This window comes from Mucilaginibacter sp. JRF (genome assembly GCF_015223065.1).
Taxonomy (GTDB): Bacteria; Bacteroidota; Bacteroidia; order Sphingobacteriales; family Sphingobacteriaceae; genus Mucilaginibacter.
In genome coordinates this window covers 57672-101616 of sequence record NZ_JADFBY010000013.1, presented here as the reverse complement: position 1 = coordinate 101616, position 43945 = coordinate 57672, and the positions used below count along the sequence as shown (strand labels likewise).

43 protein-coding genes and 1 tRNA gene (1 of these 44 running past the window's edge) are annotated in these 43945 nt (G+C 44.8%); 21 read left to right on the top strand and 23 right to left on the bottom strand.

The genetic code is table 11. The annotated features are described in order from the left end of the window. Positions 1 to 284: 284 nt before the first annotated feature. The 7 genes from IM792_RS20610 to IM792_RS20580 all read right to left on the bottom strand — a co-directional run bounded on the left by IM792_RS20610 (position 285) and on the right by IM792_RS20580 (position 6600). A complete protein-coding gene (locus tag IM792_RS20610) occupies positions 285 to 779 on the bottom strand; it encodes a hypothetical protein (RefSeq protein ID WP_194103810.1) in 495 nt (164 codons plus the stop codon). Positions 780 to 796: 17 nt separating this feature from the next. Further along, on the bottom strand, positions 797 to 1717 hold the full coding sequence (locus IM792_RS20605) for a transporter (protein ID WP_194103809.1): 921 nt from the start codon (positions 1715 to 1717) through the stop codon (positions 797 to 799). 11 nt (positions 1718 to 1728) lie between these two features. Beyond that, on the bottom strand, positions 1729 to 2781 hold the full coding sequence (locus IM792_RS20600) for a cytochrome c peroxidase (protein ID WP_194103808.1): 1053 nt from the start codon (positions 2779 to 2781) through the stop codon (positions 1729 to 1731). Positions 2782 to 2788: 7 nt separating this feature from the next. Continuing rightward, positions 2789 to 3619, bottom strand: a complete 831-nt coding sequence (locus tag IM792_RS20595) for an MbnP family protein (RefSeq protein WP_194103807.1) — start codon at positions 3617 to 3619, stop codon at positions 2789 to 2791. A 160-nt stretch (positions 3620 to 3779) separates the two neighbouring features. Then, positions 3780 to 4154 carry a hypothetical protein gene (locus IM792_RS20590; protein ID WP_194103806.1) on the bottom strand — a complete coding sequence of 125 codons (375 nt, stop codon included), beginning with the start codon at positions 4152 to 4154 and terminating at the stop codon, positions 3780 to 3782. Between the two features lie 92 nt (positions 4155 to 4246). Next, positions 4247 to 5056, bottom strand: coding sequence for a hypothetical protein (locus tag IM792_RS20585; RefSeq protein ID WP_194103805.1), 810 nt, complete (start codon positions 5054 to 5056; stop codon positions 4247 to 4249). Further along, positions 5008 to 6600: a hypothetical protein gene (locus IM792_RS20580; protein ID WP_194103804.1), complete on the bottom strand. Its 1593-nt coding sequence runs from the start codon at positions 6598 to 6600 to the stop codon at positions 5008 to 5010. Before IM792_RS20580 ends, IM792_RS20585 begins: the two co-directional genes overlap by 49 nt. A 236-nt stretch (positions 6601 to 6836) precedes the next feature. Between IM792_RS20580 and IM792_RS20575 the strand changes: the two genes are divergently transcribed. The 7 genes from IM792_RS20575 (at position 6837) to IM792_RS20545 (ending at position 15506) form a co-directional block, all read left to right on the top strand. Beyond that, positions 6837 to 7829 (top strand): histidine kinase, encoded by a 993-nt coding sequence (locus IM792_RS20575; RefSeq protein ID WP_194103803.1) that lies wholly within the window; start codon positions 6837 to 6839, stop codon positions 7827 to 7829. Continuing rightward, positions 7810 to 8568 carry a LytTR family DNA-binding domain-containing protein gene (locus IM792_RS20570; RefSeq protein ID WP_194103802.1) on the top strand — a complete coding sequence of 253 codons (759 nt, stop codon included), beginning with the start codon at positions 7810 to 7812 and terminating at the stop codon, positions 8566 to 8568. The genes IM792_RS20575 and IM792_RS20570 overlap by 20 nt, the downstream gene beginning before the upstream one ends. A 150-nt stretch (positions 8569 to 8718) precedes the next feature. Then, positions 8719 to 10053, top strand: coding sequence for a TolC family protein (locus tag IM792_RS20565; protein ID WP_194103801.1), 1335 nt, complete (start codon positions 8719 to 8721; stop codon positions 10051 to 10053). A gap of 9 nt (positions 10054 to 10062) precedes the next feature. Next, positions 10063 to 11121 (top strand): efflux RND transporter periplasmic adaptor subunit, encoded by a 1059-nt coding sequence (locus tag IM792_RS20560; protein WP_194103800.1) that lies wholly within the window; start codon positions 10063 to 10065, stop codon positions 11119 to 11121. 16 nt (positions 11122 to 11137) lie between these two features. Beyond that, a complete protein-coding gene (locus IM792_RS20555) occupies positions 11138 to 11293 on the top strand; it encodes a hypothetical protein (RefSeq protein ID WP_194103799.1) in 156 nt (51 codons plus the stop codon). Then, positions 11275 to 14391, top strand: a complete 3117-nt coding sequence (locus IM792_RS20550) for an efflux RND transporter permease subunit (RefSeq protein ID WP_194103798.1) — start codon at positions 11275 to 11277, stop codon at positions 14389 to 14391. The genes IM792_RS20555 and IM792_RS20550 overlap by 19 nt, the downstream gene beginning before the upstream one ends. A 140-nt stretch (positions 14392 to 14531) precedes the next feature. After that, positions 14532 to 15506: a hypothetical protein gene (locus tag IM792_RS20545; RefSeq protein ID WP_194103797.1), complete on the top strand. Its 975-nt coding sequence runs from the start codon at positions 14532 to 14534 to the stop codon at positions 15504 to 15506. A gap of 2 nt (positions 15507 to 15508) precedes the next feature. Here the strand turns inward: IM792_RS20545 and IM792_RS20540 are convergent, their stop codons facing one another. From IM792_RS20540 to IM792_RS20520, 5 genes are all read right to left on the bottom strand, one after another. Continuing rightward, positions 15509 to 16888: an MFS transporter gene (locus tag IM792_RS20540; RefSeq protein WP_194103796.1), complete on the bottom strand. Its 1380-nt coding sequence runs from the start codon at positions 16886 to 16888 to the stop codon at positions 15509 to 15511. A 92-nt stretch (positions 16889 to 16980) separates the two neighbouring features. Further along, positions 16981 to 17763, bottom strand: coding sequence for a gluconate 5-dehydrogenase (locus IM792_RS20535; protein WP_194103795.1), 783 nt, complete (start codon positions 17761 to 17763; stop codon positions 16981 to 16983). A gap of 11 nt (positions 17764 to 17774) precedes the next feature. Beyond that, positions 17775 to 18611, bottom strand: a complete 837-nt coding sequence (kduI, locus tag IM792_RS20530) for a 5-dehydro-4-deoxy-D-glucuronate isomerase (protein ID WP_194103794.1) — start codon at positions 18609 to 18611, stop codon at positions 17775 to 17777. 37 nt (positions 18612 to 18648) lie between these two features. Next, positions 18649 to 19830, bottom strand: coding sequence for a DUF4861 domain-containing protein (locus IM792_RS20525; protein WP_194103793.1), 1182 nt, complete (start codon positions 19828 to 19830; stop codon positions 18649 to 18651). 5 nt (positions 19831 to 19835) lie between these two features. Beyond that, the gene (locus IM792_RS20520) at positions 19836 to 21014 is read right to left on the bottom strand and encodes a glycoside hydrolase family 88 protein (protein ID WP_194103792.1); all 1179 of its coding nucleotides are present in this window, start codon (positions 21012 to 21014) and stop codon (positions 19836 to 19838) included. Positions 21015 to 21368: 354 nt separating this feature from the next. On the opposite strand from IM792_RS20520, the gene IM792_RS20515 reads away from it, so the two are divergent. After that, positions 21369 to 22067: an adenylate/guanylate cyclase domain-containing protein gene (locus IM792_RS20515; protein WP_194103791.1), complete on the top strand. Its 699-nt coding sequence runs from the start codon at positions 21369 to 21371 to the stop codon at positions 22065 to 22067. Between the two features lie 95 nt (positions 22068 to 22162). On the opposite strand, the gene IM792_RS20510 is transcribed toward IM792_RS20515, so the two are convergent. From IM792_RS20510 to IM792_RS20490, 5 genes are all read right to left on the bottom strand, one after another. Then, a complete protein-coding gene (locus IM792_RS20510) occupies positions 22163 to 23254 on the bottom strand; it encodes a serine hydrolase domain-containing protein (protein ID WP_194103790.1) in 1092 nt (363 codons plus the stop codon). 5 nt (positions 23255 to 23259) lie between these two features. Then, complete coding sequence (locus IM792_RS20505) at positions 23260 to 23634, bottom strand: hypothetical protein (protein ID WP_194103789.1); 375 nt, start codon at positions 23632 to 23634, stop codon at positions 23260 to 23262. Between the two features lie 28 nt (positions 23635 to 23662). Next, positions 23663 to 23869: a hypothetical protein gene (locus tag IM792_RS20500; protein ID WP_194103788.1), complete on the bottom strand. Its 207-nt coding sequence runs from the start codon at positions 23867 to 23869 to the stop codon at positions 23663 to 23665. 134 nt (positions 23870 to 24003) lie between these two features. Further along, positions 24004 to 24780, bottom strand: a complete 777-nt coding sequence (locus IM792_RS20495) for a LytTR family DNA-binding domain-containing protein (protein WP_194103787.1) — start codon at positions 24778 to 24780, stop codon at positions 24004 to 24006. After that, positions 24777 to 25802: a histidine kinase gene (locus tag IM792_RS20490; RefSeq protein ID WP_194103786.1), complete on the bottom strand. Its 1026-nt coding sequence runs from the start codon at positions 25800 to 25802 to the stop codon at positions 24777 to 24779. The genes IM792_RS20495 and IM792_RS20490 overlap by 4 nt, the downstream gene beginning before the upstream one ends. A 177-nt stretch (positions 25803 to 25979) precedes the next feature. Here IM792_RS20490 and IM792_RS20485 point away from each other — a divergent pair, with 177 nt between their 5' ends. From IM792_RS20485 to IM792_RS20470, 4 genes are read left to right on the top strand one after another with little or no spacing between them, the layout of a single operon-like run. Further along, positions 25980 to 26735, top strand: a complete 756-nt coding sequence (locus tag IM792_RS20485; protein ID WP_194103785.1) for a GDSL-type esterase/lipase family protein — start codon at positions 25980 to 25982, stop codon at positions 26733 to 26735. Between the two features lie 8 nt (positions 26736 to 26743). Next, complete coding sequence (locus tag IM792_RS20480; RefSeq protein WP_194103784.1) at positions 26744 to 27229, top strand: hypothetical protein; 486 nt, start codon at positions 26744 to 26746, stop codon at positions 27227 to 27229. Beyond that, on the top strand, positions 27230 to 27376 hold the full coding sequence (locus IM792_RS20475) for a hypothetical protein (RefSeq protein ID WP_194103783.1): 147 nt from the start codon (positions 27230 to 27232) through the stop codon (positions 27374 to 27376). Between the two features lie 55 nt (positions 27377 to 27431). After that, on the top strand, positions 27432 to 27923 hold the full coding sequence (locus IM792_RS20470) for a sel1 repeat family protein (protein ID WP_194103782.1): 492 nt from the start codon (positions 27432 to 27434) through the stop codon (positions 27921 to 27923). 58 nt (positions 27924 to 27981) lie between these two features. Here the strand turns inward: IM792_RS20470 and IM792_RS20465 are convergent, their stop codons facing one another. After that, positions 27982 to 28230: a hypothetical protein gene (locus IM792_RS20465; RefSeq protein ID WP_194103781.1), complete on the bottom strand. Its 249-nt coding sequence runs from the start codon at positions 28228 to 28230 to the stop codon at positions 27982 to 27984. Between the two features lie 238 nt (positions 28231 to 28468). On the opposite strand from IM792_RS20465, the gene IM792_RS20460 reads away from it, so the two are divergent. Beyond that, complete coding sequence (locus IM792_RS20460) at positions 28469 to 29440, top strand: hypothetical protein (protein WP_194103780.1); 972 nt, start codon at positions 28469 to 28471, stop codon at positions 29438 to 29440. 85 nt (positions 29441 to 29525) lie between these two features. Here the strand turns inward: IM792_RS20460 and IM792_RS20455 are convergent. The 3 genes from IM792_RS20455 to IM792_RS20445 form a co-directional block, all read right to left on the bottom strand. Next, positions 29526 to 29598, bottom strand: a tRNA-Lys gene (locus IM792_RS20455). A gap of 78 nt (positions 29599 to 29676) precedes the next feature. After that, positions 29677 to 31068 (bottom strand): pitrilysin family protein, encoded by a 1392-nt coding sequence (locus IM792_RS20450; protein ID WP_194103779.1) that lies wholly within the window; start codon positions 31066 to 31068, stop codon positions 29677 to 29679. A gap of 4 nt (positions 31069 to 31072) precedes the next feature. Beyond that, positions 31073 to 32383: a pitrilysin family protein gene (locus IM792_RS20445; RefSeq protein WP_194103778.1), complete on the bottom strand. Its 1311-nt coding sequence runs from the start codon at positions 32381 to 32383 to the stop codon at positions 31073 to 31075. 214 nt (positions 32384 to 32597) lie between these two features. Between IM792_RS20445 and IM792_RS20440 the strand changes: the two genes are divergently transcribed. From IM792_RS20440 to IM792_RS20420, 5 genes are all read left to right on the top strand, one after another. Then, on the top strand, positions 32598 to 33197 hold the full coding sequence (locus tag IM792_RS20440) for a TetR/AcrR family transcriptional regulator (RefSeq protein ID WP_194103777.1): 600 nt from the start codon (positions 32598 to 32600) through the stop codon (positions 33195 to 33197). A 121-nt stretch (positions 33198 to 33318) separates the two neighbouring features. Beyond that, positions 33319 to 34500, top strand: a complete 1182-nt coding sequence (locus tag IM792_RS20435) for an efflux RND transporter periplasmic adaptor subunit (RefSeq protein WP_194103776.1) — start codon at positions 33319 to 33321, stop codon at positions 34498 to 34500. Between the two features lie 82 nt (positions 34501 to 34582). Continuing rightward, positions 34583 to 37762 (top strand): efflux RND transporter permease subunit, encoded by a 3180-nt coding sequence (locus IM792_RS20430; RefSeq protein WP_194103775.1) that lies wholly within the window; start codon positions 34583 to 34585, stop codon positions 37760 to 37762. Positions 37763 to 37778: 16 nt separating this feature from the next. Beyond that, on the top strand, positions 37779 to 39194 hold the full coding sequence (locus IM792_RS20425; RefSeq protein WP_194103774.1) for an efflux transporter outer membrane subunit: 1416 nt from the start codon (positions 37779 to 37781) through the stop codon (positions 39192 to 39194). A gap of 193 nt (positions 39195 to 39387) precedes the next feature. Then, a complete protein-coding gene (locus IM792_RS20420; protein WP_194103773.1) occupies positions 39388 to 39963 on the top strand; it encodes an NAD(P)H-dependent oxidoreductase in 576 nt (191 codons plus the stop codon). A 62-nt stretch (positions 39964 to 40025) separates the two neighbouring features. On the opposite strand, the gene IM792_RS20415 is transcribed toward IM792_RS20420, so the two are convergent. Next, the gene (locus IM792_RS20415; RefSeq protein ID WP_194103772.1) at positions 40026 to 40241 is read right to left on the bottom strand and encodes a helix-turn-helix transcriptional regulator; all 216 of its coding nucleotides are present in this window, start codon (positions 40239 to 40241) and stop codon (positions 40026 to 40028) included. A 144-nt stretch (positions 40242 to 40385) separates the two neighbouring features. Between IM792_RS20415 and IM792_RS20410 the strand changes: the two genes are divergently transcribed. Further along, complete coding sequence (locus tag IM792_RS20410) at positions 40386 to 41600, top strand: MFS transporter (RefSeq protein WP_194103771.1); 1215 nt, start codon at positions 40386 to 40388, stop codon at positions 41598 to 41600. Between the two features lie 79 nt (positions 41601 to 41679). Next, positions 41680 to 42456 carry an SDR family oxidoreductase gene (locus tag IM792_RS20405; RefSeq protein ID WP_194103770.1) on the top strand — a complete coding sequence of 259 codons (777 nt, stop codon included), beginning with the start codon at positions 41680 to 41682 and terminating at the stop codon, positions 42454 to 42456. A gap of 125 nt (positions 42457 to 42581) precedes the next feature. On the opposite strand, the gene IM792_RS20400 is transcribed toward IM792_RS20405, so the two are convergent. Beyond that, positions 42582 to 42935 (bottom strand): hypothetical protein, encoded by a 354-nt coding sequence (locus tag IM792_RS20400; protein ID WP_194103769.1) that lies wholly within the window; start codon positions 42933 to 42935, stop codon positions 42582 to 42584. Between the two features lie 853 nt (positions 42936 to 43788). On the opposite strand from IM792_RS20400, the gene IM792_RS20395 reads away from it, so the two are divergent. Continuing rightward, positions 43789 to 43945: the beginning of a DUF3822 family protein gene (locus tag IM792_RS20395; protein ID WP_194103768.1), read on the top strand. It continues 647 nt past the right edge of the window; 157 of the gene's 804 nt are visible here — the first part of the coding sequence; the start codon lies at positions 43789 to 43791; its stop codon lies off the right edge, out of view.

Here is a 43945-nt window from a genome sequence, read left to right as displayed (position 1 = left end):
TCAAGAAAGCATAACTCCTAACCCTACCTTACGAACAGGATGCCGGAACATACAGCAATGAGAGTAGTAACGTTGTGTGGCGGCAGCTCTTGAATGGATCTCTAACCACTAAACACCAATCTCTAATTACTGACTACTAATCACTGATTACTGATCTATCATTCCCTTCCTTGGGAGGGTAGGGAGGGGTTAACAAACTGTTTATGTAATCCATCACATCAGCATAAAAAAAAGAGCAGCTATTTATAATAGCTGCTCTTTTCAAAATATCAACATCACTTAATTTACATCTCCATATGATGATGTTCGCCTAATGCTGTATCTACCTTGATATTATACTTTTTTAGATAACCGTTTGATTGCTCAAGAAGTGAAGTGTATAAACTGTCCAGGCTTTTTACCTTTTGCTTTTCGCCTTCAAAATAGGCTACGGCTTCGGCGTTGCTTTTACCGTCTTGCTCGGGTTGGAATTTTTGCATCCACTCGCTCATGTTATTACCGGCCATATACATTTCAACACGTAAGTTATTTACATCGGCGTGTAGCTTAGCTGTATCTGTTTCAGGCTTATCCGTTTTTATTTTGGTAAGTATCGCCGGGCTGATCAATGTATCAAGCTTCAACCTATGATCCATTATCTTCTCATCATCGGCCATTAACTTATCATGCAGCGTTATCACTTCCTCACGCACCTGTTTATAGCTAACCTCTTGCTTGCACGCTTGTGCAAGGGTACCGCCTAAAACAGTTATCGCCAATATGTATTTCAAGTTCTTCATAAGTTCAATTTTAGTATTTAAAATGCTACCGAAAAATGTACCATTAAACGGTTGCCTGCATTAACCCGGTTATTAGCCAAATGCTGTGTTGCAACAGCCTGGTAATTAGCGCCGGCAGAATAGCGGCCATAATTAGCCTCAAGGCCTCCAACTAATGATAATACATGCCCGCCGGATACATCAACTGTATACTTTTTATCTTCTGTATCCTGCTGCGAGGTTTCATATAAAGCACCGGCATTAGGTGCAACCGTCAGCTTGTTAAAGAAACGGAATTTATAGTATAACAATGCGTTGGCCGTTAGCTTATTACCATAACGATAATCGTATTTATTGGTTGTGTTTATTTTATAATTAGCGTTAACGTTCAAGCCCAGATCCATCAAGCGTACATCATAGGCGGCATTCAAGGTAAAATCGGTACTTGCGGTACCCAACTGAAAATTATTGGGCGATTCACTGCTCAACGCACGCTCGCTTGGCTCATATTTGCCTGTAGGGGCCTTAACGCCAGCGCCAACCCATAGTGAGTGCACTATCAATTGCTCGCCAACCATGCCGCGTTTGCTCCATAAATTATAGTAACCCATAACGGCAACATCGCCTAAGCCATCCTTATAGCCATTGCCGGTTTGGGCAAGGCGCTCATTAAAATTGTAAGGTACAAAGGCCAGTACACGAAACTTTTTGCCAATATTCCAGCCACCCCAAACTTCCATGGTTTGATAGGTTTCGTCGGATGTGATGGGGGTGCGTTCGCCAAAAGGGCCTAAATGCGTCATTAATGTTTTGTGCTGATAGCGCAAGCCAATAAAGCGTTTATTGTATTCGGGTAAAATACCGAGGTAATAACTGCCAACACCACAGCCACATATATCGCAAGCCAACGCCGGGAAACTCAGTACACCTAATAGTAATATGATAATGTATTTCTTCATCTAATATGTTTTTATTGTTCTGCCAGATCCTTACGTGATATAAAATCCTCATCATCCAGCGTTTTCAGGAACGCGGTAAGTTTAGCGCGCTCATCAGTCGAGATGGTTATGCCTCTCGTGCCATCCTGCTTCTGCAATAGCGGATCGAGGTTAGGAGTTGCCTGTACCTCGCCTATGTAATGATCAAACACACCGTTAAGCGTTAAAAACCGGCCATCGTGCATGTAAGGAGCCGTGTAGGTAAGATTACGTAAACTGGGCACCTTAAATTTATAGCGATCAGTTGCCTGTAAGGTTGCCGTGTACAAACCCTGATCATCAATAGGACTTGGGCCGAGGCCATTATTACGGAATGATCCATCAGTAAATAAAGGCTCGCTATGGCAACCGGCACATTTAACCTTAAATAATTCGTAACCGGCTTGCTCATCGGCGGTAAAACTTACGCCATCCTCGTTGCGCATCACCTTATCGTATTTGGAGTTAGCACTGATGCACATGATCATGAATTGCGACAGCGCTTTCATAAACCTTGCGGTAGTAATTTCCTCGCTACCAAAAGCCGCTTTGAACATGGTAGGGTATTTACTTACCTGTCTTAACTTGGCCATCACATTTTCCACGCTCTCGTCCATTTCCTCGTGCGTTGTTATGGGCACAATAGGTTGCAGATCGAGATCGTAAACACCGCCGCCCCACATAAACGCCTTATTCCAGGCCAGGTTCATGATAGGGGGTGAGTTGCGCGTGCCCAAACGATCGTCAATGCCATGACTTACATCGTGCCCGTGCTGTGTAAAGGCTGATGATTGTATATGGCATGATCCGCAGGAGATGGTATTGTTGCGTGATAACCTTGGCTCATAAAAAAGACTACGCCCCAGCAGAAAACCTGCTTCGGTAACCGGGTTGTTGTCCAACTTGTATTCGGGTTCGGGAAAATTCCCGGGCTTTTTAAAGCCCAGGAATTCACTAACCGTATCTTTTACTTCATTCTCCTTTTTACAGGCGTAAAGCATCATCCCGAAACAGAGCAGCACTAACCAGAATGCTCTTTTTCTCATAGCCGTATTAGTTTTCGGTATGATCGTGACGGAACATGCCCGACAGGTTACCGGCCACACTGGTGCTAAACTCGCTGAACATTACATTTGGATGCTCAGCTATCTTGAAGCTGTTGGTACCGTTAAACACCTTTAGCAGATCAACAAATAAATGGATATTGCTTTCGCGATCGCTGCGTACACGGGCAATGCCTGCCGTGGTCAGATCAACCGTAACGGTTTTAATGTTGTTAATAGTTGGAGCCGAGTAACCACCGAAACCACCGATGTGATATTTGAATTGCTTTTTGCGGGTCGGATCGCCATTGGTATCGTCGGATACTACATCTGAGTTGCCTTCCATTTTAAAGAAGATATAACCGGCATTCCATCCCCAGTACATGCCATCTTCCATACTACCTGATGGATCAAGTACGCCGGTACGTTTGCTGATATCCATGGTGCTGCGCAGGCTGTCAACACCTACGGTAAAGGTAAGTTTGGTATAATCACCCTCGGGTACTTTAACCGTAGCAAAGCGGGTAGTTTTATCGGCACCATTGATCAGGAAATAGCTGCTGTCCTGGTTCACGGTGTAAGTGGTGCCATCGGCCTTGCTCACCTTAATGTTGCTGATGAAGTACTGAACTTTTGATAGTGAGAAATTCTCGCCCGCGGCATTAGTGTACAGGCTCGCCGTGTTGTTTAATACCAGCGTGCGTTCACCTACTATGTTATCAAATTCTACCGATAGTGAGGCCAGGTTATCCTCGTTATAATCAGGTTCAATATTATCGTTGTTTTTACTGCACGATGCAAACAGGGCCGCAACGGCCATTGCAAATAAAAGTTTTTTCATTGTGTAAAATAGCCTGGCTAAGGCACACAGGCCTTGCCATTATGTTAAAATGTTGATCGATCTGTTAAATTGAAATTGTAGCTATAGCTATTGGTCGATTACCAGCACATAGCTTCGCCAATACCCATTTCGGGAATTGTGGCGCAAGAAATAAGAAAGATCAGGCTATTTTAGGCGGCTGAAATATAGGGGTTGCCCGGTCAATAATGCCGGGTGCCGGTAAGCGCGGGAATGATTTGCGCTGAGCAGGCCTTTTGATAGTTAAGGCAAGAGTAGGTGCGGCAGGTAATGCTTCCTGGTATTGGTTGCGTTTATCATCGCGTTCCTGTTTCTTCTCCTTTTCTTCGGCTTGCTTAATTTTTTTCATGAGGTAACAGCGGCCATTACAATTCATCCAGGGGCGGGCTTTGTTCTCGCACAGGGTTGATGCTATGTAATTTTGATTTACCTCAAAACCGGCATAGATAAAGAACCTGGAAAAGTTTGAACTTACCAGGGCAACAAGTAATACTATGGCCAAACACCGGTTTAACATTTGCCGCAAAGCTACAGATAAAGCCATATTTAACAAATATGTGCGGCATGTTTTTTATTTAACGGTTTGTAATGTTGTTTGTAACCAGTTATTTAAGGGTTTGTGTCAGATTTATATAAGTACACAACCCGGCCAATATTGCCGTTTGCTGATATGCCTTCAACCACAATACGGTATTTACCGGGCTTATACAAATTGCTGAGGGCGATTCCGGCTTTGCCGGTTTCGTTAGGTACAATATCAGCATTCCAGTAAACCACGTCCCTGTTATCGGCTATGGTTTCATTTGTTTTAAATTTGGGGATATAGAACTCACGGTATGCCGTATAGCCTTTTACACGGGCTATAGTAACACCCGGTACGGCATCATTACCCCAGTTGTAACTCGTACTCTTTTTTTTGGTGTTTATTACGATAAGGCCCTTATCAGGATAATTTACTTGCCTCATTACTATTTCAACAGATTCTATGTCATTGGGATGAACTAACTGCAAGTAGTCGTTATGAACTTGCATGCCATCTAAAATTGTGACGAACTGTTTGATAGTTCTGAATCTTTTGGCGTACTTTTCATCAATATATGGTTGATTATTTCTGTCAAATAAAATAAAAGTTGTGTTAGATTCAAGCGCCATACGCAACGAGTCATATCTTTTCAACACATCGGTGCCTAATGTTTTTTCGGCTGAACCGGGCCCGGCAGGGTTAGATGAATATACCTTTTTTTTAGATGTAATATTTACCTCACTCAGTTGATTACCCTTAAGGTTGAGCTTTTTGTACCCGATGTGCGATGCTGTATATTGCCCCACCTGCGACAGCAGGACGGTATCGGGCTGTAACAATAAAGGTTTTATCTCGGGTATGGCCGGCGTATCCAACAGTATCTTAACACTATACACATTTTAACATCCTTTGCCTGTACCGAAAATTTCAGATCGCCGTAATTATCCAATCCATCTAACATAAAACGCCCATTGGCATTGGTTAAAGTATCTCTAAAAAAAGGCAGACCATCAACCACTGAAAAGGCCGATACCTTGCTGTTTTGTATCGGGTTATTCTTTTTATCAACTAATCTGCCCGATAGTTGTAAGCCCTGTTCGGGTAAATGGTCAGGCAATTTAGTGGAGTCGGCAACAGCATAGTATAAAAATCGTCGCCAGCCCTGTGTCAGCAATAAATTATCCAGATCGATATTTCGTTGCAAGCTATCCTGATGGTTGGTGGCGGTAAAATAGTAATTGGGTTTTTGTATGCCACCTTTTAAATCTGACGTAAGTAGTAACTGGGCGTTTATGCTCAACTCGTCATCATCGTTAACCGGTACCTGATCGGCATTGCTAACCGCTACCGAAAAGCTGCCATTTACAGTATTCCCGTTTTTATCAAGCATTGATATCTCGATGCTATCTTTATTTGCCGTAATGCTTTTTACGGCTATTTTTAAAGGAGCGGCATCATGGTTAAATACCAACCTTTCGGCAACAGGTTGTGATTCCGCGTTCAAAAGTGTGATCCTGCTTATACCTACCGGTAAGTATTTTTTAGGAATGCGGGTTGTATAACGGTTGCCTGTGAGCGAAATCTTTACCTGGTAATATATATCGTTATCACGCTGTGCTACAAGCAGCACCTGGTTGTTTTTAAATGCAGCACCCGGAGTTATTGTAACCAGTAATGAATCGGCAAACTGGTTATTTACCGATAGTACATAACCCTGCGCTACGGCACTTTTTACAGGGATCTTTAATAGCTTATTATTATCCAGTTTTATTTGAGCCACGTAGTTTTTACCGGTTTTGGGAGTTAACGGAAACGAACCTATGCCCAAATGCGAAGTATTAAAAACAGCCACTTCCTTATTATCCTGATCGGTAATTTTGCCGCTCATTTTTAGGCCATTGCCATTAGCTGCGGTTATTTTTATGCCCACTTTACTACGCTGATCCATTACCAGATCGCCACCTTCAGGAAAGAATTGTACATCATATTCAGCACTATTTGTAACTGTTGATGTGTTTGCGTTAAAGCTGTTTTTAGCGCTTACTACAGGTATACGTTTTTCAAAGAATGCGTCGCTGCCAAAATTTTGTTGCCAGGCGGTGTATGCCCTTATTTGGTATATGCCTTGTTTAAGCGTATCAGCCAAAGCAATATCACCGGCGGCGGCACCCGCCATAATGGGGAGGGTTATCGACTCCTTTATTTTTGTATCAGTATTGATCAGATCAATATGCAGCACCTTGCTAATGTCAGATGGTTTGTTGCTGCCCTCTAAAACTACATACGCTTTTAACCAAATAGTGTCGCCCGCTGTATAAGCTGGTTTATCAAAATGGATATGTATCTTCTCCCTGGTTTTATAGTTTATTGATTGCGCGGATGCGCATACCGATGTAAGTAGCAAAGAGATAGTGAACAGAGCAAGGTGTATGTATCTCATTGTAAAATAGGTAAGGTGATAAAAGGCCTGATCGTAATAAAAGCAATATATTAAAAAAATACTAAAACTCTAAAATTCGGATTGGTGATGTAGGGATTTGTGAGGCCATTTTATGTGCCGATATGTACACTTCAAACCCGTACTTGTACATAATGCCTTATAATTTTAACACGTAAAGTTTTTTGTGGTTACATTTACAAATGTTCCGTACCTATCATTTAAAGTGGTGTTTTATCATGATCGGCATTCTGGCTTTCGGAACGCTGCTCATGAGGCCCGGCTTTTTTACAATATTAAACCTGGGGCAATATGCTGTTCATCTTTTATCAATCACCGTATCAATAATAACATGTTGGTTGGTGCAGGGCCGTTTTAGAAATGCGCAATTACCCGGTTATAGTGCTTACGCTAAGGCTGTTTTAGGTATTGTATGTGCCATGATAGTTTCCGGTGCATTTAGCTATGCCTTAGCGTTTTTTATCCCCGAACGCTATTTCTTCCCCGAAAATCATTTAGGGTATGGTTACGTTGATTTTATACGCCGCCTGGTAGGCTCATTCTTTTTAAGTATGGCCACCTACATAGTGCTCAATAACCTCGATACCAGCGAAAAACTACAGCAAACCAAGTTGGAGAACGAGCAATTTAAACAGGCACACCTGCGTGCACAGTTGCTATCATTACAACAACAGATCAGTCCGCATTTTTTGTTTAACTCACTGAGTACGCTTAAAACCATCGCTACTGATGATGATACCAAGAATTTTGTGATACAGCTATCGCACGTGTATCGTTACCTGCTTAATTTTAATGAGCGACAGGTTTCGCGCTTATCCGAGGAGTTGGCATTCATTCGCTCATACCTGTACATTTTACATCAGCGGTTTGATACCGCGCTCCAGGTTTCTATTAACGTGCCCGAGCGGTTAATGAATTGCGTTATCCCGCCGCTATCATTACAATTACTGGTTGAGAATGCCATAAAGCATAATGCCATATCGCCCGATCAGCCATTGTTGCTCAACGTCAGCATCAATCAAAATGATGAAATTGTTGTTGAGAATAATTATCAGCCAAAAAAAATACCGGCAGAGAGCACCGGCCTTGGCCTGCAAAATATAAACGACCGTTTCAGGTTGATGTTTAACCGGGAGATCAGGATTGATCATACCAGCGAAAAGTTTACCGTAACACTGCCACTCATAAGCCATGAACATTATCATCATTGAAGATGAACCCCGCACTGCTAAAGATCTGAAAGCTATACTAACAGCCGTTGATGCCGACATCAATGTGCTGGCCATGCTGTCATCAGTAGCATCTTCAATAAAATGGTTGCAGGAAAACGCCGCGCCCGACCTGATATTTTCAGACATTCAGCTGGGTGATGGCCTGAGCTTTGAGATATTTAAGGAAGTAAAAGTTACCGCCCCCATTATTTTTTGTACCGCCTTTGATGAATATGCCATCAACGCTTTTGAATCAAACAGTATTGACTACCTGCTCAAACCCATAGAGGAGGACAGGGTGGAGAAAAGCCTGCAAAAGTACCATCGTATCAAAGATCATTACGCAGGCGGATCGTATGCCGGTAACCTGGAAAAAGCCATATCGCAGATCAGCCACACCTACAAGCAATCCATCCTGGTACATTACCGCGAAAAAATAATCCCCGTAAAAACGGCCGACATTTGCCTGGTACATGCCGCTAATGGCCTGGTTACGCTTCACACGCTTAACGATCAGGCTTATGCTACCCAGTACACAATTGATCAGTTGGAAGGAATGCTTAACCCCACGCAGTTTTTCAGGGCTAACAGGCAGTTCATCATTAACCGCGATGTAGTGCAAAACATTGAGCACTACTTTAACCGCAGGCTGGTGGTACATACCCATTGCCCATCGCCTGAGAAAATTATTGTTAGCCGCCTTAAGGCTCAGGAGTTTTTACGCTGGATAGAACAATAGCCTTACACCACTTCAGGTTTTAACAGGGCTGGCATTTCAGGTCTGTTTTGGTACAGTTCATTTTTCATTTTGATCCGTTCATTCACATAAAACACAATGGCGCGCTATCTCAGGATAGTTTTGCACCGTCGGTTAACAAACCGTTGTGTTATGAACAGGAAAATATTAACAATAATTATCACCTTAATGCCTTTCGGACTGATGGCTCAAACGCCATGGTCGTTGAAAACATGCATTGAGTATGGCTTAAAAAATCACCGCAGCAACGCGGTATATGCCAACCAAAAGCGCATTGCCGATGCGCAGGCCAAAGAAGCGCTTGCCGATTATTTGCCCAAATTAAGTTTAACCGGTACGGTTGACGATAACCTGAAGGTGCAGGAAACCGTTATACCCGGCGGTGTTTTTGGCCCGGAGGATATGCGGGTAGCCTTTACCAAGCGGTACAACACCAATGGCGTAGCGCAGATAGATCAAACCATATACGATCAATCGCTGCTTACCGGGCTTAAGGCTAACAAGTACAACGTGCAGCAGGCGGGCTTGAACCAGCAGCAAAACGATGAGGCCATCATTTACAACATCAGCACGGCATATTACCAGATAATGGTATATAACGAGCAACTGAACCTGCTTAATGCTAATAAGGAAACTTACAGCAAGCAGATAGAGGTATCGGCCCTTAAGGTTAAAAAAGGCGTTTCGCTGCAAAAGGATCTGGATAAGGTTACGGTTGATCTTAACAATGCCATATCGCAGATACGGGTAGCCGAGAGTAACCTCACCCTTGCCGAAAATCAGCTTAAATACGAAATGGGTTTCCCTATAACGGATGCCTTAAAGGTGGATAGCAATGACGTTACCCAAACCGCGGGCTCGGCAGGGCTGATGGTTGATACCGGCCGTTTCGCCGCTGCCAACCGTACCGATTTTCGTATTGCGCAGATAGATGCCAAGCTGCTGGAGATTGATGAGGATCGTATAAAGGCGGGTTTTTTACCCAAGCTTACCGCTTATGCCCGCTACGGTGCCGTTGGTTTTGGCGATCAGCTTGGCCCGGCATTTTCGAGCATGTCAACCTATTCGGCAGTAGGGTTAAAGCTGAGCTTCCCCATTTTTGATTTCTTTAAGCGCAACGCGCAATACAGTCAGGCTAAATATAAGCGCCTCAATGCCCAGGAAAACCTGAAGCTTAACGAGGGTAAATTTCAGCTTGAGTACGAGAATGCGCGCACCAAGCTCATCAAGGAGCAAAGCAATGTTGATAATAACCGTCGCAATATTGATCTGGCGCGTTCGGTGTTCAACACAACCGATCTGCAATTTCAAAAAGGTATTACCGACCTTACCGATTGGCTAAACGCGCAAAACTCGCTTAAGGAAGCACAGAATAATTATCTCAGCTCACTATACCAATTCTACCTGGCCAAAATTGATCTGGAAAAAGCAGGCGGAACATTAAAAACCTTTTACTCGGCATTATAAATCCAGCAAATGAAAACTAAATATATCGTAATAATAGTTGTTGTGGCTATCGTTGCCCTGATCGCCTTTAAACTATCGGCCAACAAAAAAAAGCTCGACGAAAAAAATAAACCTGTTGAGGTTACCAACGTGCACATCCCTGTAAAGGCGGCGAAAGTTACGCAGCAACTACAGGAGATCAGCATCATGAAAACCGGTAACCTGGCACCTTTTAAAGAAGCCAAGGCCTTAGCCGTTACCGGTGGTAACCTGCTGCAACTGCGCTTTGAGTTAGGCGACCATGTTACCCAGGGGCAGGTATTAGCCCTAACCGATAACCGTGCCGCCCAGCTTGAACTGGAAAAAGCCGAAAGCAATGCCGCTAAACTGCGTAACGACCTGAATATTTATACCGAACTACTGCAAGGCAAAGCTGCCACGCAGGAGAAGGTTAACCAGATAAAACAGGATTACCTTGACGCGGTAAACCAGGTGAACCGTACCCGCAAAAACCTGAACGATGCATCCATCAAAGCACCTACAAGCGGCATTATATCAGCCAAACCGGTGGAGCAGGGGGTGTTTGTAAATGCCGGTGCCGAGGTGGCAACCATTGTTAACCTGTCGCGGGCTAAGGTGCAGGTATACCTTACCGAGGCAGAGGTTTACCTGATAGATCAGGGCCAGAAGGTTAAGATCACTACAGATGTTTATCCGGGTAAGGTTTATAATGGTACGGTGAGCTTTATTAGTCCGCAGGCCGATCAAACACATAATTACATAGTGGAGATCATGGTTGATAATACCCAGAGTTCGGTATTACGCTCGGGTACGTTTGTTTATGCCGATTTCTCTAAAAAAACCAAGCAGCAGGTGCTGGTTATCCCGCGTGAGGCACTTACCGAGAGCGTAAAGGATGCCGCCGTATATGTAATTCAAAATGGTACGGCCAACCGTAAAACCATAAAAACAGGCAGCGAAATGGGCGGACTGATACAGGTTACCGACGGATTGAACGAAGGCGACCAGGTAGTTACCTCCGGGCAGATCAACTTAAAGGATGGCACGCCGGTAACTGTATCAAAGTAAAAACTTAACAAAAAGTATGTCAATGCACCGCCCGGCCTCCAAACTATCGGCAGATGCCATGATCATCATCATGATTGTGATACTGATGGTGGTACAAACAGGCCTTAAAATTAAAGTGACCCGCGCGGTGCTTCATCAAAAAAATACGCAACCATGTCAATTGCAGAAGTAGCCGTAAAGCGGCCATTATTGATCATTGTAATATTCACCGTGCTTATACTATTTGGTGTGGTAAGTTATACCAGCCTTAATTATAAGCTGCTACCCAATATTGAGGTAGCCACCGTATCGGTAAGTACGGTTTATCCCGGTGCTTCGGCGGCCGAGGTTGAAACCTCGGTAACTAAAAAGCTGGAGGATGCCTTTGCTTCGGTTGAAGGTTTGGATCAGATCAACTCCACCTCGCAGGAAGGGGTATCACAAATAACCGTACAGCTAAAAAGCGGTACCGACGTTGATAAGGCCGAGCGCGACATTCAGCGCAAGGCCGATCAGGCACAAAATGATCTGCCTGATGATATTGACCGGCCGTTAGTTAACAAGATAAACCTGGAAGAAACGCCCGTAATTAAGGCCGGTGTAACCTCAACGCTTGCCCCCAAGGCATTGTATGATATGGTTGACCAGCAATTGCAACCTATACTGCAAAACGTTACCGGTGTAGGTCAGGTAAACATTATTGGTGGCGATGAAAGGCAGATACAGGTAAACATTGATCAGGGTAAGTTAAGGGCTTATGGCCTGAGCATTACCCAGGTAACCGATGCGGTTAACAATGCCAACCAATCATTCCCGGCGGGTAGTATCGAAACCAAAAATCAGCAGGTATCTATTCAGTACGATGCCAATGTGTCCTCAGTTGGGCAAATACGCGATCTGATAGTACAGCAACGCCCCGGCGGCGGCAGCATTTACCTGCGCGATATTGCTGAGGTGGTTGATGCTACCGCGAAGGAAACAGCCATAAACCACATCAACGGCTTACCATCCATAGGTATACAGGTAATTAAGCAAACCGATGCCAATGCCGTTAACGTGAGCGAGGGCGTAAAAGAAGCCTTCGCCAATATTGAGCAGCAGTACAAAGGGCAAAACCTAAAATTCACCGTATCCAGCGATCAATCTACCTATACCCTGCGATCTGCTGACGCGGTTATGGAGGATCTGATACTGGCCATTATTATTGTTGGTGTGGTGATGCTGGCGTTTTTGCACAGTTTCCGCAGCTCTATGTTTGTGATGGTGGCTTTGCCATCGTCAATTATACCCACGTTTATCGCCATGTACCTGTTAGGTTTCTCGCTAAACCTGATGACGCTGATGGCTATGTCGCTGGTGGTGGGTATTTTGGTGGATGACTCCATTGTGGTGCTCGAAAACATTTACCGGCACCTCGAAATGGGTTCTGATCGTCGTACCGCCGCGCTTGAGGGCCGTAACGAGATAGGCTTTACCGCCATGGCCATCACCCTGGTGGATGTGGTGGTGTTCTTGCCGCTGGCTTTGTCGGGCGGTATCATCGGGTCAATATTAAAGGAATTCTCGCTGGTGGTGGTTATTTCAACGCTGATGAGCTTGTGTGTATCGTTCACGGTAACGCCTATGCTGGCCAGCAGGTTTGGCAGGGTTGAACATTTAACCAAGGATACATTGTGGGGCCGAATCAACCTCGGCTTTGAGCATATTATTGATACCGTTAAAGCGCAATACGGCAAAATGCTGCATGCGGCGCTGCATAAAAAGCGCTGGCTGCTATCGGGTGTTATTGTGCTTATTTTGGGCTCGTTAATGCTGGTGGGTAAGGGTTTTGTAGGCGCTACGTTCATTCCATCCGGCGATCAGGGTGAGTTGCTCATCAAGCTTGAGCTTGAACCGGCAGCATCCATCTATCAAACCAATATGATTACCCAACAGGTTGAGAAAAAGATAATGGCACGGCCCGAGGTTGAAAAAGTATTTTCAAGCATTGGCTTTGTGAGTGGTGGTGTAGTAGGCGCAGGCAACAACAGCAACCGCGCCGAGCTGACCATCACCCTGAAGGATGCCAAAGAACGTAGCCTTACTTCCGAGGAATTTGGTATAGCGATGCAGCGCGAATTAAGCCAGGCCATTCCGGGTGTTAAGGTAACCGCGTCGCCAACATCAATTACCGGCAACGCCAGCCAGGCACCAATACAAATAGCCATTAAGGGTGTTAACCTTGATGATGTACGCAGCGTTGCCGAGCAGTACCAAAAAATGGTGGCATCGATACCGGGAACGCAGTTTGTTGAACTATCGGTAAAAGACCGCAAGCCACAGGTTGAGGTAAAACTTAACCGCGAAAAAATGACCTTGCTGGGCATCAATGCCGGACAGGTGGGTGCCGCCTTGCAAAACGCCTTCAGCGGTAACGATAAAAGCAAATTCAAACAGGCGGGCAACGAGTATGATATTTTGGTAGGGCTTGATCGCTACAATAAATCAAATATTAATGATGTACGCAACCTGCCATTTATTAATAACGACGGACAAACCTTTGTGCTAAGTCAGTTTGCCGAAGTTAAGGAAGGCTTGGGCGAGAGTGTTTTACAGCGTAGCGACAGGATGGGGTCTATCACCGTGAATGCCAACGTAGCCGGTCGGCCAACCGGTACTGTAGCTAAGGATATTAAGGCTCAGGCCACCAGAATCAAGGTGCCGCAAGGCATCAGCATTGAATACCTGGGCGATGTTAAGAACCAGGCAGATGCCTTTGGTAGCTTAGGGCTGGCATTGGTTACGGGTATATTACTGGTTTACCTCATTATGGTGGCCTTGTACGAGAGTTTGATATATCCGTTCGTGGTATTGTTCTCTATCCCGGTGGCGCTTATTGGTGCCTTACTGGCGCTGGCTTTGGCTATGGAAACGCTTAACATCTTCTCCATCATAGGTGTGATCATGCTGTTGGGTTTGGTATCAAAAAACGCCATCCTGATAGTGGATTTTACCAACCAGCTTAAAGAGGAAGGCCGTAACGTGGTTGATGCCCTTGTAGAAGCCGGTAAGGAGCGTTTGCGCCCCATCCTGATGACAACCCTTGCCATGATTTTAGGTATGCTCCCCATCGCCATTGCCAGCGGCGCCGGATCTGAAGTAAAGAATGGTATGGCCTGGGTGATCATCGGCGGGTTAACCAGCTCCATGATCCTGACGCTGTTTGTGGTTCCGGCTATGTATCTCATTATTGAGAAGCTGAAGAACCGCTTTTCAAAAAGCAAGACGGTTATTGAGCCTGCAACAAACTAAGCCCCAAAAATCAACCCCTATATATAGCCGGTTAAAGGCGGGCGGGTGAATATGTACGCTCGCTTTTCCCGGCAATTCATCACAAAAAATCACTTGCACTATTTATGAAATTCCGTCACCTCTTAATGTTGTCTTTACTGATGATAGGTAAAGACCTTTATGCCCAAACTTCCGCTGATGCTTACAGGAAACGCATGGTTGATTCTATCAAAAATGTTTACTTAACCGAGGCTGCTATACGCAACCCGGCCTTGCGCCAGATAACCGTAACAACCGACTTTATAGGTAGCAGCAATATTGATACTTATTTGCACGGCAACAAAATATTGGATGGTAATATAAACCAGCGCCGTACAACAGCCTTGTTCAACGTGCCTGTTAAAACGTGGGGAAAGAATACCGTAACGGCATCGTTCAGTATGTTTCATCAGCAGTTTCAGCTTAATAATGTAACCGCTTACCAGGATGGTTTGCCTGATCTGGAAGGGAAGGTAATTAACAAATTTACCGTTGGCTTTACCGGTAGTTTTTTACGTGTCGATTCATTGTTCGGTCACCCGGTTATTTATACGGCCAGCGTATCAGGGCTCACCAGCAGGGCGAGCTCAGTACAAAAAATGAGTTACCTGGGCGGCATGATATTCACGCTGAAACAAACGCGTAACATGCGGTCGAGCGTAGGTTTATTGATTAATATAGATCCATCCATCAACGTGCCTGTGGTGCCCTTATTTACCTACTGGCGCAAGTTTGAAAACGATATGGAGCTGAACATCAACTTACCGCAGCAGGCTATGGTGCGTAAAACTTTATCGCCTAATTTATGGGCCAGTTTTGGTACCACGCTTTCAGGCTCTATAGCATTTTTCAGGCATACCAATCCCGATCTGCCGCGCGATGGTAATTACAGTACCATCGACCTGAAAACCGGCCCGGGTATTGAATACCGTGTAGCCAAAAAAATAATGCTGGGCTTTAGCGGTGGCTTATGGACCAACCTGCAAGCGCGCGAGTTTGAACTGAACCAAAACGCGGGCGATTACTTTTTGCGCAACAAGATCAACCCATCCATGTATTTTAACTTCACGGTATCGGTATTGCCATTTTTAAGATAGCATTAATCAAGCACCACGGGTTTATATTTAGGTACAAGTAGTTTTATCAGGCTCCAGGCTATTAAGTATGCCATGGCCGATACGGTGAACACAATGGTATACCCGGTTTCGATATGGCCAAGCTCTTTATAATGATCAAACAAAGCGCCGCTAATTTTTGATACGAACACGCCGCCCAGCCCACCGGCCATGCCGCCCATACCCACTACGGAACCTATGGCCCTTTTAGGGAACATATCGCTAACGGTAGTGAAAATGTTGGCGCTCCAGGCCTGGTGGGCTGCCGCGCCTATGCCGATGAGTAAAATAGGTATCCAGTAAGAAATATCACCCAGTGGTTGTGCCGCCAAAATAGCCAGCGGGAATAAGGCAATAATGAACATGGCTTTAACGCGTCCCTCAAAAACATTATAGCCCTTTTTAATAAAGTGCATGGGCAGCCACCCGCCGGTGATGCTGCCTATCATGCTTAATGAATAAACGGTGGCCAGGGGTATCATAACACCCTCGCCAACAATATTGTATTGAGCTTTAAGATAGGCAGGCAGCCAAAACAAAAAGAACCAAAAAATACCATCAGTAAGCATTTTACCGAAGATGAACGCCCAGGTTTGCTTATAACCCAAAAGCCTCATCCAGGTGATCTTACGTTCGGCGGCAGCGGGTTGTACCTGGTCGAGTTGAATTTCGCGGTCGCTGTTAATGTATTCGAGTTCGGCAAGGCTGAGGCGTTTTTGCCGCTCGGGTTTTTCATAAAATATCAGCCAGAATATCAACCATAAAAAACCGCAACCGCCAACAATTATAAATGCCGACTCCCAACCCCAGTTAGCGTATATCCACGGGATGGTAAGCGGAGCCAGTACAGCGCCAATGTTAGCGCCCGAGTTAAATATACCTGTAGCGAATGACCGTTCTTTTTTCGGGAAGTACTCGGCAATGGCCTTGATAGCAGCCGGAAAGTTACCCGCCTCGCCAAAGGCTAACAGCGTGCGGCTCACAATAAAACCCGTTACCGATACCGAAAAAAGCGATATGCCCGCCCAACCCAACAGCGCCGTAACCCCCTCGCCAATTTGTATTGATAATGCGTGCACCATTGCCGCTAACGACCATAAAATAATAGCCCAGCCATAACCCCATTTAGTATCCAGCCAATCAACAATGCGCCCGGCAAACAGCATGCTTAACGCGTAGGCGAACTGAAATACAGCGGTAATATTGGCATAGTCGGTATTAGTCCATTTAAATTGCTCCTCAAGGTAAGGTTGCAACAGGCTAAGTACCTGCCTGTCTAAATAATTAATGGTAGTAGCCACAAACAGTAGCGCGCAGATCGTCCACCGGTATTTACCGGCCGGTTTAACAGCGGTTTGATGCATAGGTATGTTTTAGTTTATAATTGGTTTTGGTATTTGGGTTTTATGTTGATGTATTAAGTCATTTAGCTTGATAGTATTGGTGTTATAAAATATTATTCGTTAGCGGGTTTGCCAATGGTAGCCAGCAGGCCGCCATCAACGTAAATTATTTGCCCGTTTATAAAGTTGCTCGCCCCGGATGCCAGGAAGATAGCAGTGCCCGCCAGATCCTGCGGATCACCCCAGCGGCCTGCCGGTGTGCGGCTTATTATAAACTCGTTAAAAGGGTTGCCATCAACACGTATTGGCGCGGTTTGGGTGGTAGCATAATAGCCGGGGCCAATGCCATTAACTTGAATATTATACGGAGCCCACTCGGTAGCCAAATTGCGGGTAAGCATTTTTAGTCCGCCTTTGGCGGCGGCGTAAGCGGTAACATTGGTACGGCCCAGTTCGCTCATCATCGAGCATATGTTGATGATCTTACCGCTACGGCGGGCAATCATGCCCTTGGCAACCTGTCGGCTCATAATAAAGGCGCCCACAAGGTCAACATCTATTACGCGCCTAAAATCCTCAATAGGCATATCAACAGCCAATACCCGTTTTATAATGCCCGCGTTGTTTACCAGTATATCTATAGAGCCGTGCTCTGCCTCCATTTTGGCCACGTTTTCGGTAGCGGCGGTTTCATCGGTAACATCAAAAATATATCCCGATGCCTCATAGCCCTGTGCTTTATAATGGGTCAGAGCATCCTCAAGTTTGGCAGGGGTGGTACTGGTGATGATCAACTTTGCCCCGGCCATAGCTAAGCCCTCGGCCATGGCCATGCCTAAGCCATGTGTGCCCCCGGTTATAACGGCTGTTTTTCCTTTTAAACTGAATAGTTCCATAAGCTTGTATATTACTTTAAACCATCAGTCGCTACAGCATCCATATCGCCATAATCCAGATTTTCGCCGGCCATACCCCATATAAACGAGTAATTACTGGTACCGCAACCCGAGTGTATACTCCACTCCGGACTAATAACCGCCTGGTGGCTCTGCATAAAAATATGCCTTGTTTCCTGCGGTTGCCCCATAAAGTGGCTTACAGTTTGCCCCGCTGCCAAATCAAAATAAAAATAAGCCTCCATACGGCGGGTGTGGGTGTGTGCCGGCATGGTGTTCCAAACGTTGCCCTCGTGCAGTTCAGTAAGGCCCATTTGTAGCTGACAAGTTTTTACAATGCTATTAACTATCAGTTTGTTGAGGGTACGGCGGTTGGCTGTTTTTTGATCGCCAAGTTCAATAACCTCGGCATCATTTTTACTTACCTTTTGTGTTGGATAGGCATGATGCGCCGGTGCCGAATTGATGTAGAAGTATGGCTGCTCACCGGTTGTTTTTTCAAATACCACCTCTTTAGCGCCTTTGCCTACATATAGGGCTTCTTTTTTATCAAGTTCGTACGCTATGCCATCTACCTTTACGGTGCCTTTACCGCCTACATTGATAATGCCCAGTTCGCGGCGTTCTAAAAAATAATCGGCCTTAAGCTCATCAATGGTTTCGAGCACCAGTGGTTTGCTTACCGGGAAAGCCCCGCCAACAATGTATCTGTCGTACATGGTATACACCAAGCGAATGGTATCGTTCTCAAAAAGGGTAGGTATCAAAAAATGTTCGCGCAGTTTCTCGGTGGTGTATGTTTTTACATCTTCGGGATGATGCGCGTATCTGAATTCTGAAATGGTCATGTATATAAGTTTATGTAGATGATTTTTTGTGTGGATGTTATTTAACGTTCACCGTCAGCGGATTCGCTACTATCTCAGCTTGTCGTTTAAGCATGGCTTCCCAATCGGTATTGTTTTGAACGTGCCCGCTTTTTTGCCACGCGAAACCGGCATAGTAAATTAGCTTGGCTGATGGTTTGGTAAGCACCAGCAGATTGCTTTGATCGGGTGTTTTACTTTTATGGTCAAAGGCTTTTAATAGAGTTTTAGGGTTGATGACGATGCCTTCGCCCAAATAAACGCCGTCAATACTTTCATGATGGGCAAAAATGCCTGCTTGTTCGTCAATATTTGTTTGCCCCTCGTTTTTATGCAGCGTGATGCCCACGGCATAGTTTGGCACCGGCTTTTGCGAAGTATAACTTACCTCAAACCTGCTGAAATTGCTACCCACATCAAGCGATATGCGTTTGGTTTCCTTTACCTCGTAATCGCTGTAAGGGGCATAAGTCAACTCAAAAATGGTACGTAAAGGGCCTGTGGCTATGGTTTTGTAGCTTACAAAGTTTTTTGATACCAGCACGCTATCATCCTGCCAAACACCTGTGCCGCCTGTGCCGCGGCTTGGCCCTACCTGGTAAGGATCGTACCCCTCACCATGATCGGTATGGTAAAAACCCGGATCGGTTAAATATCCCTTATACCATTTGTTGATAACAGGTTCGGTAGTACGTTTTAACCAAAGGTCGATACCGCTGGTTAAAGTTCCGTTTGGCTGATGCTGCTCAATACGGCGTTGCGCATCAGGGCCATAGGTGCGGAAGGCTACACGGTCATTCTCCCAGGCGTAATCATCAGTGCGTTCGGGTACAAAGCGTGAGTAGGCTATCAGTTTGCTCTCCGGCTGAGCGCTGGCTGCATCCAACAATAAGGTATATAAGGTGTTGCCACTGGCGGGCACTTTGGCTACGAATAGCAGTTCATCGGGCTTGCCGTCATTATCCAGATCAACCCATTGTAAAGGCTCAGTATAGCCGGTTTTGTTGTTTTTTACGCGGATGTTTTTTTGCTGCTTGCCCTTCAAAAACTTCGTCAGCTTTTTGGCATCAATGCTAACCACTTCATCACGATCAAAGGCCAGCGAATTACTTACACTTATACCAATGGTTTGTGCCGAAGCCGCTTGTGCCAGCGTAAAGGCAGACGCGCAAATAAATAATAAACAGGATGATATCTTCATAAACACTATTTCACTTTTTTATAACGCATTAGCGCTTCCACAAAATAATAATCCCCGTAGGTTAGGGGTACATCTATCTCACTTTTGTCGGGCATGCTGCCTACACCATGCTTTAGCAAAAAGCCGCCATTGGTACCCTGTTCGGCAAAATATTGAGGGCTTGACAGGGCGGTGATAATGGTTTTTGCCGCTTCGAGATATTTGGTCGATAAGGCCTTATCAACATACCCGCTTAATTCTATCAATGCCGACGCGGTGATAGCCCCGGCAGATGAATCGTGCAGGGCGTTAGGTATGCCTGGTGCCTGATAATCCCAATAAGGTATCAGGTTTTGGGGCATGGTAGCGTAGGTGAGTATGTAGTTGGCAATATGGTTGGCTTGTGACAGATAAGTGCTGTCCTTAGTTTCGCGATACATTACCGTGTAGCCATACAGTCCCCAGGCCTGCCCTCGCGCCCATGATGAATTATCGGCGGCGCCCTGCGCGGTTTTGCGTTTAACTACCTCGCCGGTTTTATTATTGTAAACCACCACATGGTACGAGCTATAATCGGGCCTGAAATGGTTTTTGATGGTGGTATTGGCATGAGTTATGGCGATGTTTTTATACGTACTATCGCCACTGAATTTGCTTGCCCAGAATAGTAGCTCCAGGTTCATCATATTGTCAATGATCACGGGCATTTCGCCGGCATTGTTAGTATCCCATGATTGAATGCACTTTGCCGCCTTATTGTATCGTGTTATTAATGATTTGGCGCTTTGCATCAGTACATCCTCATATTCCTTTTTCGGGTTGAGGCGTTCGGCAGTACCAAAGCTGCAATACATCATAAAACCCAGATCGTGCGTTGAGGTATTATATTGCTCCCGTTTCAGATCATCCATAACGGCCAGCGCTTTTTCCTTTAGCTGCGGGGCGCCCTGCGCTTCATCAAGCAACAGCAATGTACCCGGAAAAAAGCCGCTGCACCACCAGTCGGATTTACTGGTTTCCAATCGTTTTTTTGTAGCGTGATAAGTTTTTGGATAGGCACCCGGTTCAACCTGCTTGGCCAGATAATCATATTGTTTTACTGCCGCCTTAAGCACATCCTCGGGTGTCTTATTAACCTCATCGCGGTTTTTGCATCCGGTAATGGCAAGGGTAAGCATTAATGTTGCTGATAGCGTTTTTATCATTGCAGAAATTGGTTTAGTTCAAATAACACTCTACACACTGCACCGCAACCATCGCGCAACGCGATAGCGCATTTATTGAATTAGTTTGTCTTGCCTAACGGCCTTTCTATAGGTAAATAATCAGGGTATGGCGTTTGCACGCAATTATTGGCAATGTACGGATTGCTTTTATTATCAGCAACCATGCTGGGTTATTTGTGTACAACCGCCTATAATCAATTGGTTTAATCGCATTTGCCATGCAATTGTCTGTTTTGCGTCAACGTGGTATCATGCTTCAAAAATGTATCAGTTTGTATAAAATGTTTTGCTGAGGTTTGCGTCTACAACGGTAAAAACAGCAATATCACGGTTATGGAAAACTATCTCAACTTAGCATTACAAGGAGGCTGCCCGGCAGTAATTCCTCCATCAAACGATAACGAGCAGGAGCTTGCCATCCTGTTTCTGGATATACGCAATTTTACCGGACTAATGGAATCGCAGAACGCGCAGGCCGTAATTCAGGTGGTGAGGCGCTTGTTCACCGGTTTTAATCAGATAACCAAAAACTTTAGTGGTCGTGTGGTTGAAGTAGCGGGCGATAACCTGTATGCCGTATTCGGCCTGCAAAATAACCTGCGCGACTCCGTGAATAATGCTTACCAGGCTGCCAAAACCATGTTTCAAACTGTTGAGCTGTTTAACGAGGCTTATGCCATACCGTATTATGGTAACCCGTTAGAGGTAGGGGTGGGCATTCACTCAGGTAAAGTATTTGTTGGCGAGTTTGGGTTGGATGGTGCCGCGCAATTATCAGTAATGGGTTTGCCGGTAAACATAGCATCGCGCCTGCAAGCTAAAACCAAGGAGCTGAATAATGATATGCTGATATCAGAGGATGCTTACAAACACATCGAAACAGGTGAGGTTCAATTTGATCAGCAAACCATTCGCCTGCAAGGTATATCGCACGGGCAGCAAATACGTTTAGCCGGTAAACCTTACAACAGTGGCAATTTGTTACCACAATCATCATCAGATCTGGATTATTTGCTGGCCATAGCCGGTTGATCAGACAGTTTATTAAAGTACTGTGATTAATATATTATATAGTTAAACAGAAAAGGCCTGAATATTCAGGCCTTTTCATTTATGTGTTTATTCACTTATCCTTTGCTTACAATATCGCGTATCATTTGCCTTATTTTAAGGCTTACGGTATTGCTTTTTTTAGGGCGGGTACGTGTAAATATAATACCTGTTAAGTGATGCTTTGAATCCTGCCAGGGGTGGGCGCCAAATAACCCGGGGCTGCTGCTCTCCAGCACATTGCCCGAGCCATCAACCACATCAAGCCAGTTGCCCATCCCGTAGCGTATCTGGGGCATAGGGTAGGGCGTAAATGGATTTGACGGGTATGGCGTACCCTGAATTTCGGCGCCTTTGGTTTGGTCGGTCGTCATCAGTTTAACAGCTTCGGCGCTGAGTACCTGCTTGCCGTTATAAGTGCCCTTGTTCACTATCATCTCCAAAAAGTTAAGATAATCGCCCGCGCTGGTTCGTGCGCCGCCAGCTATAAGCGGATTGGCTGTGCTCATTTTTAAATAGGCTACGCTCATGTTGCATGGTGTGCCTATCTTTTCGTTGAACAGTGTCTGCCATGATTTGCCCGATACCACCTCGGCTATCCGTCCGCCAATTTGCATGCTGGTGCTGCCGTAGTTAAAGGCTTTACCGGGTTGATTGATCAGCGGGGTATAAACGGCTATGGAATCAACGGCCTGCGCCAGCGTCATATCAGGCTGATATTCATATTTGTCGCGCAACTCGTCCGACCCTTCATCGCCACCAAAACCTGCCGTATGGCTAAATAACTGGCGAATGGTGATCTTCCCCTTGTTGTGTGCACTGAACATCGGCAGGAATTTACCGATGCTATCATCCAGCGATAGTTTATGCTCATCAACCAACGACATAATTACCGAGGCCGACAGCCATTTGGAGGCCGAAGCTATAGGCAGTACGGCTCTATCGGTCATGCCGATCTCTTTTTTGTATATCAGCTGGCCATCTTTTTTAATGAGCACAACCACGTGGTTATTGTAAGCGGCCAGGTTATCCTGCAAGTAACGATCTACAGTGGCGAAGTCATAAGCCCCGGTTGACCCTGGCGGTATCTGCGGGTCATCATGATCACTGCACGATAAAAATATAAGGGCGGCTGATAGCAGCAGTAATGGCAATAATAATTTTTTCATGGTGCTTACTGCTTTTGGTTCATTTCCTTTAATTCCTGTTTCATCTCCTCCTTAAACTCGAGGTATTGCTTGTACTGAGTGTCGTTCAATACGCCCTTCATCTTCTTATCCCTATCGGCACTTATGCCCTTGAATTTTTTAAGCTTGGCAAATTTGCCCGATGACGACTTTTTAAGTTCAGCCAAACCCATCAGGTACGCCGAATCAATAGCGCGAACCTCGGTTGCTTGTATTGGGTTGAGGTTAAGCCTGGCGCGATAATCCTCAAAGCGTTGTTTTAATTCGGTTTTTTGCTCGGCGTTTAGCTTTTTGTTTTGTGCCTTTGCCGGTATGGCTGCTGTAAATAAGATGAACAGCGCTAAAATGATCGTATTTTTCATAATGGGTAAAAATGTAAGGTCAGTGAAATTAATGGACAATTACTCGTGTACGGACTACAGCCGGGCGTGCTACAACTACAGGCCTCACCACCACCGTACGCACCGGCCGAACTACTACCGGCCTTACTGCTACTACGCGTGTGGTGGTTACCCGGTGTACAACATGCACATGCTGGGCTTTTAGGGTGATGCTGCTCAGCATAACTACTGCCAGCATCAGGATCATCTTTTTCATACAATAAAAATTTAAGTTAATATTGATGGTATGACGATGTAAAACCGCTATAGGCATCAGCATTGCGGGTAAAACAGCAACATAGGCGGGCGAAGTTACCTGGAATGCCGATGAAGTGTGAAGCTGGTATACCATCAGCGGTTCATCCACTCCTTAAATTCAGCTACGCGCGCTTTGCTGATGAGTATACGTTCGGGTGGTTCGGGTGTTATCCTGACCAAAAATCGGCCGTTAAAAAAGAATTCAACCTCCTGTATAAACTTTCGCTGAACAATAAACTGGCGGTTAGCCCTGAAAAATATCTCGGGGTCGAGCTGCTGCATTAACTGTTCTATGGTTTGGTCGATAGTGTAACGGCTGTTATCATCAGTTTGGGCATACACCATTTCGTTAGCGGTATAAAACCAGGCTATGCATGCCGTTTCAAGCGGTAACAGTTTATTGCGATAATGTACCAGGAACGATTTTTTGTAAGCCTTGTTTAACTGACCAATCTGCTGCAATAAATTATCTATTGATATCGCAGGTGCCTGCTGCTGGCCGGTAAGCTGCCGGTATTTTGTTAATGCGCGACTGATCTCCTGCTCATCAAAGGGTTTCAGTATATAATCAATACCGTTGTTCTTAAAGGCATCGAGGGCGTAATCATTATAAGAGGTTACAAATATCACCGGGCGGGTAATAGCCACATTTTTAAATATACTGAACGACAGGCCATCACTTAACCTGATATCCATAAATATCAAATGATAAGCATCCGCGTTTTTCAGGAACCAGTCCGTAGCCTCCTCAACCGAATTAAGCACAGTGGTAATGTTTATACCGGTATCTATCTGCGTGAGCAACCGGGCCAGTTCGCGGGCTATAACGGGTTCATCTTCAACTATAACTATATTTAGGGGCGTGTTCATTTAGTTAAGGGTAGTTTTACAATAAATTGCCGGTCAGTTTTTTCGATAACTATTTCGGTTTGCATCATGATGCGGTAACGTTCGGCAAGGTTATACAGGCCAATGCCGGTGCTATGCTCACCGCTGAAAGCCACAGGTTGCAGGTTATTACTTATGGTAAGCTGATCGTCAGTGATTTCGATACTTACCGTTAATGGTCTTTTGCTTGTGGCGGCATTATGCTTGCAGGCATTTTCGAGCAGGGGTTGCAGAGATAGGTGCGGTATTTTATAGTTCAGATAATTTGCCGGTACCTCTATTTTCAGGATGAAGGCATCTTCGAGCCGCATTTTTATCAGCTCGGCGTATGATGCCAGGGTGTCAAGCTCGTTGCCAAGGGTAACCAGCGTTGTACCGGGTTTATTAAGCGCGTACCTGAACACCTTAGCCAGGTGGTTAATATACTGCTGCGCCATGCCGCTGTTCTCCTTAACCAATGCCGAAAGACTGCTCAGCGAGTTGAACAAAAAATGCGGATTGATCTGCTCTTTCAATAATTCCAATTCGGCTACCAGGTAGGCATTGCGCAACTGCTGATTATCCCGTTCGCGCCGCCTGCCATCGCGTAGCAACAACATAATTTTAATAATGATGCCCGACAGCATGGTACTGAACATGAACCTGCTGAAATTGCGTATCCATAATACCCGCCTAAAGTGATGGTTCTCGGTAAATAGCCTGTATTGCAAAATATCGCATATTATCAGGCAACCTAAAAACAGCAAAAGGGTGAATAGTATGTAGCTAAAATATCGCTTCTGCTCGCGCAGGGCCGAGAGGTAACGGCCGGGGGTAAGGTGCAGTATGAACAGCAGGTAACAGTACGCGCCAATGGTAGTGAACTGAAACAGAACCTCCATAGCATCAAACCGCCAGTATTGGGCAACAATGGTGTTGCGGGCGGCAAGCAACCGCACTGCCGAAAACAAAAGCGCGATAAGCAAAGCACTGTACAGGCTGATGCGTTTTTCGGTTTTGTTCATGCCCTAAAATAATACAATAACTTGCATAATGGCGCTAAAATATAGGGCGAAGCTGCAAAATTGGCTGTTGAAATGTATGCCGATACATCATCAAAGCATAACATGGTAGGTTATATTGTGGTTAAATTAAAAATGTATATTTCGCGCTTTGTTCAACTATAACTAATACTTAAAAATATGTGCGCCAGTTCACGTCGTTCATTCCTGAAAACCACTGCTTTATTTACTGCCGCGGCAGGTATGCCCTCACTGCTTAAGGCTGATGATATAACCCCGGCCGATAAGCTACCTACTGATTTGAACATTCTTTTTCAGGGCGATTCGATAACGGATGGCAACCGTACCCGTGATAACGACTGGAATCACGTGATGGGGCATGGCTACGCGTACCTGATATCGAGCCGTTTGTGGTTTGACCACCCGGAGCGTAAGTTTCATTTTTTTAATCGTGGCGTAAGTGGTAACAAGGTGGTTGATCTGGCCAAACGCTGGCAAACTGATACTTTAGACATTAAACCCGACATACTGAGCATACTGGTAGGCGTGAACGATGTACTGGCCATGCTGCGCGGACAAGAAGGCTTTACTGCCGATAACTTTGAAACTGATTACCGCAACCTGCTAAAACAAACCACCGAAGCCCTGCCCAATGTAAAGCTGGTGATAGGCGAACCCTTTGTGCTGCACACCGGCAAGGTGAACAAAATGTGGGACCAATGGAACACCGAAACAGCCAAACGTGCCGAAATAGCCAAAAAACTGGCCACCGAATTTAAGGCCATATTTGTGCCCTACCAACAAGCCTTTAATGATGCCTTGAAGAAAGCTCCCGCCGACTACTGGATATGGGACGGCGTACACCCCATGCCCGCCGGCCACGAATTAATGGCCCGCGAATGGTTGAAAGCGACTAAGGGGTTGGGGTTGGTGTAATTGAAGTTATGTTAGAGGCTATTAAAAAAGATATTAATAAAGAGTATATCGCGGCGGTTAAAGAGTACGAAAAATGTATATCTGCCAACGCTTTGGCTCCTTTGGAATGCTATATCAACCTTGCATTTATTTATTGGGAATTTGCTTGCGAGCATATAGAGTTTAATATTCCTAATAACATTCCGGATGAATGGAGTTTAATTGGCTTTGAAAAATGCTTCGATATTATTGAAAAAGGCATATCACTTTATCCTGATAGTGTTGAAGCTCACTTTTGGCAACGTTATTTCAGGTATAGATTATTCCAAGACGATTTTACAGAACAAGAGTGTAAGGGTATTGTAGAAAGTTACAGTGATAAAAATATTGTGCCTTGTTTCTTTTTGTACTTGTTTGATAAGCGTAAATATGAAAATGAACGGCAGGAGTTATTGGATCGAGCGTGTGAAAATCCTACTGCTAAAAATTTGTACATTCAAACCTTTTTAATGTAGATGATTTTACGATACGCAATAAAAGCTTTGGCTATTGTGACTGATAGCTGGATATTTGCCGATAGCCTTAAACGGAAAATTTATGAATATCAGCCAGACGGAACATTAGTGCAGGTTAGTTTATTAGTTAATGGTAAGGGTAAATAATCCTGTTTGAGGAAGCAGGGGAGAAGATTGCTATATTGCAGCAAGTAATTAAATAATGAAACAAATACTACTTACCCTTTCCTTAACACTAATATACTGTGCTTTTTCCTTTGCTCAATCTAAGTTTGACCAAGGCTTGAAAGCTTTTGATGCTAAAGATTATGAGACATCATTCAATACGTTAAAACCCTATGCCGAACAAGGGAATTGCTTAGCTCAGTATGTTATCGGATTTTCATACCAATATGGCTTATCCGTCACGCGTAACGATTCTGTTGCGAGACATTGGTTGCAACTTGCAGCCGAACAAAAACAAGTTAATGCAATGGGGCCTTTGGCAGTTAATTTAATGGGTGCAGGTGAAGATGACTCTCTAATTAAAGCATATCTCTGGGCTATGCTTGCAGCAGAGTATTTGCCATCTCAAAGAGCAACCAGTGCAAGATATGTGATCAAAAGCCATCTTAAACCTGAGCAGCTTGAAACAGGTATGAAACTAATAGAAGATTACAAGCAGAAGTGGAAGCATCAGGAAAACTGTCATTAGTCCTACACAAGATAGGAGTTATGGCATAGCGTATCTTCTCTATACGACAAGTAGGAGCTTATTTTATCAGTTCATTACGTAGCCTTCTAATCTCCGCCACTAAACGTGGAATATCCTGTTTTGCATTCGCGATAAAATCATAATCAGCCACTGTTGCCCCAAGCATCTCAATATCCTCGTCTGAACCGGTCATTATAAAATCTGAACCGCTTTCATGGTCCCTGCCTTCAATGTAAGCTTTCCAGGGGCCGGGGCTGGCGTTTGCACAGCGTGCTTCAATTTCTTCCAATTCAAAATCTGTAATCATATTACTGCAATTTACTTAAAAAGTGAGAAGATGTAACAACATCATTTTGCCCAAATGTCATATTGTCTAAGTTAACTGAATTACAGTGAATTGTCTTTTCTGTTAAATATTCACAGAAATGTATACAATGTTTTCTTGTGTGGAAATATGATATACCATAAGGTTAATATTGTATGGTCGATCCCCACGACAGCATCTGCTAATTTTAAACCTTTACATATTTAAATTTTTATCACTTATGAAAAAACAATTGTTTATGGCGATCTGCCTCACCATGACTTTTTTTGCGTGCAAAAAAGAAAACGCCAACCCACGAACTGACACTAACAATGTTAACAATAGCAACGGAAAGGTGTATGCCGTGGGCTTCAACTTAACAGGCTTTACTGCCGAAACCAAAGGCTTATCAACCAATGGCACAGGTAAGATGAGAACTGCCGCACTATCAGATGTTATTAAGTATTTCAGCTACTATGTTTACAAAGGCGATGCGGACTCATTGAAGTTTGTAAAAAAGATCGATCAAGCATCTACCGATAGTGATTTTGGCACCATTCAGGATTCATTGGCTAACGGGCATTACACTATCTTCTTTGTGGGTTCAAAATCGCCCGATTATTATGTATCAAACTCTTATGTGGATGTTGTTGAAGGTACCTATCACCCGGCACTAAGCTTTACCGACAATAAGTTTGGCGACACCTTCGCTAAAAAGCTTGAAATTGATGTAACCGGTCCTCAAACTGAAAGTGTTGTTTTAAAGCGTATTGTGGGTATGATAACATTTAAACTAAAGGATGTAATACCAAATAATATGAGTAAAGCAGTGTTTACTGTTTTAAATGCCGTTCCGGCTTATGACCTGGTTGCTGAAGGCCCTGCATATAACGGTGCCGACTCAGTAGGCTGGGATGAAAGAGTGCAAACAATTAATGTAAAACAAAGCGATAAAGGGCAAACTAACGTTGAGTTCTCCATATTTGTATGGCCGCACAGTGGTTATCAAAACCCGCAGTTAGAGGCCTTTGATGCCAACAATGTTTTATTAGGCAGCAAAAGAATTGAAGATCCGCAGGATATGTATAGCATATTGGATGTTCAATCGAACAAGCAATACATTTACACGGGATACCTGTTCTCAACGCAAACATCGGGCTTTACTGCAAGCGTAGATAGCACCTGGAATGCGCCACAAACTATTGATTTTTAATAGTTGATGTCTAATCTTGCTGTATTACAGCGAGAAGTGGAAAATAAAAAAGCGCGATACTTTGATAAGTATCGCGCTTTTTTTGTGACCCCGCTGAGGCTCGAACTCAGGACCCACAGATTAAGAGTCTGTTGCTCTACCAACTGAGCTACGGAGTCGTCATAAATATTTATGAGGGTGCCCGATTTTTTGGGCACCGCAAATAAACGATTTATTTCTTAAAATTTAAGGCAATGTTAAAAACCGTCGGCCTTAATTTGCTTTTCGGTGACTTTGCCGTATTTCTCGGCTATCTTTTTTATATCGGCCGATTTGCCTACCAGCACAAATTGCAGCTTATCTTTCGGGAAGTATTTGGCAATGATCTCCTTTGAGCGGGCAAGGTCGAGCTTGTCAACATTGGCCTGAAAATCATTAATGTACGATTCGTTGAAGCCATACCAAAACATCTGCGTCAGCAGGTCGGCTAACTGCCCCGAGGTTTCATATTTCGGCGGAAATAACCCCTTTACATAATTTTTGGCCGAGGTAAGCGATTTTTCATCCAGTCCTTTTTCGTGCAGGCGGTTCAATACTTCAAGCGCTTTATCAATAGCCGCCTCGGTAGTTTTGGTAGCCGTAAATGTCGAAATATAAAAAGTACCTGAATTTTTCAGCGGATTAAAGCTGCTGCGAGCACCATAGGTAAGGCCTGAGTTTACACGCAGCTCATCGTTCAGCATCGAGGTAAAGCGTGCGCCAAACAGGGTGTTTACTACATCTATGGCTACATAGTCGGGGTTGTCGCGCTTAATGCCGAGGCCGCCAATTAAAAAGGTGGTTTCGCGGGCATCATCCTTGTTAACCAACAGCACGCGGGCTTCGGTAGGGGCGGTAACGGTGGTAGGTACGCTAATTTGCGCGGCACCCTTATTGTTCCACTTGCCGAAGTATTTGGTCAGCTTTTGCTTCATGTCGGCGGCCTTAAAATCGCCCACCACAGCAATTGCCGAGCGTTGCGGAATGTAGTTGTTGCTGTAAAACGCTTTCAGGTCGGCGGCGGTAAGTTTGCCCACGGTTGCCGGGCTGCCGCTGGTACTGTTGCTGTACACATGGCTGCCATAAATAAAGTTATCCCAATAAGCATTGATCACCTGGCGGGGGCTTTGTTTAGCCTGATCCAGGCGGGCCAGTACACGCTCCTTTTCCTTGTCAAACTCAGCGGCGGGGAAACTTGGCGCGGTTAAAACCTCGCTCACAATGGCCAAAACCTTGTCGGTATTCTTGGCAGCGAACTTGGCGCTTAGCGAAGCATATTCCTTGGTGGCGTAACTGTTAAGGTCGGCGCCAACAAAGTCCAGTTCTTCCTCTATCTGGTTCTTGGTAAAGCTTTTGGTGCCGTACTGTAAGCCGGCGGCGGTTAATGATGCCAGGCCATGCTTATCACCATCATAAATGGCGCCCGCGGGCAATACAGCCGATACGCTGATCAACGGTATTTCGTGCTGTTCCATCAGGTAAACGGTAAGGCCGTTAGGCAGTGTGAATTTTTGGTATGGCGGCACCTTAAATGCCGATTGCGCATGGGCCGTAAATGTTGCCGTTAATAACAGCAACGCGCATATAGTGTGTTTAAATATCGTTCTCATGGGGTTATTTTACGGTTGATTTGGCTACGCCAATAGTGCGGTTGGTTTGTTTAAGATACTTGGCTGCCACGCGTTTAATATCAGCGGCGGTAACCTTGTTAAATTCGGCAGGGGCATCAAACAGTTTCTTATAGTCGCCAAAAAACAGTTCGTATGTACCTAATGAGTTTGCCTTGCCGTTGATGGTTTCCAACTGCTTGTAAAGCTGCACCAGCTTTTGGTTCTTTACCTTTTGCAGCTCGCGTTCGGTAACACCCTGGTTAATGATCTTGCTGATCTCCTCATCAATAGCCTTTTCAACCGCTGTTTCGTTTGATGCTTTGGCAACCACGCCGTATATCATAAACAAACCCGGATCAAAGCTTTCGTCAAAACTCGAAAATATGTTAGTGGCCAATTGTTTTTTATCAACCACAGATGAATACAACCTTGATGAATTACCGCTCGATAAAATATCGCTTAATATGCTCAGGGCATAGTAATCACTATCGCGGGCAGCAGGGGTATGGTAGCCCATTAGCAGGTATGGTACAGGCAGGTCTTTTTTAAATTCCACACGGCGCTCACCCAACTGCTCAGGCTCTTTCAGGTGAACCACCGGAGGTGCGGGTTGTGCTGGGATTGGTGCCATATATTTATCAGCCAGTTTTTTAACGTCGGCTGTTTTTACGTTACCGCATATTACTACCACGCAGTTATTAGGCGCATAGTACGTGCGGAAGTAACGTTCCAGATCTTCCTTGGTCCAGTTGTCAATATCGGTTTGGTAGCCAATAACCGGCCAGTGGTAAGAGTGCTCGGTAAAGGCGGTTGAGTAAATGAGTTCGCTCAACTGCTCCCACGGACTATTTTCCAATCCCGTGCTTTTTTCTGACGATACCACACCGCGCTCGCTCTGTACCATCTTTGGGTCGATGGTGAGGTGGGCTATGCGGTCGCTCTCCAGGTCGAACATGGTTTCCATGGCCGATGCCGGGAACCAGTCGGTATATACCGTAACGTTTTGCGTGGTATAGGCGTTGTTGGCTCCGCCGTTAAACTCCATGGTATTATCAAACTGTTTAGGGCCGAATTTTTTTGAACCGTTGAACATCATGTGCTCAAAAAAGTGGGAGAGGCCTGTTATGCCCGGATACTCGTTGCGCGAGCCTACGCGGTAAAACAGGTACATGTTGGCGTTGGGTATGGAGTTATCTTCCATCACCAAAAATTTCATGCCGTTGGCAAGGGTAAAGGTGTTCACATCGGCCGGTTTGCTTTGCGCGAAAGCAAACGAACTAATGGCCATCAGAACAGCGGGTAAAAATCGTTTCATGAAGTCGGTTAAATAGTTGTGCAATATAAATGCTTGGCGTTTAAAATTATATATGTGTTAACAAATACCCTCAAATTGGTACCGATTTGTTAAAAGTTGCGCTTCATTTGTCACACCATTATAATAAACACTATCTTGCCATGATAAACACTTGCATAATCAATTCAAACAATGTTACCTTTGCTAACACTGTTAGGTTGTACATTATAACACAATGGGAATTTTAGAGCGCAGGCAGCGGCAGAAGGAAGAAGTGAAGCATGATATAATTTGTGCTGCATGGCAAATGGTTGAAAAGGATGGATGGAATGCTTTATCTATCCGTAAAATAGCCGATGCCATTGAGTACAGTGTGCCTGTAATTTATGACCATTTTGAAAATAAGGAAGCCATCTACCTTGAATTTGCAAAAAAGGGTTTTCGTATCCTTTCTAAAAAGATCATCGAAGCGAAAGACGCGCATGTTGATCCGGCAGAACAGATCAGGGCTATGGCTGATGCTTACTGGTACTTCGGCATCAATAACGTACAACTTTACCAGTTAATGTTTGGCATAGGCATGCAGTGTTGCGAAATAAGCAAGGCAATGCCCGAGCAGGAAAAATTCAGGGCATTGGTGATGGAGCCTATTGAGGCACTCATCAAAAAAGGTAATCGAACTGACATAAACTCCTGTTTAAAATACCACACATTCTGGTCAGTGATGCACGGTTTAATATCGATCAAGATCGTCGGCAACTCCTCCATTGACGATGAGCTTAACAAATTGGTTTTAGATGATGCCATAGCAGGCTTCACAAAAAATTTGCTGTAGCGCAATCTAAAATTTTTTCGATCAATACCTAACACTGTTAGGAAATATAACAATGTTTAAACATTTAATAAACAATCTATTATCATCAAGTATTTTCACACACGCTAAACAAATAAATCATATGAAAACGCTAAGCAGATCTATCCTTTCAATAAGGCAAAATGTGCCACTGTTTGTGTCCATTGCAGCCTTGGTATTATATAGCAGTTGTAACTCATCAACAGCAGGAGGAGGTGCCCCTCCACCGCAGGAGCTTCCGGTTGTAGCTATTGAGAGCAAACCGGTTACTACCTATACTGAGTATACGGCATCACTTGAAGGCAACCGCGATATCGAGATCCGCCCGCAGGTGGATGGTTACCTGGAGGCTATTTATGTTGACGAAGGCGCCATTGTAAAAAAAGGTCAGCCATTGTTCAAAATAGATGCACGCCCTTTCCGCGAGCAGTATAATACAGCCAACGCCATGCTATTATCGGCACAGGCGGCTTTAGAAAACGCATCTATCAATGTATCAAAGCTTACTCCGCTGGTTGAAAACAATGTAGTGTCTGATGTGCAGCTACGCTCGGCAAAAGCGGCCTATAACGCGGCTAAAGCCAATGTAGCCCAGGCGCAAGCACAGGCAGAGTCAGCTAAGATCAACTTAAACTACACTAACGTTACCGCGCCGGCTGATGGTTATGTAGGTAGCATACCTTTTAAAACAGGTAGCCTGGTAGGTAAGGGTCAGGTTGATCCGCTTACTGTACTGTCTGAAAACAAGGCCGTACACGCTTACTTTACCATGAGCGAGGTTGACTTTATCAACTTTAAGGAGCAATACGCGGGCAGCACCATCGAAGCCAAAATAAAGCACCTGCCGGAAGTTGAGCTTTTGTTAGCCGATAATACTACCTACCCGCAAAAAGGTAAGGTGGAGTTAGCTAAAGGTCAGTTTGATAAAACAAATGGTACCATCAGCTTCAGGGCTACATTTGCAAATAACAGCGGTTTGCTGCGCTCAGGTAACACCGGTAAAATACGTATACCAAGCATCAGCGCCAACTCGCTACTGGTACCGCAGGAGGCTACCTTTGAGTTGCAGGATAAAGTGTTTGTTTACGCTTTAACCGATAGCAATAAAGTTGTAGGTACACCACTAACGGTTACCGGCACAAGCGGCCACTTCTACCTGGTATCAAAAGGCCTTAAAGCCGGCGATAAGATAGTTTACAAAGGTATTGACAGGCTACGCGATGGTGTGGTGATCAAGCCGCAGATAATAACGGCTGATAGCGTGCAAAAAACAGCATCGTTATAAGCTAAAAGGTTCATTCTTAATATATAAAACCCTATTAACTGTATCTCCCGGTAAGCGCCGGGAGGTACTTAATACCATTATCATGCTTAAAAAGTTTATAGAAAGGCCCGTCCTTTCCACTGTTATCTCCATACTTTTACTCTTGTTGGGGATAGTATCGCTGGTAGGTTTGCCTATCACGCAGTTTCCGGATATCGCGCCGCCAACGGTGCAGGTTACCGCCTCTTATCCGGGTGCTAACGCCGAGGTGGTGGCACGTTCGGTAGCTACGCCTATTGAGGAAGCCGTGAACGGTGTTGAGAACATGACCTACATGACCTCAAACTCAAGCAACGACGGTTCAATGACCCTGAACGTTTACTTTAAACAGGGTACCGACCCGGATATTGCGGCCGTTAACGTACAGAACCGTGTATCAAAAGCCCTGAGCCAGATACCACAAGAAGCCGTACAAACCGGTGTATCAACCCAAAAGGTGCAAAACAGTATCATTATGTTTGTGGCGCTGGCCAGTAAGGATACATCGTATAACGAAACCTTTTTACAGAATTATATCAAGATCAACCTGATACCGCAGCTGCAACGTATCCCGGGTGTGGGCCAGGCACAGCCATTTGGTACGCACGATTACTCGATGCGTATATGGTTAAAGCCTGATCGTTTAACAGCTTACAACCTGGCACCGGCCGATGTAACCAACGCCATTCAGGATCAAAGCCTGGAAGCCGCGCCGGGCCGTATGGGCGAGAGCAGCAAAGAGGTTTTTGAGTACGTATTAAAATACAAAGGCAAGCTGAACAAGGTAAAAGATTACGAGAACATCGTGATCAAGGCCAATGCCGATGGTTCAACCATCCGTTTGCAAGATGTTGCCCGTGTTGAGTTCGGCTCATACACCTATTCATCAAACAGTGTGTTGAATGGTGGCCCAACATCAGGTGTGGCAATATTCCAAACAGCAGGCTCAAACGCTAACGACATCTTAACAGAAGCAAAACGTTTACTTGACGAATTCTCTACCACGTTACCAAAAGGTATTGAGCCGGTGGTAATGTACAACACCAAAGAGTTTTTGGATGCCTCGATCGAACAGGTACAGCATACGCTTATTGAAGCTTTTGTACTGGTGTTCATCGTAGTGTTCATCTTCTTGCAGGATTTCCGCTCGACACTGATTCCTGCCATCGCCGTTCCGGTAGCTATTATCGGTACGTTCTTCTTTATGGGGCTGTTCGGGTTCAGTATCAACCTGCTTACGCTGTTCGCGCTGGTGCTGGCCATTGGTATTGTGGTGGATGACGCCATTGTGGTAGTCGAGGCGGTACACGCCAAGATGGAGCATACGGGGCAGGATGCCAAAACAGCAACCATTGAATCCATGAGCGAAATATCGGGCGCTATCGTATCCATTACGTTGGTAATGGCGGCGGTATTCGTGCCGGTGGGCTTTATGCAAGGCCCGGCGGGTGTATTCTATCGCCAGTTCGCGTTTACTTTGGCTATCGCTATCTTGATATCGGCATTGAACGCCTTAACGCTTAGTCCGGCGCTTACCGCGTTGTTCCTTAAAAACCCACATGCTACCGAGGGCGAGGATGGACATGCACAGCGTAAAGGTTTCGCGGCCCGCTTTTTTGCCGGCTTTAATACCGCTTTCAACGCGCTTACCAATAAATATATCAAGTCGATCAAATTTTTGATCAAACGTAAATGGGTGGCTGTGTCAGGTTTGGCATTGGTAGCCGCGGTTACGTTCTTCATGATCAAGCGTACACCATCAGGCTTTATCCCAACTGAGGATCAGGGCTTCCTGCTTTACGCGGTGAATACCCCTCCGGGCAACTCGTTAGAGCAAACCCGCAAGGCCATGAAGGAGATTGATGATATTGTTAAGAACGATCCGATCACCAAAAACCACTACCAGGTTGAAGGTTTGAACTTTATCACTAACGCGAATGCATCATCATACGGTGCGGGTTTTATCCGCATGAAGGCTGAGGATGACCGTGGTGAGGTGAAGGATCTGAACCAGATAACCGCCATGATGACCCAAAAGGTTGCCGCGCAGGTTAAAGGCGCGAGCGCATTCTTCTTTACCTTCCCTACAGTACAGGGTTTTGGTAACGTAAACGGTTTTGAAATGATGTTGCAGGACAGAACCAACGGCACCATGGGCAAGCTCGACTCAACCACCAAGGCATTTTTAGGTGCCTTGATGCAACGTAAGGAGATAGCTTATGCCTTTACCACATTTGCTGCCGGTAACCCGCAATATCAGCTTGATGTTGATAATGCCAAGGCCCGCCAGCTGGGTGTACAGGTTAAGGATTTGCTGCAAACCCTGCAAGTGTACTACGGTAGTAGCTTTGTAAGCGATTTTAACCGCTTTGGTAAATACTACCGTGTAATGGTACAGGCCGATGCCGCTTATCGTAACAACCCACAATCGCTCAACAACATATTTGTAAAAAATACCCAAGGCGAAATGGTACCGGTTAACGCGGTGGTAAAACTGAAACGCGTTTACGGCCCCGAAACGGTAACACGTAATAACCTGTTTAATGCCGTAACTATAAACGGTGTGCCTAAACCGGGCTACAGTACAGGTGATGCCATTAAAGCGGTTGAAGAAACGGCCAAGGAATCACTGCCACGCGGCTTTGGTTACGAGTGGACCGGTATGACCCGTGAGGAGATCAACGCAGGCTCGCAAATACTGCTCATTTTTGTGATGAGTATGATATTCGTGTACTTCCTGTTAGCGGCTCAGTACGAGAGTTATATATTGCCGCTGGCGGTTATACTCACCATACCGCTGGGTATATTCGGTGTAATGCTGTTCATCAACCTGCTGGGTATTGATAATAATATTTATGTGCAGGTGTGTTTGATCATGCTCATCGGTTTGCTGGCCAAGAATGCCATCCTGATCGTTGAATATGCCGTTCAACGCCGTAAAGCAGGTATGGGCCTGGTTGAGGCCGCTTTAGAGGCTTCACAATTAAGGCTTCGCCCGATATTGATGACCTCTTTCGCGTTCATCGTAGGTTTGATCCCGCTGATGAGGGCCAAAGGCGCATCAGCCCTGGGTAACCACAGTATTGGCGCGGGCGCCGTAGGCGGTATGCTTACCGGTGTTGTGCTGGGTGTATTTGTTATCCCGGTATTGTTCGTCATCTTCCAGGCCTTGCAGGAAAAACTGGGCGGTAAAAAGAAAACCGAAGTAAAAACTCACCAGGAAGTACAACTTGAAAACGCCTGATCTATCATATATCATCATGAAAAAGAATAGTTTAATTATATATGCCGCATTGCTGATAGCGTTAACCCTGAACGCTTGTAAGGCAGGTAAAAATTACCAGCGGCCAGAGGTGCAGCTTCCCGATAATTTTGCCGGTGTAAGCTATGCTGATACCAGCAGCATTGCCAGTATACAGTGGAAACAGTTTTTTACTGACACCACCTTACAGGGATTGATTGACAAGGGGATTAAATACAACTACAACCTGCAAATTGCGGTTAAACGTATTGATATTGCTCAGCAACAGGTTAAACAGGCCAAGCTATCGTTATTGCCACAGTTAAACTTGCAGATAACCGGGCAATACAATCGCCCTTCGGACAATAGTTTGAACGGCCTTAGCGCGAGCAGCTTTTTGGGCAGCAAGCACATTGAGGATTATAATGCCAGCTTACTACTATCGTGGGAGTTGGATACCTGGGGTAAGATACGTCGGCAAAAGGAATCAATACTGGCGCAGTACCTGCAAACTTACGAAGCTACCAAAGCGGTACAAACCCAATTGGTTGCTGATATAGCGCAGGGGTATTATAACCTGTTGATGCTTGACAGGCAGTTGGCTATCGCCCAGCAAAATCTAAGTCTTAGCGACAGTACGGTTAACCTAACCCGCCTGCTGAAAAATGCAGGTGAGGTTAACCTGCTTGCTGTTCAGCAGGCCGATGCGCAACGCCAAACAACTGCGCTGCTTATTCCTCAGCTCGAACAAAGCATCACCATACAGGAGAATGCCTTGCAGATATTAACCGGCCAGTTACCCGGCGCTATAGCCCGCAAAAAGGGCATTGAAACCGCCGAACTGCCAACCGCTTTAAATACCGGCTTACCTGCCGCCTTACTAAGCCGCAGGCCCGATGTTCGCTCAAGCGAGATGGCGCTGGTATCATCAAATGCCCAGGTAGGGGTGGCACAGGCTAATATGTACCCATCGCTTACCATTACCGCGCAGGGCGGTTTGCAATCATTCAGATCAAGCAATTGGTTTAACATTCCGGGCTCGTTGTTTGGTTTGGCTACAGGTTCGGTACTGCAGCCTATCTTCCGTAATCGTACCCTGAAAACACAATATGAAGTTGCCAAGATACAGCGCGAGCAAGCGGTATTACAATTCAGGCAATCGGTATTGAACGCGGTAGGCGAGGTGAGCAACGCTTTGGTGCAAAACCAAAAGTTGCAGCAGCAAAGGCAAATAGCCAACGGCCAGGTTGATACTTTGAACCAGGCAGTGAAAAACGCCCGCTTGTTGTTCAAGAGCGATATGGCCAATTACCTTGAGGTAATTACGGCGCAAACTAACTCATTACAAGCGCAGCTGAATTTGGCATCAATACAACGCCAGCAACTGGGTGCCGTTGTTGAGCTTTACCGCTCGTTAGGCGGCGGCTGGCAATAAAAATATTAAACCTTTGTTTAGTGAGCTGGTTTGCACTGTTATGGTGCAGGCCGGCTTTTTTTGTTTAATGCAGATGCAAAGTTGTCATGCCTGTTTCATTTGTAACAACCTCAACTACTTTATGTTGTTGTTTATAATTTAATCACTACATTTGATATGTGTTTAAACATGTAAATTAAAAACGCTGACAATCATGTATAATTTAAAGATAATCACATCAACCGTACGCCCGGGACGTAAAGGCCCCATAGTAGCTAACTGGATAAAAGAGGTAGCCAACAAAACAGGTAATTTCAACGCCGAGGTGCTTGACCTGGGCGAGATCAACCTGCCGTTAATGAATGAGGCCGTGCACCCCATTATGCAGCAATACGAGCACGAACACACCAAGCAATGGAGTGCCAAAATTACCGAGGCTGATGCTTTTATATTTGTTACCGCCGAATACGATTACAGCTATCCGGCACCGTTAAAAAACGCACTGGAGTATTTAGTGCATGAGTGGGCCTACAAACCAGCCGGTATAGTAAGCTATTCGTTAGGGCAATTCGCAGGAGTGCGTGCGGTATCAAACCTGAAGGCTGATCTGTTGAATTTGCGTACCATATCATTATCCGAAGGGGTGAACATAGCCAGCCTTAACCAGTATATTGATGAGAACGGCATCTTCTCGCCAAATGAGCAACTGCACCATGTTGCCGATGTTATGCTGACGCAATTAGTGCGCTGGACAAAAGGTTTGGCAGCCATCAAGGCTGATCAGGTATAAGTATAATATATCAAAGGCATCAGTTTGTGCTGATGCCTTTTTCGTTTTCGCATTTGCCTAAACTAATCGTTAGGCTCCAATAACAGGGAATAATCAACCCCAAGGGCATCGGCTATTAAAAAAAATCGTTCAAGGCTGATCTTCGAGTAGCCGAGTTCAATTTTACTGTAAGAGTTTTGCGAAATATGGGCTTTCATGGCCACGTAATCCTGTGAATAATTGAGCGATTCACGTATCCGCCTGATATTGGCCGATACCTTTTTGATTTTTGAATACATATGCTTTTCGGTTTATTAGGTATAAGTAATTACTATGATATACGTGGGTGTTATATCATTAGTTTTGAGTTTGATAAATAATTGTTAATAATATAGAATTTGTTACATAACGCTCCCGTTTAGGCAAAAAACCTATATTTGACAATGATTGATGACACGGACCCGCTAAGCTCAAACACTACTCCCGCAAAAAGTATTTATACCTTACAATTTGGCTTGCTATGCCTCAGCTCACTGCTATTTTCGGCAAGTTTTAATATGCTGATCCCCGAGTTACCTGCTTACCTGAGCAGCCTGGGCGGTGCAGAATATAAAGGACTCATCATCGCGTTATTCACGCTTACAGCAGGTATATCGCGCCCGTTCAGCGGCAAGTTTACCGATACCGTTGGCCGCGTGCCTATTATGGCCGTAGGCTCCATAGTATGTTTTATTTGCGGCTTTTTATACCCGCTGCTGGCCAGCGTTAGTGGCTTTTTGTTTTTAAGGCTGATACATGGTTTTTCAACCGGGTTTAAACCAACAGCCACAGCAGCCTACGTGGCCGATATTATTCCGCAAAGCCGTTGGGGCGAGGCATTGGGTATACATGGTTTATGTTTTAGTACGGGTATGGCCATTGGTCCGGCAATTGGCAGCGCTATTACTTTGCATTTTTCTATTAATGTGTTGTTCTATTGCTCGTCGGCACTGGCGCTCATGTCCATCATTATATTGATGAACATGAAGGAAACCCTAAAGCAAAAACAACACTTCAGCTTCTCGCTGTTCCGAATTTCAAAGAGTGATATCATTGATCGCCATGTTATCCCGGCAGGGGTGGTAACACTAATATCTTACATGCCTTACGGGGCTATATTAACCGTGATTCCGGATTGGTCGGAACATTTAGGCATCGCCAATAAGGGTATGTTCTTCATGGTGTTTACCATCGCTTCGTTACTTATCCGTTTTGTGGCGGGCAAGGTGTCCGACAGGCATGGCCGTGTTAATGTTATCCGTGTGGGTATAGCTATCATAGCCCTGTCGCTTGTGGTGGCAGGTTTCGGCTCAACACCTTTTGTGTTAATGGCGGGCGCGGTATTATTCGGCATCGGCTCGGGCATCGCGTCACCGGCCATAAATGCCTGGACGGTAGATCTAAGCGATCCGCAATACCGTGGTAAGGCTGTGGCTACCATGTATATCTCGCTTGAAGCCGGTATTGGCTTGGGGGCGTTGCTCGCAGGCGCTTACTATCAGGATGTGCTGGCACGCATACCCGTAAGCTTGTTTATTTGCGGCGCTATCGCGCTATCAGCTTTAATGTACATGCTGGTTTGGAAGCGCACACCGTTCTACATCCCGCGCGAGGGCTGATCTGTGTTAATTTAATTATTACCCAAAACATTTTTGCCCGGTGCGGTTTAAATAAAGCAAACATCAACCGTAAAAAAACATGGGCATATTACAATCAAAGGTAGCTTTTATAACCGGTGCCGATTCAGGCATTGGCAGGGCAACGGCCATAGCGTTCGCGCGTGAAGGCGCATCGGTAGCCATTTGCTATCACTCCGACGAGGAGGGAGCCAATGAAACCAAACAACGCATTGAAGAACAAGGCGTACGTGCGCTATCCTTCAAACTCGATGTTACCGAAGAAGATAGTGTTAACGTAGCCATCGACGATATCATCAACCAATTGGGCGGCCTTGATATATTAGTGAACAATGCCGCCGTAAACGGCTCAAATATTAAGGTAGCCGATATGGATACCAAAACTTTTGATACCTGTATACGCACCAATGTTTACGGTCCGTTTTTTACCTGCCGCAAGTTTGTTCAGCATTTAAGGTCGGCTAACATCAAGGGCAAGATCATCAATATATCATCCATCCACGAAGAAATAGCCACACCCGGCAATGCCGACTATAATGCCTCAAAAGGCGCGTTGCGTAATTTTACCCGTTCGCTGGCCCTTGAGCTCGCCGAAAGCGGTACTACCGTGAATAACATTGCCCCCGGCATGATACTCACACCCATGAATCAAAAGGCAATAGATAACCCGGAGCAGCTTAAGGAAGCTACGTCACATATTCCGGCTAAACGTGCCGGCAAACCAGAGGAAATTGCAGAGGTAGCGTTGTTTTTAGCATCTCCCGCGGCTAACTATGTCACCGGCTCAACCTATACTATGGATGGTGGCCTGATGATCAACTTAGGGCAGGGCGCTTAAGTTTTTATAAACCAAGTTATTTAGGGGATAATAACCTGGTGATATATAGCATTTAATTAATGCTATACCCGTTTTCGCGTATGATAAGGTTACGGTTTGAAGCCGTTTTATGCGTAAGGTAAAAATTATGCTCTCACAAATGCCTGAGATGCTAATACCTCATTGTATTTTTCAAGTAAAGCTATATATTTATCTTTCCATTCTGAGTGGTTGCTATCCGCGCCCTGATGGCTTGAATTGCGGATGTTCTCACTGCTGAATACATCTGATGTAAACAGGTGTGGAAACTCTACTGAAAAATCGTGGTTAATGGCCAGTCCGATCCGGTGAATAACGTTCTTCTTTAAAAAAGAACTTTCGAACCAGTTGTACAATGTGCGTCTGTTTACATTTAAACTCAGCGCAAGGTCTGTTAAACTGATGCCCCGCCTGCGGATGGCATGTTCAACAAGTTGTCCGTGATGATTGGGATTACTCATGTATGATAAAATGTTCGGTTTTAATGTGTTTTAGTGCAATGATATACGTCACTTTCACATATATCTACCACAAAAGAACAACTTTAACGTTAATATAAAGCACATGGTTACAATGAGTTATTAACACAATATTCCAAAATGGTGTTAATAACTTGTGGAAAACAATTTCGCCCTGAAATTGTAGAGGCTCAAAAACAGTATATATAGCCAAATTTTACGATTGTAATAAATTATCACTAAACGTAAAAAACTTTCAATAATGTGGATAACTTTTTGAAATATTCTTAAAAGGAGTGTTTTTCCCTTGCGAAATATGCGAAAACAGTATTATTGCTGTGAAAAACATTGTTCAATGTTATCCTAAAATAAATGTATTGTAATGTAAATGTGTTGTATTACAATGTATTATGTATAAGTTTTTGGTTTGATCTTCCTCGATATTTTCATTATTATTTTTCCAATATCATACCTGCCGAAAAATTACACAAATACGTAACAGATAGCTTTACGTAAAATGATGTGATAACACGTATCAGTGTAGCTTGTTAATAACGTATCTGTTTGCTGGTCAAATCGTTTTCAAAAAATGATGATGTATAAAATACACTGTGAAGCTACTGTGCAATCGTGTTGTTGAACCGGCGGGCAGTTGAAAATAGGTAACCTTTTAGATAGTTTTGAGCTGCTAAAAAAAATACATAAAGTTAAATTAGGGAAGGCTTTAAGCAGCGAGTGCTTAAAGCCTTTATTTTTTTAACTGAATTTTGGTTGATGCTTTTATAGTGACTTTATTTAGGTTGACCACAACGGTACCGCTTTCAAAAAAAGTACTATTTTTGTTGCTATTGCATACATGAACGAACCTACTTTCAACTACCATGACGAAGCCTTCGGGCTTGATGCCGCGGCTGACTATACCTTGCTGGTGCAACTGCACAGCAATAGTTTTACATACGCTGTAACAGCAGGCGATAAACTATTGGTTTGCGAAAGTGGGCATCCGCTTGATG

Excerpts from the sequence above, each read along its gene's own strand:
- IM792_RS20610 (WP_194103810.1), bottom strand. The coding sequence starts at position 779 with ATGAAGAACTTGAAATACATATTGGCGATAACTGTTTTAGGCGGTACC.
- IM792_RS20605 (WP_194103809.1), bottom strand. The coding sequence starts at position 1,717 with ATGAAGAAATACATTATCATATTACTATTAGGTGTACTGAGTTTCCCG.
- IM792_RS20600 (WP_194103808.1), bottom strand. The coding sequence starts at position 2,781 with ATGAGAAAAAGAGCATTCTGGTTAGTGCTGCTCTGTTTCGGGATGATG.
- IM792_RS20595 (WP_194103807.1), bottom strand. The coding sequence starts at position 3,619 with ATGAAAAAACTTTTATTTGCAATGGCCGTTGCGGCCCTGTTTGCATCG.
- IM792_RS20590 (WP_194103806.1), bottom strand. The coding sequence starts at position 4,154 with ATGTTAAACCGGTGTTTGGCCATAGTATTACTTGTTGCCCTGGTAAGT.
- IM792_RS20580 (WP_194103804.1), bottom strand. The coding sequence starts at position 6,600 with ATGAGATACATACACCTTGCTCTGTTCACTATCTCTTTGCTACTTACA.
- IM792_RS20575 (WP_194103803.1), top strand. The coding sequence starts at position 6,837 with ATGATCGGCATTCTGGCTTTCGGAACGCTGCTCATGAGGCCCGGCTTT.
- IM792_RS20570 (WP_194103802.1), top strand. The coding sequence starts at position 7,810 with ATGAACATTATCATCATTGAAGATGAACCCCGCACTGCTAAAGATCTG.
- IM792_RS20565 (WP_194103801.1), top strand. The coding sequence starts at position 8,719 with ATGAACAGGAAAATATTAACAATAATTATCACCTTAATGCCTTTCGGA.
- IM792_RS20560 (WP_194103800.1), top strand. The coding sequence starts at position 10,063 with ATGAAAACTAAATATATCGTAATAATAGTTGTTGTGGCTATCGTTGCC.
- IM792_RS20555 (WP_194103799.1), top strand. The coding sequence starts at position 11,138 with ATGTCAATGCACCGCCCGGCCTCCAAACTATCGGCAGATGCCATGATC.
- IM792_RS20550 (WP_194103798.1), top strand. The coding sequence starts at position 11,275 with ATGTCAATTGCAGAAGTAGCCGTAAAGCGGCCATTATTGATCATTGTA.
- IM792_RS20545 (WP_194103797.1), top strand. The coding sequence starts at position 14,532 with ATGATAGGTAAAGACCTTTATGCCCAAACTTCCGCTGATGCTTACAGG.
- IM792_RS20540 (WP_194103796.1), bottom strand. The coding sequence starts at position 16,888 with ATGCATCAAACCGCTGTTAAACCGGCCGGTAAATACCGGTGGACGATC.
- IM792_RS20535 (WP_194103795.1), bottom strand. The coding sequence starts at position 17,763 with ATGGAACTATTCAGTTTAAAAGGAAAAACAGCCGTTATAACCGGGGGC.
- kduI (WP_194103794.1), bottom strand. The coding sequence starts at position 18,611 with ATGACCATTTCAGAATTCAGATACGCGCATCATCCCGAAGATGTAAAA.
- IM792_RS20525 (WP_194103793.1), bottom strand. The coding sequence starts at position 19,830 with ATGAAGATATCATCCTGTTTATTATTTATTTGCGCGTCTGCCTTTACG.
- IM792_RS20520 (WP_194103792.1), bottom strand. The coding sequence starts at position 21,014 with ATGATAAAAACGCTATCAGCAACATTAATGCTTACCCTTGCCATTACC.
- IM792_RS20515 (WP_194103791.1), top strand. The coding sequence starts at position 21,369 with ATGGAAAACTATCTCAACTTAGCATTACAAGGAGGCTGCCCGGCAGTA.
- IM792_RS20510 (WP_194103790.1), bottom strand. The coding sequence starts at position 23,254 with ATGAAAAAATTATTATTGCCATTACTGCTGCTATCAGCCGCCCTTATA.
- IM792_RS20505 (WP_194103789.1), bottom strand. The coding sequence starts at position 23,634 with ATGAAAAATACGATCATTTTAGCGCTGTTCATCTTATTTACAGCAGCC.
- IM792_RS20500 (WP_194103788.1), bottom strand. The coding sequence starts at position 23,869 with ATGAAAAAGATGATCCTGATGCTGGCAGTAGTTATGCTGAGCAGCATC.
- IM792_RS20495 (WP_194103787.1), bottom strand. The coding sequence starts at position 24,780 with ATGAACACGCCCCTAAATATAGTTATAGTTGAAGATGAACCCGTTATA.
- IM792_RS20490 (WP_194103786.1), bottom strand. The coding sequence starts at position 25,802 with ATGAACAAAACCGAAAAACGCATCAGCCTGTACAGTGCTTTGCTTATC.
- IM792_RS20485 (WP_194103785.1), top strand. The coding sequence starts at position 25,980 with ATGTGCGCCAGTTCACGTCGTTCATTCCTGAAAACCACTGCTTTATTT.
- IM792_RS20480 (WP_194103784.1), top strand. The coding sequence starts at position 26,744 with ATGTTAGAGGCTATTAAAAAAGATATTAATAAAGAGTATATCGCGGCG.
- IM792_RS20475 (WP_194103783.1), top strand. The coding sequence starts at position 27,230 with ATGATTTTACGATACGCAATAAAAGCTTTGGCTATTGTGACTGATAGC.
- IM792_RS20470 (WP_194103782.1), top strand. The coding sequence starts at position 27,432 with ATGAAACAAATACTACTTACCCTTTCCTTAACACTAATATACTGTGCT.
- IM792_RS20465 (WP_194103781.1), bottom strand. The coding sequence starts at position 28,230 with ATGATTACAGATTTTGAATTGGAAGAAATTGAAGCACGCTGTGCAAAC.
- IM792_RS20460 (WP_194103780.1), top strand. The coding sequence starts at position 28,469 with ATGAAAAAACAATTGTTTATGGCGATCTGCCTCACCATGACTTTTTTT.
- IM792_RS20450 (WP_194103779.1), bottom strand. The coding sequence starts at position 31,068 with ATGAGAACGATATTTAAACACACTATATGCGCGTTGCTGTTATTAACG.
- IM792_RS20445 (WP_194103778.1), bottom strand. The coding sequence starts at position 32,383 with ATGAAACGATTTTTACCCGCTGTTCTGATGGCCATTAGTTCGTTTGCT.
- IM792_RS20440 (WP_194103777.1), top strand. The coding sequence starts at position 32,598 with ATGGGAATTTTAGAGCGCAGGCAGCGGCAGAAGGAAGAAGTGAAGCAT.
- IM792_RS20435 (WP_194103776.1), top strand. The coding sequence starts at position 33,319 with ATGAAAACGCTAAGCAGATCTATCCTTTCAATAAGGCAAAATGTGCCA.
- IM792_RS20430 (WP_194103775.1), top strand. The coding sequence starts at position 34,583 with ATGCTTAAAAAGTTTATAGAAAGGCCCGTCCTTTCCACTGTTATCTCC.
- IM792_RS20425 (WP_194103774.1), top strand. The coding sequence starts at position 37,779 with ATGAAAAAGAATAGTTTAATTATATATGCCGCATTGCTGATAGCGTTA.
- IM792_RS20420 (WP_194103773.1), top strand. The coding sequence starts at position 39,388 with ATGTATAATTTAAAGATAATCACATCAACCGTACGCCCGGGACGTAAA.
- IM792_RS20415 (WP_194103772.1), bottom strand. The coding sequence starts at position 40,241 with ATGTATTCAAAAATCAAAAAGGTATCGGCCAATATCAGGCGGATACGT.
- IM792_RS20410 (WP_194103771.1), top strand. The coding sequence starts at position 40,386 with ATGATTGATGACACGGACCCGCTAAGCTCAAACACTACTCCCGCAAAA.
- IM792_RS20405 (WP_194103770.1), top strand. The coding sequence starts at position 41,680 with ATGGGCATATTACAATCAAAGGTAGCTTTTATAACCGGTGCCGATTCA.
- IM792_RS20400 (WP_194103769.1), bottom strand. The coding sequence starts at position 42,935 with ATGAGTAATCCCAATCATCACGGACAACTTGTTGAACATGCCATCCGC.